The following is a 57,671-nucleotide window of genomic DNA, read 5'->3' as shown; positions in this document are numbered from 1 at the left end:
ATCAACTACTCCGGCAAGAAATTTCTAAAGCCGTTCAGTCTTTTTTACACCTGCAAAATTTGGTTGACACTTCTACTACGGCTAGTCATAGTCAAATTCCTCACGCTTCTGCCGATTTGAAAAGTCAAACCAGCCATCCCGTAAATCAAGTACCACAACAACAGCGGGTTTCTCGTCTTTATTCACCTGTAGTTCCAGAAAATGTGCGTGACAGCTTTGGCACTTCAAACTTTTCTCCCCCAATACCCGAACCAGTTTTCATAGAAGAGGAAGAAGTACGCTATTATCCCCATAGTGAACCAGAGCCAAAAGAAGTCAGTGCTTGGTCGTTAATCATTGCCATTTTATTAATCATACTTACAGCTTTTGGCGTTGGGTATGTGATTGTACGTCCGTTTTTTGAGCATCAAAGTCGGTAAAATAGCTTAATTCGTCAAAATCATCTTTCCCATACCCAATGCCCATAAATATTTATTTGGGGTTGAGATGCTACTTAAAACATCAGACAGATGATCTGGTTAGATAGATAAACGAAGCTACTAGAAGTAAGGAGTGGAAATAATGAAAAAAGTAGAAGCGATTATTCGCCCTTTTAAGCTCGATGAAGTGAAAATTGCCTTAGTCAACGCTGGTATCGTTGGTATGACTGTTTCGGAAGTCCGGGGTTTCGGACGACAAAAAGGTCAAACCGAACGCTATCGCGGTTCTGAATACACGGTTGAGTTTCTGCAAAAGCTAAAAGTGGAAATTGTCGTTGAAGACAACCAAGTTGATATGGTGGTAGACAAAATTATCTCCGCTGCCCGCACTGGTGAAATCGGTGATGGTAAGATTTTTATCTCGCCGGTTGAGCAAGTTGTGCGGATTCGTACTGGGGAAAAGAACACAGAAGCAGTGTAGGAATTTTGCGAGAAGTTTGAACGGAGGAAACCTCCGCTCAAGCTTTTCAAGACCGATTTTGGATTGAATCTAAAATTGCCAGTTGGGGAATTAAAGCCTCAATTGCCTTGCCTCGATGACTAATTGACCGTTTCAAGTCTGGTGTCATTTCGGCAAAAGTTAATTTTTTTTCTGGAACATAAAAAATTGGATCGTAGCCGAAACCACCATTACCACGGGGGGATTCGAGAATTTCGCCACGACAAACACCTTCAGATTGTAGTGCGATGGCTCCGCCAACGCCAGGGGCGAACGCTCCATCCGGACAAGCGATCGCTACTGCACACACAAATTGCGCTTGCCGATTCGGTTCGTCCTTCAATTCTCTCAACACCCTGGCAATGCGTTCAGAGTCAGTTTTGCCATAACGTGCAGAATACACTCCTGGTGCGCCACCAAGGGCATCAATTTGCAAACCAGAATCATCGGCGATCGCCCAATTTCCTGTTGCCAAAGCCACCTGAGAGGCTTTTAAACAAGCGTTTGCAGCAAAGGTGTCCCCTGTCTCCTCAACTTCCAATTCTTCAGGCTTTAGGGTCAATTCCCAACCTAAATCAGCCAAGTAAGCTTGCATTTCCCGCAACTTACCTGGATTTCCGGTTGCAACCACAAGTCTTGTCATCGTCGTTTTTTTTACAAGTGAATTGGTGGCGGTACTGGATTCGATAACGGTGTCAAAGGACGCGGTTCGTCAGTTCTCGCTACTAACCGCAGGTGAATTACAGTAGCTTGTGAATAGTCGTAATCAATTGCAGCCGCATTGCTGAATTGCTGCTTACTCTCACCAGATAATCCCGTACCACCAGCACTAAAGGAACGTGTTGTGCCTTCTGACATCAAACCTCTTGTTACAGCAGATGAAGAGCGTGTTTCAACTTGATGTTCTGGAGTAAAGGTAACTTTGACTAAGCCGATATTTGCATCCTGTTGGCTAATACCAACTTTGGTAGCCTCAGCACTTCCCAACTTATAAAATGTGAATCGTCCCGTATCATGAGCTGGACGTTCTAGCACAATTGAATCATACTCTTCAAGTCGCCACGTTCCCACATGCTTGCCATCAATTTCGAGCTTGGCATCACAACGCATAGCACGCTTATTAGCCAAAACTACGTTGTACTGGGTGTTATGTTCTAGCTGTAGATAACCTCCAGATAATTCAGTTCCTGGTGAAATACTGAGGCTGAAGTTGTTTAACTCCATAATAATCACTCACTCGATGGATGTTTGCTTTAGGATTCCCTCTTAGCAAACTAAAATTCGTAGTAGCATAGACAAATATGCCTATGCTACTACAATTTGTTAAACAGAATTCGCCCAATCTTTCGCCCAAGCCAAAGTTTGATGCACTTGTTCGAGTGTCGGTGCTTCGCAGTATAAGCGTAAAACTGGTTCAGTTCCGCTGAAACGAATCATCAACCAACTATTATCAGCTAGACGGAACTTGTAGCCGTCGATTGTTTGACAATCAATTACTGCAAGTCCGGCGATTTCTGTTAAAGGTTCTTTTTCCAATTGTTGCAAAAGACGCGATCGCACGTCCATACTCGCTAGAGGTAAATCAATGCGATCATATGCCGAATCAAAACCAGCTTGCTCTTGCAAATAACGGTAATAATCGCCTAAATCCAGCTTTGATTCAACAATTGCTTCTAGTACGTACAATGCTGAGAGCAGTGCATCGCGTTCAGGAATGTGGTTCCCATAACCAATTCCCCCTGATTCTTCACCACCTAGTAATACTTGCGATACTAACATGCGATCGGCGATGTATTTGTAACCAACTGCTGTTTCAAATACTGATAATTTGTGCAGTGCGGCAACGCGGGGAATTAAGTCAGAACCACTAACAGTTTTGACAATTTCACCTTTAAAATCGCGCCTTAAGGTTAGGTGGTCGATTAATATGGGGATTAATACTTGTGAACTGAGGAAGTTACCTTCGCCATCTACACTGGCGATGCGATCGCAATCTCCATCAAATACTAATCCTACTGCCAAACCTTGATTGCTTTCGCGGTGCGCCTTTATCACTTCAAATAGACGCGAAAGATATTTTGGTAACGGTTCTGGGGCACCACCACCAAAAAGCGGATCGCGATCGCTATTTATTTCTTTTACTTGATCTCCTAGCAGCATCGCTAATCCACCAGATGCAGCACCATGCATCACATCGGCAAATACTGTCAGTTTACCTGAATTTATCGCCTCTCGAATCTTGGCAATATCAACTTTGCCTTCTAGTTCTTGACAATAACTGCCCCAAGGGTTGAACATTTCGATTTTGCCTGGAGTTGTTGGGGATGGCACTCCATCAGACAAAAGCGTTTCTATTTCATGGGTTACTTCTGGAGGCACTGATCCCCCAAAAGCTCCCTTGACTTTTAATCCCAAATATTTTCCTGGATTATGACTTGCGGTAATTACCAGGGCACCCAAGGCATTGAGTTGTTTTGCTGCCCAGCTAAAAGCCGGAGTTGGGGCAAAGGTTTCGCTCAATAATACATCAAATCCGATCTTCGTCACACTATCAGCAACAGCACGGGCGAAATCTTCCGCCATAAATCGGCGATCGTAACCGACAATAATTGTCCGGCTATTCACCGTTGAATTATAAGTATCAAATAACACTTTTGCTGCAATTGGCGCGACCAATGCGAGGCGTTCAAAGGTGAATTCATCACCAATAACACCTCTCCAGCCGTCCGTACCAAACTTGATTGAGCTAGCTAGAACTGGCATTGAGATATCCTAAGTTTCCAACTGTGGATTCTAGCATTTATACACGCTTTTGTGTAAAAAAACAATTAAGTATAAATGAAATTACTGTTACCCCTAGTCAATTAGGACACAAAAGCTAGCGAATGTGTTCCTAGAAGTTCTTAATATAATAAATATGAGGTTGTAGTGAGCGCTGAAGCGCTCAATTTAAGCACCTTTGGTGCTTACTAAAAACATATTTTTTTCCGTAACTAACTCTTGGCAAGATTCCCGACTTCTCAAAGAAAGTGGAGAATCTGACTACCCGTAACCACGCCAAACTATAAACTTTATCTAAAAAAAATTAACAATCCTTAATAGTAATTACTATTAAGGATGTTTATTGAGAGCTTTTTCTGCTCAACACCCTGATGACTGTTTAAAAATCATCAAGATACTGACTTAGGCGGCTGATTACAGGGTCAACATCTTGAGGATAAGTTGCAGCACCAGTATAAGTAGTATGATTTACTACCTCTTGTGGTGCTGACGTTGCTAAATTTTGAGGCTGACTGATTGGTCGTTCATGCAGCATGATTGCCATCTGTGCGACTTGTTGACTAAGTTGCAAAAGCTGGCGTTCCATGACCTCCAAACGATTAGATTCCTTAGCAAAAAAACGTTCCTCAATGTCAGCCACTTGACGTTGCAGTTCAGCGATTTGTTGTTCTTCAAATGCTGGTGCTGTCGCTTTTTCTGGCGTACTTGGTGATGATCGTACAGGTTCCGGTACACACAAAGATTGCCATAAGGCTTCTTTACAGAGGTCGCTGAAAGTCTTTTCCGGGTCTTTTTCCAAATGGCTTTCTACAAGTGCCAACAAGCTCTCGTCAGCGACCCCTGGATTGAATGTGACCGATTTTACTACTTTTTTTGGCCATTGGAGCATCAGTTTTAAGCCTACTTAGGAGCGCGAGTGGAAGATAACTGTGCCTCTCCATAAATATACTGCCCTAACGCGTTAGCTTGGCGAGAGGGAGCAGCTAGGTGAGCATTAATCTTCGCTTCTTTGAGCAGCCGTTGTATATCTTCCCAGAAGAACTCACCACCACCGCCAGTGAGAATGACATCAGTAACCCGTTCTGGCAGCCATGCTAGCACGCGATCGCATATCTGACGAGAAAACTGCTCTGTGAGGTTGGGGAGAAAATCATCGAGATTCGTAGGTTTGCTAGAACCTCTAGGACGATAAAAGCGATCGCCTTTGGGTTTGTTCACAGCTGAAATTAACGCTAGAGACTGACTATCAGCTCCTTCAATCTCTTTGGCGACTATTTCATAAAACTTGCTCATGGCAAAGTCTTCGCTCTTAGAAGCACCGCGAGCGAAGCGGAAGTTATCCACCATTAAACAATCGATAGTTTGATGTCCGATATCGACGATCGCCACCGAAACTTTCGTAAAATCTGGAACTCCGGGTCCTTTTTTCGGTTGAGCTTCACACCATAAAAGACTGCCATAGCCTTCTGGCATTACCCAAACCTTGCTGACATTCAGGTTCACAGATTCTCCCCGGAACTTCATCACATGGGGACCAGTCACTTGGCTAATCAGTTGTGCTTTTTCCTTTTCAAATTGCTCTAAAGAAAGAAAAGGCAGACCGAGAATAACTGAGATTTCATCTTTCAGCTTGAAGTAGCCGGCACAAGCCAAAACTTTTACCAGTGCATCTTCAACCTTAGATTGACCTACTCCGAGATTTGCCCCAAAATCTGCTGCTAGTTGACCAACAGCATAGCCATTACCTTGATACTCCAGCCACAGATCCATTAAGGGGTCAGTAGCGCGTGCCTCAAAAACCCCTCCAGCCACCTGTTCCATAGTCATTTGCTTGACGTTGGCGGGGACGAACATCACATTGCTCGGTTCGCGACTTACACAAGTCTTGGTGGAAGTTCTACCTAAATCAACACTGAGAATCGCTTTCCCTGTAACCATACCCATACCAGGCTTGGGAACATTATTAGCAGCATTTAGCGGGGTAGATGCCGACACTCTATTCATGGGGATAGCAGCGGCATTCATTGGAGTAGCGGCGGAAGGTTGGTCTGTCATGAAAGCTCCTAGTCTTTACTTAGCTTTAAAAGTTATCATGCTCATCTTACAAAAATGCGTCAAGCAGAAACTTTTGGTTGCGTTTGGTGTAGCCAGAAACACGCCAAGAATTACTTAAAGCGTTAAGGAAGTTAGCATTATCTAGGATAGTGTAGGCGAATTTTTGGCACTCTTCACGCTTGCTATTACACAATTAGCGCTCTTGTTGTCATTTTCTCCTGTTTTTTCGCTTGCGATTGACTACCCAAAAAATAAATGCTAGAGCAATACACCCAAGCATGATTTTAGATACAGGCGCAAGGTACTTGTCCACAAGTTCGTACTGACTACCCAACACGTATCCAGAGTATGTTAGCAAACCTACCCAAGCAGCGCTACCCAAAGTTGTGTAAAATAGGAAAGGCAACAACGGCATATTGCTAATTCCTGCAGGCACAGAAATTAATGTGCGGATTCCCGGCACAAGGCGACCAATCAACACTGCGTTCCTACCTTGCCGATCAAACCAGCGCTTTGCCTTAGTGATATCTTTGCTCGATACTGTTATCCACTTGCCATATTTGTCAGCCAAGGCTTTCAAACGCTCTTCGCCCAAAAATTTGCCTGGGTAGTACCAAACTAATGCACCCAATACAGAACCACATAGCCCTGCAAAAAATACGCCAATAACATTGAGTTTTGCTCCTGGTAGATTCGCACTATATCCCGCCAGTGGCATGATTAGTTCTGAAGGTATCGGGGGAAAGAGATTTTCCACAAACATCAGCGCAGCGATTCCCAAGTAGCCCAGGGATTCAATCGTATTTTTGATCCAATCTCCCATGAAGTTGATTCCTCAAATTACTACAGCAGTTTAATTGCTAAATTAAACTTAATATTTGTTAATCATTATTAATTTACTTTTATCGGAGTTTAAATATTTTGATTTTGCAGTAATAAAATTTGCACTTTCCGCCTTGATAACACAAAGGGGAAAAAAGTAAAAGGTAAAATTACTTCTACCTTCTACCTTCTATCTTTTAAACTGTAGGGGACAATGATTGCACTAACTGCTCAGATTGCCACTCTAATGGGTTCCAAACTTTATCTTCCAAAGCCATTTGTTCAATTAAACTTGCCAATCTGAGAGCTTTTAGCGCTTGTTCGCCACCAACTGAAGGTTGATTGCCGCCATGTACACAGTTGACAAAATGCTCTAATTCTGCACCTAACTTATCAATATTACTGGTATAGACTTGTTCTATTAAACCATCCTGCTTGTAAAAGACTTGTCGATGATCCATCATTGAATTGGCACTACTGTGCCGATGAATCAAAATTTCATTTTTCAGAAAATCTGCTTCCGTAAACGAGTTTTTGCAATGAGCAGAAATGCGGCGAATTTTACGGTGAGTGATTTTGCTGGCTGTGACGGTAGCCACAATGCCATTAGCAAACCCCAAGGTAGCTGTGACATAATCTAAATAGCCAGAGTCTTGGGCGCGACTACCACTAGCCGTCAACTTCACTACTGGGGATGCGGCTAATTCTAAAAGTAGGTCAATATCGTGGATCATTAGATCCAGCACAACTGACACATCGTTTGCCCGATCTGAGTAAGGATTCATCCGGTGAGCTTCTAGAGCCAGCACTTCCTCTGTTTTTAGCACTTTGCTCAATTCTTGGAAAGCTGGACTAAACCGCTCAATGTGACCGACTTGCAGGATACATTGAGATTCAGCAGCGGCATTTACTAAGGATTCTGCCTCAGAAATGCTCGCAGCGATTGGCTTTTCCATCAAAACATGAATTCCTGCCAAAAGACAGTTGATGCCCACGGCATAATGCAAGCGGGTGGGAACCGCGACACAAACTGCATCTACATGAGGCAGTAAGTCACAGTAATCTTCAAAGAAACGCACCTTATATTTGCTGGCAGTTTCTAACCCTCGCTCAACATTAATATCTGACACCCCGACCAGTTCAACGTCTTTCATTGAACTGAGTACACGCGTATGGTGTTGTCCCATGTTACCCACTCCAATCACGCCTATGCGGATCGGTCGTGGCTGGTTTCGTTGTATATATGGATTCGGTTCTGCCACTGACATGCTATTTTGCACTACTATTTTCTCCTCAACCACCAAATCTAAAGACGCTTCGAGCGTTGGCGTTTATACTTAATTGCTAGTCACGAACCGTCTAAAACCATCCAGATGGTAACATAGAGGTTCTATTTATGAAGAATTTCAAAGTTTGTTGTGAGTTCCCGCAATCTAAGTTTGTTTTGTATATTTAGTTTTGAGGGATTAGTTTTTTTGCACTTTACACAAAATATAATATGTCTTTTTATTAACTTGAAAAATTAAGTAATAAATAGGGGTTAGTTTCTCGCTCTGCGTTTAGGCAATTAGTTACCGGAATCAATATCGATTGAAGACAAGTTAAATTCCTCGCTTTATTATCAGTAAAATTACAAAATCCCCAAATTACAGTACTTAGAGTATTTTCAACAAAAAGAGTTTCATTTGAAATTGCGATCGCTTATACACTTAAATTATTTTCATTGAATAATCTCCAAAATCCGGTAGAAACCCAGAGCGGCTTGTTTAAGTCATCGTGCCACGTTTTGGCGACCATTGATGCAATTCCCTTGTTTAAGACGGCTTGCCACTCTCTTGTTCGGTATAGGGCAGGCTAATGACACTCCGCAACCTCTGTTTGTGACATCTTGAAAAATCAAATCAAAAATTAAAACCGAGATGAAAGCTGTAATTTTGTTGTCTGGAGGATTAGATTCTTCCACAATTTTGTATCAAGCCAAAGTTGACGGTTGTGAGTGTCACGCCATATCCTTTGATTACCAGCAGCGACATCGACGAGAGTTACAGTCAGCACTCTTAGTCGCTGAACAAGCTGGAGTAGTAGGACATCAAGTGATAAAATTTGACTTGCGGCAGTGGGGCGGTTCAGCACTTACAGACGACACCATTGATTTACCCCAAGAGCGATCGCTCGCTCAAATGTCAGAAGATATTCCTGTCACTTATGTTCCAGCACGCAATACAATATTTTTAAGCTTTGCCCTCGCATACGCGGAAATTATTGGCGGCGATCGCGTTTACATTGGCGTTAACGCTTTAGATTATTCTGGATATCCTGATTGTCGCCCCGACTACATCCAAGCGATGCAAGAAGTCTTTCGTTTAGGAACAAAACAAGGACGTGAAGGAAAAGCAATTACGATTCAATCGCCCCTAATTAACCTAAAAAAAACCGAAATTATCCAACTTGGCAATAAATTGGGTGTCCCGTGGGAATTAACTTGGTCTTGCTACGCTGGTAGTGATAAAGCTTGCGGAGTATGCGATTCTTGCCAGTTGCGTCTAGCGGCTTTTGCCGAATTGGGCATCGTCGATCCAGTGGTGTATGTTGAGTAGGGCATTGGGCATTGGGCATTGGGCATTGGTAATTCTAACTCCCCCTGCCCCCTCATCCCCCCCTGCTCCCCCCTGCTCCCCCCTGCTCCCTCATCCCCCCCTCCCCCCCTCCTCTTCAATGCGTCGCACTTGGATTTGGTGTACGCGAGGTCCTGTGACGGACATGACGGTAAACTCTAGATTGTCATAATTGAAGGTTTCCCCTATAGAAGGAATTTTCTGCAATTGGTAGAGTACAAAGCCACCCAATGTCTGATATTTTTTAGTTAAAGGCAAATTGATCTGCAAAACTTCGTTAAAGTCTTCTAAGTTGATTTGTGCTTGCACCAAATATGTCTGTTCATTTAACATTTTGATTAACAAGTCGTCGCTACTTTCGGCTTCGCTGGCATCACCAATAATTTTGGCAATGACATCTTGAATGGTTACTAGTCCCACAGTACCGCCAAATTCATTCACAACGATCGCCATTGCTGGTTTCTCTTGCTGCATTCTGGGCAATAATTCACTTAATGGCGTATGTTCTGGGACAAACCGCGCAGGACGCATCCAAGGCTGGATATTTGTCTGTAATGTCAGCTTGTTAAGAGCTAAAGGTTCTGCCAAATCTTTAAAATAAATAATGCCGCGAATATCATCTAAAGATTCGCCGATGACAGGATAGCGAGAGTGACCAGTCGCTACCATTGCAGTAAGCAATCTGCTAAAGGTGGCATCTTTGGGCAAAGCTATAATGCTGGTGCGGGGAACCATCACCAATTGTGCTGTCACATCACCAAATTCAAACACATTATTCAGCAATTCTCGCTCCGAAAGCTGCAAACCAGTAGATTCTCGTTCTGTAGAGATAATCATTTGCAGTTCTTTTGAGGTAACAGGTGGTAGCCAGCTTTGTCCTGTATACTGAATCCCAAACAATCGCATGATGGCGCGAGTTGATTGGTTGAGAATCCAGATAAAGGGGCTGAAAAATCGGACGATCGCTTTTACTGAAGGTCCCAAAAACCGTGCTAGCTGTTCTGAGTACAGCATGGCTATGGATTTGGGACATAGTTCCCCTAAAATAATTTGTAGATAAGCGATTAAGAAAAAAGCTATGGGGATCGATAGGGAATGAGCGATAAAAACACTCATTTCCATAGGTAAAGGCAATGATTCCAGCCATGAACCTACTAAACCAACAATTGTACTTTCGCCAATCCAACCCAACGCCAAGCTAGACAAAGTAATGCCTAACTGAGTAGTAGATAGCAATCTATCTATACTACGTTGTAACATTTCCACAGCGATCGCTTGAATGTCACCAGTTTCGACTAACTGATGAATGCGCGATCGCCTCACTGTCACTATCGAAAACTCCGCTGTTACAAAAAAAGCATTGATGGCTATCAGTAGCGCCACTGATAACAATCGTAGCCCCACATCTGTCAAAGTTAAACTAGGAAAACCAATCACCGCCAAAGCCCGTGTACAACTGACGCTCCTATAAAATAAAGATAGTATTAAGATTAAGGATTATTTACGACTAGACTGGGGATTGGGGAGACAAGGGGACAATGGGACAAGGAAGCAGGGGAGGCAGGGGAGGCAGGGGAGGCAGGGGAGGCAGGGGAGGCAAATAGTTAGTTATTTTTTCCCGATGCCCCATGCCCAATGCCCAATGCCCAATGCCCCATGCCCCATGCCCCATGCCCCATGCCCAATGCCCAATGCCCAATGCCCAATGCTCCAATCCCTATCTTTCCACAGGAATATTTGGCACTTCCAGTTTCAATTTTTGATCGGGATAATCAGTCAAGGCAAGTGAGATACGCTTTACATCGTCAAGTAAAGGCGTAGGAATACTCACTGTACCAGAAAATGTTGGTCCATTTGCAGGCAATTCTGCTGGCAAGCCATCGGTACTGGCACTTAAGGTTCGTCCTTTGTCATCAGTGACATCCAAAAAGCTGTATAAAAAGCGTACAGAATCGGCACCTTTGTTTTGCATTTTGACGCGAAGTAGCAAATCACCGCCAGAGTAGCGAGCAGATTGTACAGAAATCGTTACTTTCTCGCTTTCAGCAGTAATTGGAAATCCTGCTTGGGGTTTTTCTTCGGTTTCAGTCGGTGTTTCCTGAGGTTTTGGCTTACTGGTATTTTCTTCGTCCTCGTCATCAGATTTTTTAGCTTTTGCAGCCTTGCTCTTACCCTCAATCCGGGACTTAACAATTTTGAGGATTTCTTCCTCTCTTAATAATGTTACCGCTTGATGTTGGGCGCTGTTTGACTTACTGCTGGCGAATTTGCTTGTGGGACGACCATCTGGGGTTGTTACACCCTTAAGTGCGGAACTGCCCAAAGTAAAGCCCCAAAATGCGCTTACAGAACCTGCTCCCAACATTAGGGTTAATAAAATCAACGTCAGAAGTACAGTGGAATTTAATTTCATCGCTCTCGAAGCTATTGCCGCTATATTTATCTAAAAGTATTGAAGCTCTGTACTTCAATTTATAAAAGACTTAATCAATATTAGTCTGCCCTATTTCTCTGTCAAATAATGTAGTATAAAATCTGCTATACTATTGTAGGGTGTTCAAAGTCTGTAAACTCATGCTACAATCAAGTCGGGGAGTTGTTATAGGCAACTAGTTGACGCTAAAATTAGCAACCTAGTTGAAGTAATAAACTCTATCAACCCCAAACTTAGACAAATAAGCGCCTTTGGCCGATTGGGGAGGCAGCGAGCTCATAATTCGCTTTCAGACTGGTTCGATTCCAGTAGGGCGCATAAAATCATGATAAATTTGACATTGCATAACCGTGCGATAAATCGTAGAGACGTTTCGGCGGAACGTCTCTACAATACGTTGAATTTTTGACATAGATCGCAAAATCATCGCAAAAATATACAACGCCAAAAATGTTGGACTTTGGTCAATTTACCGAAAAATTGGGTCTAAAGTCCCGTCCTTCAATGAGCCGGCTTTTTATTGTACTAGAATCGTGATATATATAGTTTTTATATTTAGTTCAACAACGTAAATGTTAGTGTTTGAAGCAAAACTAGAAGGAAAAAATGAGCAGTACGAGCGGCTAGACGAAGCCATTCGTACTGCTCGTTTTATTCGGAATAGCTGCATCAGATACTGGATGGACAATAAAGGGACTGGACGATATGAGTTGAGTGCCTATTGTGCAGTTCTTGCGAAGGAATTTCCTTGGGCAAACAAGCTCAATTCGATGGCACGACAAGCCTCTGCTGAGAGAGCTTGGTCATCTATTGCTCGGTTCTACGACAATTGCAAGAAAACAAAGCCGGGAAAGAAAGGATTTCCTCGCTTTAAGAAGCATGAAACTCACGGTTCTGTAGAATACAAAACCTGTGGGTGGAAGCTTTCAGAAGATAGAAGAACTATTAACTTCAGTGATGGATTCAAGGCAGGAAGTTTTAAGCTGTGGGGAACCCGCGACTTGCACTTCTATGAATTGAGTCAAATCAAGAGGGTGCGAGTAGTCCGTCGTGCTGACGGGTACTACGTCCAATTCTGTCTTGATGCTGAACGGGTTGAGAAACGAAAACCGACCGGGAAGACGATTGGTTTAGACGTAGGATTAGCCCATTTTTATATGGATTCGGATGGGCAGACGATAGAGAATCCACGTCATCTGAGGAAGTCTGAAAAAGCACTTAAGAAGCTGAGTCGCAGACTTTCTAGAGCCCCAAAAGGCTCCAAAAACAGAGCCAAGAGCAGAAACCGTTTGAGCAGAAAACATCTCAAGGTAAGTAGGCAGCGTAAAGACTTTGCTGTGAAATTGGCAAGGTGCGTAGTCCAGTCTAACGACTTGGTAGCCTATGAAGACTTGCAGGTGCGGAATATGCTGAAAAACAGAAAGCTGTCCAAGTCAATATCAGATGCGGCTTGGACAGCTTTTAGGGACTGGGTAGAATACTTCGGTAAAGTATTTGGGGTGGTAACTGTTGCGGTTCCTCCTCACTACAGCAGCCAGAATTGTTCTAGTTGTGGGAAAGTTGCGAAGAAATCATTAAGTCAAAGAACACATCAGTGTCCTCACTGCGGGTTTGTTCTAGACAGAGATTGGAATGCAGCAATCAATATACTAGAGCTTGGACTACGTACCGTGGGGCACACGGGAACGCTTAACGCCTCTGGAGACATCGACCTCTGCTTGAGTGAGGAAACTCCTTCAAGTAAGCTGAGTCGCCGAAAGAGGAAGCCAAAACAGTGATGTTTTGAATCCCCGTGCGTTTACGCCGGGGAGAATGTCAACGAGGTGGTACAGTATCAAACCTAAATTCAGTGCCGGTTTTGAGCTTGTTGGAATTTAAGCGAGGAGACATCATTAAAGATGTATTATAAGGATTGGGTAAATCTGGCGTGCGAATATATGGATCGTTGCCAACTTGCTGATTGAGAACGTCGCGATAGACAACGTTAACCAATTCAGCATCACGCGCTATTTCGTTTTCGGGAAAGGAATTGCGGAACAACGAACCCGATCCAACCAACCAGTCTATTTGCCGTCTAAAAGTGTTGTTGCCGTAGAAATTGCGATCGTTTTTAAAGTAAGCTCGATCAAATATTTCATTTGCTGTTTCATAATTAGTTGTCCTCTTGTCATCGGCAAAAGCTGGGATGCTAATACTCGCGGCTAAGAGCACTAACAAACCGCCAACAGCTCTAAATTTTATACCCATATTTCTCACTCCTCAATATGATGGGCGAATCTTAACTTATGCTTAATTTCAGAACTTTGATGAGTTCAATCTTTGGTGTAGCACAACTTTTAATGATTTGTCATGAATTATCAAGCTGAAAGCCTTTCCCCATCTGACTTGTGGGCATCTACTGCCGATTTGAATATTCTCCACCAACAGTTGCTAGATTTATTTTGCCGACTTGCCTATCAAGAAGGTGATTTTATACTTTCTTCTGGGCAAGCGAGTTCTTATTACATCAATGGCAAGCAGGTAACACTTAATCCTCAAGGTGCTTTAGCAATTGGTCGCATTCTTCTATCGCGACTACCAGAAGATACGCAAGCTGTAGCTGGTTTGACATTGGGTGCAGATCCAATTGTCACAGCACTAAGTGTGGTTTCTGCGTATGAAAATCGACCAATACCCGCTTTAATTATTCGTAAAGAAGCTAAAGGACACGGCACAAAAGCATATATTGAAGGTCCGACTTTGCCAGAGAATGCAACAGTAGTGGTTTTGGAAGATGTCGTGACTACAGGGCGATCGGCGATGAAAGCAGTTGAACGACTTCGAGACGCAGGTTATACCGTTAATTTAGTAATTTCACTGATAGACCGTTTGCAGGGTGGTGCTGAGTTTTATCAGTCGGTGGGGTTGAAGTTTGAGACGGTGTTTACGATTGAGGATATTCAGCAAAGGTATCAGCAGCTTGCTGATTAAAATGAAGTAATCATGGGGCGATCGCCCTGGTTGACCAAAAAGATACGGCACTTTTTCGCATTTCGGCTCATTGTTTATGCATCTATCTGAGGTTATAAATTGGTTAGATATAGGCGTAAAAATTAATTATGCGTTGCCCGAAACCTTTCTAGAGACGTAGCATTGCTACGTCTCTACATCTTTTTTGGAGATGTCCATTAGTTAAGGGAGTAAAGTCGCAGAGGTGTAAAGAGTGGTCTTCTAAGGGACTCTGGGACTCTGCGACGTTGCGTGAGGCAATAAAATCTTTAATAGCGCCGAAAATAGCCAAGAATAAATCTAAATTCTTATTTTTGCCGGATTAAATTCCTAGCTTGCGATAGATTTTTTCTAGTTTATAAAGAGGTATTACATAAATAGTGGTTGAAATTAACTTTCATCAGTAAAAACTCTTACTTCTGATGATTCTCTAGGTTGATGACAACAATCTGATTGCGGCTCTAATCTGTAGAGTCTCAATCTGAATATTACCCGAAGTTAACCTAATTCTATTAAGGTGTAAATTTATGTTTAGTTTATTTCGTTGGTCATTAGCAAAATCGGCTTTCTTGGCTATGAGTATGATAGCCGCAACAATTACGCCGATAACAATAAGTGCGATCGCCCAAGCTCAAACTACCCCAACGCAAACTCCAACCGAAACCCCAACCCAAACCCAAACCACAAGCTTTTCTGATGTATCATCTGATTACTGGGCGAGTCCATTTATTCAAGCTTTAGCTCAAAGAAACGTAATCATCGGTTTTACTGATGGTACATTCAAACCGGATCAACCTGTTACCCGCGCTCAATTTGCGGCGATGATTCAAAAAGCTTTTAATCAAACTGCCACGCGACAGTTAAGCCAAGGTGGATTTAGAGATGTTCCAGCTGGGTACTGGGCAGCTTCCGCAATTCAAGAAGCTTACGAAACCGGATTTATGTCAGGATATCCGAATAATTTATTTTTGCCTAATCAGCAAATTCCCAAAGTTCAGGCGATCGTTGCATTGACAAGTGGTTTAGGTTTGAATGCTGGGGATACGACAACAAATGTGCTTAGTACTTACTACTCAGATGCGGCGGAAATTCCAGCTTACGCTGTCAATAATGTCGGTGCGGCAACTCAAGCTAATTTAGTTGTCAATTATCCAGAACTGAAAGTATTGAATCCCAACGTGTCTGTAACTCGTGCGGAAGCAGCAGCACTTTTATATCAAGCTTTAGTCAGACAGGGACAACTACAACCTCTTGCCAGTAACTTCCCCGCAGCTAACTATATTGTAGCCGGAAGCGCTAGCGGCACTGAAACAAATACAAGTACAACCACAACGACAACCACAACATCTAGCAACATCGTAGCCTTTGCTGGGTCTAATAGTTCCTTTTCAACTCTGACTACTGCACTCAAGGCAGCAGGTTTAACAGAAACTTTGCAAGGACAAGGTCCTTATACAGTCTTCGCACCTACTGATGAGGCATTTGCAGCTTTACCCCAAGATACTGTGCAAAAGTTGCTGCTACCCCGCAATAAAGAAATACTGAGACGGATTTTGACATACCACGTCGTCAGCGGTCAAGTTACTTCGGCGGGTGAAGTTAGAACCCTTTCAAACAAACCTGTAAATGTTCAACTCGATAGCGCGAGCAATCAAATTACGGTGAACAATACGAGGGTGATCCAGCCGATTCAAACCAGCAACGGTCTGATTTATGCGATTAACGAAGTTCTGATCCCACCGGATGTTAATATCAGTCAGCTACAAAACAATGAAGTTTCCCCAGGTAGAGCTACTCTTGGTGGTTCTAGTTACATTGGAGTTGCTGGTAACATTGGTCTAGGCGGTGATTCAGCTTTGAGCGAACCTAACTTTGCGGTAATTAGCAAACTTGGACTGACACGCAATATCTCAGTGCGACCTTCAGCGGTGTTCGGCGATGATACAACTATTCTGGTTCCTATCACTTTAGACTTTGCACCTAGAAGAGCAGATGCGGCAGGGCGAACATTTGGAATATCTCCTTACGTAGGTGCTGGGGTTGCGATTGAAGCTAGTGGCGATGCTGATGTTGGTTTACTGTTGACTGGTGGTATAGATATTCCTTTAGGTTCTCGGTTTACGGCAACAGGTGCGGTGAATGCAGCTTTTCTCGATCAAACCGATGTGGGATTACTGTTAGGAGTTGGTTTTAACTTTTAAGAATTGGGCATGGGGCATGGGGCAATGGGCAATGGGGGACAAGGGGGAATTACCAATGCCCTATGCCCTATGCCCTATGCCCTATGCCCTATGCCCTATGCCCTATGCCTATGCCCTATGCCCTATGCCCTATGCCCATTACCAATTCCACATAACTGAGTTGTCGTCTAAATAGTCGGTGACAATACGTCCGATCGCATCGATTTCTTGAAGTTCATTTTCAGACAGTTTCATATCCGCAGCTTTGGCGTTAGCGATCGCTTGAGAGGAGTTTCGCGCACCAGCGATCGCATTAGCTTGCGGTTGGGCAATTAACCACAAGAGTGCTAACTGAGCTAAAGTACAATTGTGGCGATCGGCGATTGGACGTAATTTATCTAAAGCTTGTTGAGCAAGTTGATAATTTTCCCCTTGAAATAGTTTGTTTTTCGCACGATTATCTTGGGGATCAAATTTATGATATGCCGCAAATTTACCTGTTAATAATCCCTGCGCTAAAGGTGAATAAGCAATGATAGATATATTGTTTTTTATACAATAGGGCATTGCGTCTTTTTCTACTTGTCGCCAGAACAAAGAATAAGGGGGTTGTAAACTATCAATCCGTCCGTACTTGGCAGCTTCTTCTAATTGAACACCCGAAAAGTTGGAAACACCAATAGTCCGAATTTTTCCTTGTTCTTTTAGATGATTGAGGGCTTTCATCGTTTCCTCAATTGGGACATTTTCGCTCTTAAAAGAGCCTGAGGGCCAATGAATTTGGTAAAGGTCAATATAATCTGTTTTCAGATTTTTTAGAGAGCGATCGCAAGCTTCTATTACTAGATCGTACTTGAGATGATTGGCAAAAACTTTTGTCGCGTATTCGACGCGATCGCGTACATCTGATAAAGCTTCAGCCACAATTTGTTCTGAATGTCCTTCACCATATACCTCAGCAGTGTCAAATGTGGTAATACCCGCTTCAAAGGCTGCTTTTATGGCTTTAATTGAGTCAGAATCTTCAATTCCTACCCACATTTTTTTCCCCGCTTGCCAAGTCCCCATCAAGATGGGTGTGATTTGCACGTCCGATGTCCCTAAACGTCGCTTTTCCATGTTTAATTAGGGCTTGCTGAATAAGTCTTTAAAGCGAATCTAGAAGCCACACAGGTTACAAAATGGTTGTTTCGTTGCTCAGTTTCCTTTCTTTACCTAGCGATCGCGCTTTGATTGTGCAAGGGTTTTGAGACTCTAGATGTTAAACAAGTGCACTTGTTTGGTGAAAAAAGGCTTAAACCCCTTATCTGGACTAGATTACACATTCATTCAGCAAGCCCTAATTACTGAGTGATAAGGCTTTTTTATTTTATGCATACATTCTGATTTTATCTCCTAATATGAAATCCAAAAATCTATCATATTTGCTCAATTATGCCTATAGAGTTAGATAAAGTAATTCAGCTTAATTAACTACGTCAGTTTCTCACCTCGGCATTTTCTTTTGCTGTCCCTAAAGTGAATAATATCTCTAGATATATTTAGATGTTTGGAATTATTTTTTTAGGCGTGAATTTTGCCTGAATTGCATTTGGAATAAAAACAAAGCGAAAGTAAAATTAAGTTGTACTTGGTAACACAATTGTTTTTTCGTCTCTTGATCCTATTAGTACTTCTTCAGATATATATTTTGAAAAAAATGTTATTATGTTAATCTGGTAATTTTTCCATAGATAACAGAAATAAATAGCGCTTTGGCAGGATTATTGATTAAGTTCTCCATCATTTGTAACTGAGTTGATTTTCTATTGTTAAAAGAGCGATGTTTCTTGACTCGCGGCTGCATACACGTCTACGCCAGGTAGCGAGAATAAACGTACTATAACTGTTAGTCAATCGATTAAAACACTAGTAAGTATTTATGCCAAAAACTACAATCCATGCTCTCAAAGAATGGGCAGTTGCCGTCAACGCCTTAGAACAGGGCGAAACGATTATGTTACTACGTAAAGGCGGTATTCATGAACAAGGTGGACGTTTCCGAGTTGCCCATGAGGAGATTTTGCTGTACCCAACTTCTGAACATCAACAGTCTTTTATGCTGAAAGCTGAGTATGGCTCATATGTACAGCCAGTGACATCTGGTTGGCATCCAGAAACAGTGGCGATCGCTAGTTGGGCAGAAATTACTGATATTTTACCGGTTAGTGACGAGTCAATTGTCAAAGCGTTACTGCCATTTCATATATGGAATGAGTATTTTATTAGCGATCGCCTGATATGGAAAGCGCGTCAACCCCTTTACATTCTGTTGCTGCGAACTTACAAATTACCCAAAGTGCAAGAAATTCCCTATCGTCGAGAATACGGTGGCTGTAAATCATGGATTGATTTGGCAGAGACAATTAACTTGCAACCCGCTGAACCTGCATTATCTGACTTTGTCTACAATTCGCTAGTAACACAAATTCGCGCCATTGTCGGTGACAAGTTGTATGCTGCATCATTTTGACGCTGATTAATTTTCTTGAAGAAATAGTAGCTTCTAATACATACACTTAGGAAAACCGCAGATAACATTAGAGAAATCTTACCTTGGAAAACTCTAGGGAAAGATTTTTGTTATCACTGTTTTCTTCGTAGCTTTGGGGCGCCCTGCATCTATGGTTAATAGCAGAGATTCGTCGAAGTATTTAATTCGACATGCTAAGAGCGAAAACTAGGCAAAGAAAAATTACCCCACAAGGGTGAGGTTAGACTTGACATAAGTCTGCCATTATGCTTTTAAATCAAATACGAGGAGTTTGCCATGCATCGACAAATGTGCTGGTTATCTAAGTTTGGCGGCGATGGACAGAAAGTTTTACATTTGCAGACTGCACCCCATGAACCGTGGCGTCCTTACACAGCTTTTCCGCAATATGCAGTAGCCGATTATAAAATAGAAGGCGGTTCTTTGGGTTGGGCAACTTACCAAAAGCTTTTGAAAGCAGGCTGGACTTTGGTACATACCGCACGGGCAAACGAGTTTAGCAGTTACTCGGCTGAAGTTAAAAATTAGGAGTAGAAGTTAAGACTAGTGGTCTGTCGCAAAAGTTTTGATAGGTGAATCAGTTTTGAAATTTCCCTTCTCTACCTCTTAACTTCGCGTTCTTTGCGTCCTTCTCTAACGAGACGCTGCGCGAATGCGGTTCGTTCTCTTATCCCTCAAAATTAATGGGACAGACCACTAGACATAGGTGTGAAAAAGAATGTAGAGACTACCAAGTGCTACGTCTTTACAAGGATTATGGGCAACGCATAATTAATTTATACGCCTAAAGCCATTGCATATACAAATGCAGGTTAAGCATATGGGCGATCGCGATTTAGTCTTTTTAACTAATGTAAAATGTTTAACCTTAAAATTAACGACAGTTAAGCTGGGTGGGATAATTTATTGAAGTTATCTCCAGGGCAAACCTATACTTATCCTATATGGATAAATCACAGATTGATCGGCTGATTGAGATTATCCACCAAGACCTATTACCAGGATTGCAGATTGAGAGCGTCGATCCCCACGATCCGGTGAAAGTCTATTCTCTACCTGACCCTTGGAAAGTTTTGGGAAAGGGAAATTACGCCGCAGTTGTTTATCACCCCGATTTTCCAAACTATGTGGTGAAAACTTACGCGCCAGGACGACCGGGCTTTGAAGAGGAAGTGGAAGTTTACCGACGCTTGGGTTCACACCCAGCTTTTTCTCAGTGTTTGTATGCCCTAGAAAACTTCTTAGTGCTCAAACGGTTGCATGGTGTAACTCTCTACGACTGCATCCCCCGTGGTATACGTATCCCTAAAAAGGTTATAGAAGACATCGACCAGGCGCTAGACTATGCTCGTGGGCGCGGTCTTTACCCCCATGATATCCACGGACGCAATGTAATGATGCACGAAGGTAAAGGACTAGTTGTAGATATTTCCGACTTCCTCCATCAGGAGAATTGCTCAAAGTGGAATAACTTCAAAAGAGCATATTACTGGTTTTATCGCCCCTTCTTGTCTCCAATAAAGCTGCGAATACCCTACTTTGTCCTCGATGTTGTCCGCAAAACTTATCGCCGATGTGCTTCGCTTAAAACTACCTGCTCTCGTTTATTACGTTCATTTATATGGCGATAAATCCTGAAAACGGCAACCTAATTTATAAGACCAAAGCAAAATATATTTTAAACTAAGTGAATTAACTGATAAAAGAGAATGCGATATTATTTGAGCTTATTGCTGATTTTGTAACCAAGTAGCCAAGTCTGACACTGCGGTAAAGTCGAATAATTCTTCACTCAAAGCATCCAGCTGATTAGCAGAGAGCGAAATAAGCTGTTGTTGTATTTCTGGGGTAATCGTACCAAATCGCCGCGAAAGCTGGCGTGTCAAAATATCTAACTTAGCTTTTTGTAATATTTCTTGATAAAGCGGTGAATCGATCATTAGTTCCTCCGTCAAATATTGTCGAATTATTTGTCTGTTGAACTTTATGCTTGCCAGCAATTCTACGCAAGCGGAAATATTCTGCTTCTGTTCTCCTTCTTCAATTCTATCTATCTGCGCGGCAACTCGTTCAAGCAAAGTTTCTGGAGCATCGGTTTTAGCCAAAACTGCTAAAGGTAGTAGTGCAGGATTATTCAGAAGCGGTTCTGGGTCTTGCTCCCACAAACGTATAATCCGAAATTTATGCCTTGTATTCCTAACTGCAAGTTCGTCATCATAGATAGCAGGTGAATTTGTTTGCCTTAAGAAAATAACCACCTGTTCAACTGGACACTCGTATTTACGATATATTCTCAGCCAATAATCGAGCATCCGTACTTTCAAGGGAAGTTTGGAAGCCGGAACAGTTTGGAACTCTAAGTGTAAAATTATATTAAGTTCTGATACTTGTAGGACTTACGCACGCACTACGTATTTCCGTCATTGCGACGCAAGGAAGCAATCTCAAAGTCTTGTTTTCTCGTAACGAGTGCGTAAGTCCTAACTTGAAACAAAGCATCAGACCGAATCGGTTCAAGGCTTAACTCGGTAGGTAAAACTTTAATCTCGGTTGCGGTATTAAGCAGCCATTGCACAAAAGCTAACGGGTATTCAGATGTAAGATACCGACAGATATTATCGTATGCCAAAGCTTTTTAGGAAAAAATACAACACTGATTTAATACACTATTACTATACTTGAAAATTATTACCTTAAAAATTTGCTAAACTCCAACTTCTAGAGATTAAATAGAAATAGTCTAAGTATTTGGCATTTGCAAGGGGTCGCAAAGTGGCTGATGATGATATAAACGCACAAAAGATTCATCCGAGAGACTTTTCATGGTCTTTCTGGTTCACTTTGCCACTTTACCCGTATGGTAGACGCCGAACAATCCGCAAGGAAGTGGTTAAAGACACAATTTGGACTTTCGACCAGCTTCAGGGGATTTTCTATGTTGTTGTGCCGATTCGCATGACGGTTGTAAAGCTGGATGAAGGTGGTTTACTGGTTTATGCACCGATCGCACCCACCCCAGAATGTATCCGGCTAGTTAAAGAGTTGGTGAAACACCACGGCGATGTTAAGTATATCATTCTGCCAACTATTTCTGGACTAGAACACAAAGTTTTTGTCGGTCCGTTTGCCAGATGCTTTGGGAATGCAGAGATATTTGTGGCTCCAGAGCAGTGGAGTTTCCCACTAAATCTGCCATTAAGTTGGCTGGGTTTGCCTTATAAACGTACTTCATTTCTTCCAGAAGACAGCAGTTTAGCACCCTTTGCGAAGGATTTTGATTATGCCATACTCGGTCCGATTCATTTGGGACCGGGTAAGTTTGCCGAAGTTGCATTTTTTCACAAGCGATCGCATACTCTGCTTGTCACCGATTCAGTTGTTTCTGTACCAGAAGATCCGCCGGCGATCGTACAATTAGATCCATATCCTTTACTGTTTCATGCTAAAGACAATGCGACTGATATCGTTGCCGACAATCAGCTAAACCGCCGTAAAGGATGGCAGCGCATCTCGTTATTTGCTTTATACTTTCAACCTGCGGTGCTGGAAGTACCCGCATGGGGTGAAGTGTTTCGCAATGCCTTCAAAGCACCGGAACGCTCAAAAAAAGCTTATTTTGGCTTGTTTCCCTTTCAATGGAAAGAAAATTGGAAACAGTCATTTGATGCACTGCGCGGAGAAGGTCGTTTGTTTGTGGCGCCAATTTTACAGACTCTCATTCTCAATCGCGCACCCAAAGAAACTATCGAATGGGCTGATAAGATTGCTACTTGGGACTTTCAGGAAATTATACCTTGTCACTTTGACGCACCAATTAAAGCACAGCCGTATCAGTTTAGACAAGCATTCTCGTTTTTAGAAAAGCAGTGTAATAGTTATCCTTTGCCGGAGGAGGACTTTATATTATTGAAGAAAATCGATGCAGGTTTAAATAAGAGTGGTATAACACCACCTGCAAAGGATAAGGTTTAACAAAAAGGGCAAATTATGAACGTCTAGAAAGGCAATTTTTTAGGCACTTGAATATCATCCAACGCTTTCATGGAGCCAATCTGTTCGGTTCAGGCTATAAACGGAGCAGTCATCGTCACCAAACCGTCGGTGTTCGACAAATTGGAAGCCGAGACGTTCATAGAAGCGGTGAGCGCGGGTATTGCTGGCAAGTGGATCGATGAGTACAGCCGTCACAACCGGGTCAGCGAAACATCGGGCAAGTGCAAGCTGCATCATTTTCGTTCCATACCCTTTACCCAAATCGTTCTCCTCTCCAATCCAGATGTCAATGGCACGAAAACCCTCTGGAATATCACCCCAATAATGGCTATCCTCAAGCGCTGGATCGATGATTTGGATAAATCCGATGGGACGACCATCGATTTCGGCTATCAATTGCTCCCGACCATCGGGAGTGCGGTCAAGTTCTACTTCCCAACCCCAGTCATCATTAGGGTCTGAGGAAATTACGTGAGGTTGCTCATCCCAGTGTTGCAGCAGTTCCAAATCAGCAGAGGTGGCAGCTCGTAGGTTCATCACAACTTCTTGAACGTTAAAGTTATTAGTTCTCTAATGTCGGTGCAAACTGTGCAAATAGCTCTGCTCCTGTCATATTCTTAGTTTCATTGGCAAAAGAGTAATATTCGGGCTTTTCGTCAATGAAAACCTGATGCTCGAAAATAAGACCTTCGCTATTATCGAAGAGTCCAACAGGTACGAAGTATTGGTTATTTTGTTTCAATCTGTAAAATAGATGGCTACCACATTTCTGACAGAATCCACGTTCTGCCCATTCGGAAGATTGATAAACGCCGATATTTTCTTCACCCTCAAAACTAACATCACAGCCACACTCAACGGCTAAAAAAGCTCCTCCGCCCCACTTTCTACACATATTACAATGACAAGCTCCCACGAGATTGCTCATATTTGTCGTGGATATGCTTACCGCTCTACACAGGCAGCTACCTTTGACAACACTAAGATTAGACATATTCTTCTCTCCTATCCCTTGAGGCATAACTATTACAATATTATCAAAACGGTGTATTTGCTTGTAAATGCATAGTTTGTCCGGTTTGCGGATGCTGAAAGCGAAGTTCTCTTGCGTGCAGATGTAAGCGATTTGCGTTGTTTAGGCATCCATAAAGGCGATCGCCTAATATTGTCATCCCAAGTCCTCTAACATCGGCTGCATGAACTCTCAATTGGTGGGTGCGTCCGGTAATTGGTATAAATTCTACGCGAGTATAGTCTTTATCCCTCGCAATTACCCGGTAGTGAGTTAAGCTGAATTTGCCGCGTTCATCGACTTTCTGATATGGGCGATTTTGCGGATCTCCCCATAATGGTAATTCAATTATACCTTGATCAATTGTCAGCAAACCGGAAAGTACCGCTTCGTAAACTTTGTGAATTTGCCGTTGCTGAAACTGCTGGCTGAGTTGGCGATGAGTAATCCGATCGCGTGCTAGCAAAAGTATCCCAGATGTTTCTTGATCTAAACGATGCACAGATGCGATCGCCATGCCATCAGGTAACAAATGATGCAAGCGAGTCAAGACACTATCTTGGCGATCGTGATAACGACCAGGCACAGAAAGCAGTCCTGGAGGTTTATTTACTGCAATCAGCCATTCGTCTTCATAAAGAATCAAGACCTCTCCCCTACCCCTCTCCTGCAAGGAGAGGGGATAAATTTCTCCCCCTTCCCTAGTAGGGAAGGGGGCTGGGGGGTTAGGTCTTAATCCTGACAGCAAAAACCCCATCATTGGCTGACAGCGTTCCGCACAAGCACCATAAAATTCTCCCTGGATTTTGTCTTGTGTAGAGGATGCACCCCACCAAAACTCAGCCATTGCTAAAGGTTTGAGGTTATGTGTTGCCGCATAGTGCAGCAGTTTTGGGGCGCAACAATCTCCCGTTCCAGTGGGTAAGCCATCTGGTATTAATTGCTGTAATGATTTTGATTGCCCTAGAAAATTCACTAGGGTGTAAGTTGCGTGCATCTCTGCCTGAAGTTGGCGAGATAGTTGTTTGCGCTGTTGTTTAAGTTCGCGAATCTGTATGTCTGCGGTTTCAATTATCGACTTCAGCGGTTGCAAAGTTTCATCTCGTAAGCGTTTCAGGTGTCGTCGCTCAATTCCATGTTGACGACTTTCTTCATCGAGTTGTTCAAGGGCAATTATTAAAGCTTCTCCCGTCAAAGTTTCCCAGAGTATCTGACGTTTTTCGTGTCGTTGCTGTTTATAATTTTGATGGCGATCGCTCAGGGAGTGCAACTTAATATCAAACTCGCTTTTAAGGGTTTCATATTCTTGCCTTTGGGGAAGTTGCTTTAAATTGATAATTTCTTGCTTGATTGCTTCCAATTCAGCCAATGTGCGAGCTTCTTCTAAAGCTACTTGATCTCTTCCGGCAATTGGTGGAACCCAGCCTTCAACTATGCTATTACCATTGAGAAGACCGGAGAAAGCTTTTATTATCCGTTGTTCGCCTAATGGTAGTTCTACTAATAGTATTCCATACATTTTACCTTCACGACAGTATAAGTCATTTTGGGCAAGATGTTCCATTAATTTATGTGCGATCGCTTCTACCAATGAAGTGCGGGGTAGTTTGAGAAGTTCGCCACCAGAACCGCGCCCTTGATAATAATAGCTAGGAACGAAGTTGCTAACTGTATAATTGTCGATGAAATCTGAAAGCCGATGAAGAATTACCATATAAGGCTATAATATCAAATCTGCCTGAACCAGATACTTAAAATTACTATTTTAAAGCACTTGCAGCATTGTCTTTGTTCAAACTAAAGTTTGAGTATTGTATCAGCCAAAATATGTTTTTTGGGTAGGGATGATGTTGTCCGAAACGCTGAACAATCCTGCGAAGGCAGGCTTTTTTCGTGTAGCCCCAGGCTAAAGCGCCTGTTCGCGCAGCGTGCGCTCGGCGCAGGGAATAATGTGCAGCCTCATATAAAATTGGTATTACGACAGCAGCGATAAATTTGGTTTATATTCGTGGTCAGGAAATCGTCAAGATACTCCGGAAAAAATTGAATCAATTAATTTACCATCTGATTTTCGTCCAGAATCAATTTTATTTTATCCTGACCGAAAAAATCAATTTTAAATCCTCAGTGATGATGGAGCAATTATCAGAGTTGATGGTAAGGAATGTAAAGAATTTAAGGATGAAAACCATCCTCAAAAATATTTCCGCAGTCTGTGGATTACTGTCAGTCAAGGTTAAAATTTACCATCCAACAAATAATATGATGTCCGGTTAATTAACACTAATAAAAACATCGTAACCAACGCAAGAGACGTTCCGCCGGAACGTCTCTACAATATATGTAATAAGCCTGTCATGATATAAGATCAGGCTCGGATGATTAGTTGTCATTGAAGCAATCGTTGAGTCATTGCGATCGCAATGACGAATTATATCATGTCCGGATAATTAGCTATGATTCCCACAGTCATTGCACCCCACCCCCAACCCCTCCCCGCAAGCGGGGAGGCAGGGTGGTTTCATACCATCAGAGAAAAATTAAAACCAGTTATCAAAGCCTCTCCCCCCGTGGGGGAGAGGTTTGGAGAGGGGTCAAAATCTATGATTCAAAACGAGAAATAGAGGCTTTCATATTTTTCTTTTTTCGTATGAAACCACCCTGCTCCCGGCAAGCGGGGAGGGGAGACAAAGCGTAGCTTTGGCGGGGTGGGGTTCTTGGGGTGAGCGTAAGTAATAAGCGCGGACATGATATTATAAGTGATTAAGCGAACTTGATATAACTCATAAATGATAGAAAATATTCTGAGCACATGCACTCTTTCCCACTATTCCGGAAAAAAGCAACTGATAGAACAACAAAATCCTGGTAAAAGTGGCGAGGTTATTTCATCATCACCTAACAAAGTAGCAACTAAAATTAATCGCGCTTTTTCTCGTCGATAAACTTCCACTTGTTTAGTTAACCTATCAACAATCCAATACTCCCGTACACCTTGAACTGAATAAAGTTTTAGTTTTGCTTCCTTATCTCGAAATTCGTTTTGTTTACCAGGAGATAAAACTTCTACAACTAACTCTGGTGCGCTTCTCAAATGTCCTGCTTCATCTTCAATTTGAGCTAGTCTTTCTCGACTTACCCAAACTACATCCGGGATGACGCTATCTGCTTCCGAAAAAATTACACCCGGAGCAACAATCGTTTCCCCTAAACCACTCGACTCTGACCAAGTATCGAGTTTTGCAAATATTTTACCACAAACTTGTTGATGTTTGCGATGAGGAGAGCGAGTCACGAAAAGTTCTCCATCAATAATTTCATAGCGCGTCCACTCATTCTGCGGTAGACCCTCTAAATCGTAAATTGTCCAGCGTACTTTCTCAATAGCTTGACTCATAATTGTCTCCGTCTGGCTTATTGCCTTTATTTGATTTTATCTGACGAGAAGCCAATAATAGCGTCTACGAACTTGGTCAACCTCGCCATCTCAAAACTAAAAATGAGGGTTGTGCGATCGCTACTTCAAAAAGGGTATCTTGCTCAGTAGCGAAAGCGTTTTTTTATGCGTTATCCATAACCCTTGTAGAGACGTAGCAATGCTACGTCTCTTCATTTTTTGCTACGTCTCTACATTCTTTATGGTCACGAAGATATCAAAAAAAGGACGTTCTTAAGAACGTCCCTGTAGTGAATTGAAATTCACAAATAATCCATATTAAAGATATTGGAGAGCGTCTACAACTCCCTCAAGAAATCAATCATCGCTTGTTGATCAGAACGTGTCAGAGAACGGAAACGAGCCATAACTTCCCGTGCTTCACCCCGATGAGTTGTCGAAAGCTCACTGTCATAAGGTGGGCAAATGACATTCTCAGGAGATGTGCCGTATAAGCTGTAGTCGATAACGTTGCCGATTATATTGGTGACTTTGCCACCTCTAGGAACAGGGCATCCGCCACCCCGCAGCTTAGAAGTCTTAGAGTCATCGGGTGCAGGTAGGTCATGTAACTCAATTGCTGCCAGAATCGCATCGTCTACTGAGCGAATAACTAAAGGTGCGTTGGTGACTCTGCTATTGGTCGTTACAGTACCCCCAGGCGTGGTGTCACGGTTTAAGGTACTTAAGAAAACACGAGCATCATGCAGGAATGGAGGACCGACTCTTCCAATTCCTGTCAGAGGTGGTGTCCGGAACTGATCACCGTCAGCAGTACCTTTCTGGTTTGAGAAGGCATCACTACTCAGGTTGCGGGGGAGATCATAGGTCGTGAAGGTCTTGCCGAATTTACCTTTGCGCTTCTCATCTCCATCATCGTCATCGGAATCTTTGCCGGATTTGTCACCAGGAACAATTCTTTCAGAGCGGCTGATCAGGATGGGGTCGCGGGGAGTTGGCGCAAAGCGTTCAGCATCTATGGTTGGTCCTCTATGGATATTAAGATCTGAGAACACAGGAGTCCAACGGTAGCTGAGAGCATCTACAAGTGCTTGTTCATCAGGACCCAAGGATGGGTCGCCAAGAGCCGGAGACAAACCAGTTCTTTGAATTGGAGTATGACAGCTGACGCAACCAACCATGCGATCGCTCTGGTTAATTGCATTGCGATCTAGACCATCGCCGCGTTTAGGCATCTTACCGGCAATCGTCCGGTTAGCAAAGGCAACCAGGTCAACACCAAAAAGCTGCGCCCCTCGTTGTACTCTACCAGCAGGGCTGTTGCCTCTGATAGGTCTGGAGGGATTTCGGGAATTTAGCACCGCCAAGAGATTGTTGCCAAATTCTGGGGGAGCCGTCCCACGGATGAAATTCCGCGCACTAAATGGTATGCTGACAGAAATCTCTGGATCATCGAGTAAACTGCGGCAGTTGCGATTATAAGGGGCAATGTTGCCGTCAGCAATCACTTGCTCAAAAGGAGAGATCCGGTTGGTCATGCTCAGAGTACCAAACGTCCCTCCCACAATAAACTGCATCATCTCTGTACCATTGGCACGTAAACCAAAACGCCCCAGTCCTTCGGCGAGTTGATCCTCTCTGCCACGAGGTACATTCGGAGGAACTGTATTGGTCGCACCTGTGATGCAATCACCGGTACACTGGAAGGAAGAAGTTTTGAGGGAGGAATTGTCACCTCTGGCATCGTTGGGGTCAGGCGCACTGGAAATATCGACGTTTGGAATAGCCTCTATCAACCCACGACCAATATATGGGGGACCAGCAAGTTCAGTAATAGCACGTCTAAATCCAAGTGGACTCAGTCCCGTAACGGGATCGACGGTTCCGAGGTTTCTATCTTCTGCAATGCTGGGGATAGCTTCTGGTCTGCAATCTAGACTTGGGTCTAAAGCTTTCAGTTCTTCAGAAGGAGGGCGCACGTGTTGCAAGAAACCACCAAAATTCTGAGTTACGCCGAGGAAATTTGGCACATTAGTCAATGGATCAAAAGATGTCAGAAAATTGACCTCTTCTTGACTGGGTGAAAAGTCTCCAAAGACTGTAAAGGCTGCGGTTCGCCCTGTACTATTAACCGCATCTAATTCTTGACTGGTGTTTACACTCTGACGACTGAAGTCAACAGAACCATCGGGATTGACCGGATCTAAGCGTCTACCGGGAGCTTGACCGCCATCTGTGGTATTGCCTGATACAATACTGAAGTTTGTGGTAACTGTCCTGCCAGCTCGACTGACGAGAGAAGAACCTGTGAGTAGTCCTTCATTGGGAACTGACTCAAGGTTATTCAGGTGACAACCCGTACATCGAGTTTGCATGGCTACCGACCCGAAACCGTTCTCAACTTTTTGTGGGGTAGTAAAGAACTCAGACCCTTCTAGCACTCTTTCACGAACTGAGGTTGGTATAGAAGGATAAAGTAATCTATCCAACTGCGCCAAAGTTTTTACGGGGGTAAGTCCGACATCGCCATAGGTGTCGCGAGGGACACGCTCCGCTGGACGCAGGGGGCGATCAGGATCAGGAGGTTGAACCACAAAGTTGGTTGCAACCTCGGCTTGGCGGCGGACCATTAAAGTGTCTTCGTCAGGAAGAGGAATCTGACCGAATACTTTGTTAGGGAAAACGTAAGAAACGAAAATTGAAAGGCTAAATGATATAGCCACTATCAACAAGACACTCAGAAGTTTAAATCTTCGCATTAAATTTCTCAGCCCTCTTTAAGATTAAGTAAGACAAGTTGAAGATCACAAACCTAATTTGGGATTTGTGTCCTCTCAATGCTAGTAAGTATGAAAACTAACTAACTATTAGTACCAATGCTTAGACCTTGATTTCGCAAACCTAAGGGTAATTACATATATACTTTACCTTTATGACAATACTAAAGTAAAGCCATCTAAGAAGAAATATTTCTACATAAAGAACCTACCATTGTCCGGATAATTGGGTAGAATTCATGGGAGGTATGACAAAAAGTTGGGTAAAATAAGCGAAAAATCAGCACGACTTCGTAAGATGCCCTATGAAAAAGTGTGTTTTTTGTATACCAGCTAACCTTGGGGGGATTTTTCCGTAATGAGGAAGTTCCCAAGAGGTGTCCCGACGCGATCGCCCATTTTTCACTTCACAACCCAAAAATAGGGTTATATCATGTCCATTTAATTAACAGTAATAAAAACGTCGCAACCGTCGTAGAGACGTTCCACCGGAACGTCTTTACATCATAAGTAATTTTCCGGACATGATACTACAGATGCGATCGCCTTACTTTTTGGCGTTCCTGATTTCATGTATGACGCAGGATTTTACGTAAAACCAAAATCCTTGATTAGACTATTCTGTGCTACGTCTCTACATCCAGATTCATACCTCAATTCAGCAATGCCTATTTTTTAATTCCCTTAAACCGTTCTTTCGCACTTTCAAAAGCAACTTGCATCACTGACTGAATCTTCTTCGGATCGGGTTTTTTGCCCCCCATCAAATCACCGAAATAAACACAAGCACCTTCCCCCAAAGACCAAGTATAAGCCGCTGCCCAAGATGCAGCAATTACGCTGCCAAAACCTGGTATAAATTTAATCAACTCGCGAGCGATCGCCTTTGCCAAAAAACCACCTGCGATCGCACTCACCAAACCCCCCGCTTGCGATGGTGTCAGCGTTTGTCCATACAATTTACCCAACAACCCCACCATCGATACTTGCAATGCAGTTAATACTGGCATTGTCGCCAGTGGCAACGGTACTGCCGCCACTGTAGCTGCCATAATTGCAAATGCTAACATGTAACGGCGTCCCACATCGCGGTAGAGGTTGCCAATTTGCTCACTAGCAGAGCGATCTAATAATTGATAAATCGCTTGGGATTCTGCCTCTGGAAGTAAATCTGCTAAAGTATCTCTGAACGCTTCCAAACCATAAAATACTGGTGTGTAGCCATCTTCTTCTAAAGTAAAATCGATCATGATAGAGCGATCGCACACTCCACTAAAAGCTTCTTCAATTGCTGCAAATGCTCGTTTGACTTCCTGATAATCTGGTGGATAAGCTGGATGATCTGCCGTACCTGGAGGATAAACTTCATGCAAGCAAGTAACCGCTAGCAAACAGGGAATATCTGGATATTTCTGACGTAATTCTTTCGCAATTTGTCGTAGCGAGTCAACAGCAAAGTCATTGATTTTCACGGTGAGAATCAAAATTCTCGCACCGCGACTTTCTTTTTGCAAATCAGCAATTAATTCTTGAATAATTGCCTTTTCTTCTTGATACACATCTCCCAAACCGACCGTATCCGTAAAAATAAGTAAAGGCAAGTCATTTGAAGGATAAGCGTAGCGTTCAGTGTGTTGCGTATGCGGACGATATCCTTGACCAACAATCTCGGCAGAAACTCCCGTCAGTCCCCGCACAATCGAACTTTTTCCGGCTTGTGGCTTACCAATCAGCAGCGCTTCAGTAGTTGGTAGTTCGGCGCGGACTGTCTGCAAAATCTCTGCAACTTGAGCTTCACTGACGCTCAACTGTTTGACAAGACTTTGTGCTAATTGGTCTACGGGTAAAAGTTGCATTAAGCGACTGGTTGCATTATTCCAGACTTCAGTAATGTGGTTTTTACTGTAATTCTTGCCAGAAGTTTTCACCTCATCAATCGATTCATTCGACTGTTGAGAATCAGTTGATGGCAAGTTAGCATCATTTTGCTCAGTCATTTGCATCAAGGTAGATAGACTCTATCATTCAGGAAGCTTCATGGTTAACATTGTTAAACCTAGAAGACTCCTGTAGTCATTCTAGATGATTCGACGAAATCTGATGGCAGTGGTAACTTCTCTGTAGAGACGCAATATATCGCGTCTCTACAATGATTTTGGGTTCGCTAATTTTCTTATCCGAACCGTATTAGGAGGTGGGGTTGCTGTACCTCACTCGACGGAGAAACGCTATATGCCAGTTGCGTAAGTCTTGTCTATAAAGCATTCGACATGCGATCGCTTCGCAGCGGCTTCCGCATACCTTTGTAATACTTAGAAAAATACGGTGTGTCAATCGCATCTTTGATTATCCTGGTGAGGGACATAGTTTTTTAGTACTATAAAAAATGACAGGCTCAAATTTTGGGTGGCTACGCTTATATTGATGTACATCAATTGTCGTAAAGGTTTGCCCTGTTCGCACCGGGAACCCTACGTCTCTATGGGTTCTGGATAAATGCATATTTAATTACTACGCCTATGTCTATATATCCTGCTGCGATCGCCACACTTTGACACTAAACAATGTTACGATGTGTATAAATTTTAACGATATGAAGTCACTACCTGGTATAAATAAATTTTTTGTAAAGTTTGCTAAGTATACTTTACTTAAGTAACTAGAGTGTTAGACTCCTAATAACAGTATCACAAACTGAGTTGAACAATAAACATGAAAAGCCATTAAATAAAAAAAAGAAAATTGTAAGTAGTAGTGTTCTTACTGACAGTGCAATATATAGCGGACGTTGAAATAGCGACTTATCAACCTCCGCTATATATACGGATGAGAGCTTTGCCGCACTCAACGCAAAAGGTCTTCCGTGAGTCAATTCACCAGGGAATAGTTCAAAGTTAAAACAATTGACTCTTAATTGATAACCTCATCAATATCTGACAGTTATTTATCAGGGAATGCATTGCCAAGCTTTTGTCAATCAATACTAGAAAGATGTCTACCACGATTAAAAATCTAATCCATCATTTTGGAATAGTTCTTTAATGGTCTTTTTGGTATGAAATTTTAAATCACCTTATATTTGTCTCTTTCGATAAAAGAGGTCAAATTGCGGTGAAGGTGCAATCTTTATCTCAAATATTCAAGCATTAGGTCGTGCTGTATACTATTCGGTGCACAGATGTCACCTGGATAGTGCTTTTTTGAACTCCTAAACAACCTCAACAAACAGGTATTAGGTGACAGAAAACGCAAATATAAAAGCTGGTGACGGACGCGATCGCTTCCGTCATGGATAGAAGAAACAAGTCAAATCCTCTTCCCTTCTGGCTTCTACCTCCAGCAAAGAGTGCCTTGTTTCTTTAAAGAGCGTACACAACACAGTCCTACTGCAAGGAGAATGCTTACAAACAATCTGCAACAAACAGTCTTGTTTTCTATAGGTTTGTACATATGACAATGGAATCTTTGCCAAACTTTGAAGAAATAGATGTTCGGAAATACTTACAGGTTTTGCAACGACGTTGGCTACCTGTAATAGGAATTTTTGGAATATCTGTTAGTCTTGGATCTTTATATGCATTTTCTCTAAAACCCTCATATAAAGCAGAAGGAAGTTTGATGATTAAAACTAATCGCACTTCCTCACTCACAGGGTTAACGCAAGATATAGGACGCCTAGAAGCATTGAATCAGAACGAAAATCCTCTGGAAACTCAGGTAAAAATTGTTACTTCAAATCCAGTGCTTCAAGAAACGATTCGTTTACTCAATCTCAAAAATGCAAAAGGAAATCCCCTGCCGATTCGCGACTTTGCCGCCAAACTTAAGGTAGAAGGTATCAAAGGCAGCGATGTTGTACAGATTACTTATGGAGATAACAATCCTGAACTGGCTAGTAAAGCTGTCAATACAGTTATCAATACTTATATTAAGCAGAATGTGCAGGCAAATCAGGATGAAGCACTGACAGCCAAAAAATTTATTGAGATGCAACTACCCAAAGCTGAGGGAACTGTTAGAAGAGCCGAATCAGAACTAAGGGAATTTAAAGAAAAGAATAAAGTCATTGTATTAGACCAAGAAGCAAATGCCGCAGTTGATACGATTTCTAAGTTAAACAGCCAAGTTTCTCAAGCTCAAGCTCAACTGGATGATGTCAATGGTCGTTTAGAACAGTTACGCAAACAAGCTCAAGTAGATTCACAGCAAGGTGTAATTGCATCTGAGTTGAGTCAAGCACCTGGAGTTCAAAAAGTGCTTGCCCAACTTCAGGAAGCAGAAAGTCAACTGACACTAGAACGTACTCGTTTCCAAGCCGGACACCCTACGGTTACTAACTTAGAAGAAAAAGTTGCTGCTCTTAGGAGCTTGCTACAAGAGCGGACAGGACAAGTAGCTGGTGAAGCGCAGGTAACACAGGGAAGTTTGCAGATTGGACAACTGCGACAAGGCTTGATTGCAGATATTACCCGTGCTGAGGCGCAACGTGTCGGTCTAGAAAGACAAATTGTCACACTCTCCCAACAAGTGAATACTTATAGACAAAGAGCAAGTTATTTGCCACGACTAGAACAGTTTCAACGGGAGCTAGAACGCAAGCTGAAAGCAGCTCAAACGACTTACGAAATACTCTTGACAAAACTGCAAGAAATTTCTGTTGCCGAGAACCAAAAGATTCCCAATGCTCGTGTCATCTCCTATGCCTTAATACCTGATAAACCAGAAGGTCCCCGCAAACTTTTGTTTATTGTTGGTGGAGGAGCAGCTGGTCTTTTTCTGGGTATCATTACTGCCTTTAGTTTAGACTTGATGGATCGCTCAGTCAAGACAGTCAAAGAAGCTAAAGAAGTCATGAGATACACCCTTTTGGGAATCATTCCGGGGTTGAGTATAAATGGGAAAAATCATTATTCTGCCACAGGATTAAATAAATCTCTTCCCAGAATCATAGGCAGAGATATTCCTCACTTCCCCTTTGGTGACGCATACCAAATACTGCAAGCGAATTTGAAATTCCTATGTTCTGATAAACCGCTTAAAAGCATTGTGGTATCAAGTTCCGTTGCCAAAGAAGGAAAGTCTGAAGTAGCTGCAAATTTAGCTGTGGCTATGGCTCAGTTAGGGCGTCGGGTGTTGTTAGTAGATGCAGATATGCGTCATCCCATACAGCATCATATCTGGGAACTAACTAATGCTGTTGGACTTAGCAATATCATTGTCGATCAAGTCTCTTTAAATGCTGCGGTGCAAGAAGTTCTTCCCAACTTATATGTACTTTCATCTGGAGTTTTGCCACCGAACCCAATGGCACTTCTAGATTCCCAGCGTATGGCAATATTACTTAATAGCTTTGCCAGAGATTACGATTTTGTAATTTTCGATACTCCTGCATTGTCAGGAACTGCGGATGCTGCTGTTTTAAGCAATCTCACCGACGGTATCTTGCTAGTAGTTCGTCCTGGAGTAGTTAATTTAGACAGTGCTAATGCTGCCAAAGAGTTTTTAACTCAGTCAGGTCAGAAGGTTTTAGGGATAGTCATCAATGGTGTGAATGTTAAGAGGGAACCTGATAGTTATTTTTATTACACCAAGGATGCGATTGAGACAGCTATTACTTCCAACAATAATTCTTCATTGATGAGAGAAGTTGATTCAAGGTAATTGAAAGAAGCGCTACAACTGGCTGATTAGCCTGCACTTATTTTTCTGGAGTTTATTTTGTGATGAGGCATTATCAAGCTATGGATACAAACAAAATCCAAACAACTTGTTTGATTAATAATTACAATTATGCTCAATTTCTTATAGAGGCAGTTAATAGCGCATTAAATCAAACAGTTAAATTTGATGAAATTATTATTGTTGATGATGCCTCTACAGATAATTCGGCGGAAATAATCGCTAAATTTGCCCAATCAGCGAATATTAAATGTATCTTGAAAGAAAAAAATCAAGGACAATTATCATCTTTTAACGAAGGTTTTTCAGCGGCAACTGGAGATATTATCTTTTTTTTAGATGCAGATGATATGTACGAGCCTGAATATTTAGAAAATGCCTTAAATTTTTATAGGAGACATCGGGAATGTGATTTTATGTTTTGTGCCTACAAAAAATTTGGTGCAGTTGAAGGAACATTTCAAACTGATGGAGTTGATTTAGATTTAGGTTATTCGGTAATTAGAACTTTATGCATTGGTGAATGGGTTGGCTCTATAACTTCAACATTATCAATGCGTAGAGAAGTACTAAGAAAATTTTTACCCATTCCATATATAGAAGATTGGCGTGTCAGGGCTGATGACTGTCTGGTATGGGGAGCTTCTTTAGTAGGAGCTAAAAAGTTTTATATGTCTAAACCTTTAGTGATGTACAGAATACATAATAATAATCACTACCATAATAAAACTTTAAGCACTGATAAAAATTATGAATACAAGAGATTTTTAAAATGTAATTACTTATTTAATTACATCATTCAAAGAAATAATTTTAGTTTGCCGTTGTCTTTAGCTTTAACGTCTTTGGATGAGTTGAAAACAATACCTTGCCCAAAAACTAAAGATTTTATTGTTTATTTTAAAATAATATTTTTATTTGAACAAAATCTTTATTCAAAAGTTAAAGGAATTGTTTCTTTGTTTAGCCTTTTGGTAAAGCAAGCTCTGGCGATGAAATTACAAATAATGTCAGGCATCAATGAGAAAGTATCCACTTAGTTGATGAAAATAAATTAGCAATAATTTGGATAATAGAAATTCAAAATGTTACATAGTCAAATGAAAACGTAATGCTAAATAAATTGAAAATTCCCAACTTATCACAATTGAAATCTCGCTCTGGACTGCGTGCAATTATTACCAATACAGGTTGGTTGTTTAGCGATCGCATTCTACGTATGGGTGCAAGCTTGATCGTAGGAGTATGGGTAGCACGCTACTTAGGAGTAAAGCAGTATGGTCTGTTTAATTATGCTTTAGCCTTTGTCAGCTTATTTAGTCCAATTTTCACCCTCGGACTAGACGATGTATTAGTTCGTCATCTTGTATCTAAATCATCAAACAAAGAGGAACTTTTAGGAACCGCTTTTTGGCTAAAACTGCTGGGTGGGATTGCCTCTGTGTTACTAGCAGTAGGCTGTATGTTTTTCTTAGGTGAGAAGGAAGCACTGAAGATATGGCTAGTTACGATTTTAGCCGTGACAGGAATTTTCCGGGCTGTTGATACTATTGAACTGTGGTTTCAATCACAGGTGAAGTCAAAATACACTGTAATCGCTAAAAACGCAGCTTATTTACTAAATACTCTCATCAAAGTAGGACTAATTTTAACAAAAGCACCTTTGATAGCTTTTGCTTGGGTAACATTAGCAGAATTTGCGATGAATGCAATTAGCTTGGTAATGATTTACCAAGCCAAAGGATTTTCAGTGTGGTTGTGGACATGGAGTTTTTCTGCTGCCAAAACACTTTTGAAAGAGAGTTTACCTCTGATTTTTTCTGGATTCGCTATCCTGATTTTTATGAAAATTGACCAGATAATGTTAGGTCAAATGATAGGAGATAGCGAAGTTGGTATTTATTCTGCTGCTGTCCGAATTTCTGAGATTTGGTATTTTATTCCGACAACTGTTGTTTCCTCCGTTGGTCCTTCAATCTACGCAGCTAAAGAAAAATCAGAAACTCTTTACTATAAGCGGATAAGACAATTACTTCGTCTAATGGCATTTATATCTATTGGAATTTCTCTACCAATGACATTCCTATCCGGAAATATAATTATGGCAATGTTTGGAAGTGGATATGCAGAGGCTGGACCAATATTAGCAGTTCATATTTGGACTTCGTTGTTTGTATTTATGGGTGTTGCAACATCACCCTGGTTTGTTGCTGAAGGTTTGAACAATGTTTCTTTAGGTAAGACTTTATTAGGGGCAATCTTAAACATCATTCTTAACTTATTGTTGATTCCTAAATATGCGGGATTGGGTGCAGCGATCGCAACCATAATATCTCAAGCTGTTGCCGCTTTTATAAGCAATGGATTTGATAAAAGAACACAAAAACTATTTCAACTCCAGCTTCAGTCGCTCCTTCCTTTTTCTAACTCTTGAACAGCATCAGTAATTTATGTAGAGCAACCATATTTCATATCTTGACAATTGTGATTGATATTTTTTTACTTGCTTTTTTGTTTCAATAAAATATTCTAATCAAACATGAATACACCAGTTACCTTTATTATTTTCAAACGACCGCAAACCACAGAGAAAGTTTTTGAAGTTATTCGCAAAGTAAAACCTTCAAAGCTATTTGTGATAGCAGATGGACCTCGCACTGATCGTGAGGGTGAAGCAGAAAAGTGTGAAGCAACTCGAGCAATTATTGAAAGAGTTGATTGGGATTGTGAAGTTATCAAGAATTATTCTGATATTAATTTAGGCTGTGCCAAACGAGTTTATAGTGGATTAGATTGGGTTTTTAATCATACAGAAGAAACCATAATTTTAGAAGATGATTGCATACCTAATCTAACCTTTTTCCGCTTCTGTGAAGAGTTACTCGAAAAATACAGGTACGATACTAGAATTTCAACAATCTCTGCACAGAACGTTCAATTCGGACACAGACGTACAAATTATAGTTACTATTTTTCTCGCTACACTCATTGCTGGGGTTGGGCAAGTTGGCGACGTGCTTGGCAACATTATGATTTGAACATCAAACTCTGGAAAGAGGTACAAGCAGAAAATCTCTTAAATGACATTTTGATAGATCCGAAACTAGTAAATTATTGGCAGCGAATATTTCAATCAGTTTATGAAAATCCTACAGGTATCACCTGGGATTACCAATGGACATTTGCTTCCTGGATGCAGGGTAGCCTCAGCATTATTCCCAATGTAAATTTAGTTTCTAATGTTGGTATTGGTGCAGACGCAACTCATTTTAGTTCTCATCAAGAATGTTCGTTCATTAATATACCAACCCAAGCAATGGAATTTCCTTTGGAGCATCCACCGTTTATTGTGCGTAATGTAGAAGCAGATATTTTTACACAGAAAACAGTCTATAGGGCAACTGCTTTGGATATTTTTAAAGAGAGGTTAAAGAAAGCAATTAACTACTCACCGATTAACAAATAGTGATAGCCATAGAAAATTAAAAAAGGAATCTGAGGTTGAAAATTGAAGATTAAATTATTGGAAAAACTATTAACGATCTTACTAATATTCATTTCTGTTGGAACGTTGTCAATACGTCCTGCACAAGAGATTTCTCTATCTCCATTGGGAGGCAGTATAGTAGATAATTTGCTCAATCTAATTTCATATGCGATTTTATTTTATTTTATACTTTTATATTGGAAAGGTTTTTTATATGTAGTTACGAGAGGAAAACTTCAGTTTTTATTATTAGCACTAATCTTCTTTTCTCTTTTATGGACGGAAGACATAGGTACTAGTCTCACTTATATCAGAGGGCTAATCAGAATATATCTACTCGCAATTTATTTGGCGATGCGTTATAGCCTTACAGAACAAATGAGGCTAATAGCTTGGGGACTGGGTACAGCAGCATCGTTATCTATGTTCTTTTCGGCATTAATGCCAGGTTATATTCACAAAGCACCGGAATTAGCAGGTATGTGGAGCGGTATTTTCGGTCACAAGAATGAACTAGGATACATAATGGCTTGGAGCGCAGGAGTTTTTTTACACCTTGGTCTAAGTGTCAATCGATATCGCTGGTTAATGTGGCTGTTATGTGGGATATCTATATGCTTAATTATCCTTTCGCGTTCAACAACAGCTTTGACGATTTTGTTGACAATGATATTACTTTTACCTTTCTACAAATTAGTTAGGCAAAATAACTACAAATTGCAAGTGATTATGATTAGCTTAGTTTTAATGCTATTCATAAGTTCTTCAATATTTCTTACGAATAATGCAGAAGGTGTAGTGGGTGCTTCCGGTAAAGACCTGACATTTAGTGGACGTTCTGACCTCTGGGAAATGATAATTGCCAAAATTTTGGAAAGACCTTGGTTAGGTTATGGATTTTATGGATTTTGGACAACTAGCGCTGCATCTAATCTCAGAGCAACTCTTGATTGGGCTAGTAATGCTCACAATGGTTTTTTAGAACTGTTATTAGAATTAGGCATCTTAGGCTTTTTGACTTTTGCCGCAGGTTTTATCCGCTTTTTTGTCATGGCAATGACTCGTGTTATTTCAATTGCGAAAAAACCACAAGATTATTGGCCTGTGCAGATGCTACTTATCATCATCATAGTGAATTTTTCAGAAGCGAGATTATTAACTCCCAGTTGGAATTGGTTAATGTATGTCACAACTTCTTTATCTCTGACTCTTGAGTATGAAAGAAATCGAAAAAGTATTATCTTGAATAAGTTTTCATCGTCAAATAATTTCACCAATCAAAAGGTTAATAGAAGTGAAGATTTTGCATCTTAGTACTCATGATATTAGTGGCGGTGCGGCTCGCGCTGCATATCGCTTGCACAAAGGTTTACAATATATTGGGCTAGATTCTCAAATGCTGGTGCAAGAGAAACTGAGTGATGACAAAACAGTAATTGCACCTAAAATTAGACTAAATCAAGGCATAGCAAAGACAAAATTGACATTTGAGACTTTACCATTAAAGTTTTATGGTCAAAGAAGTAATACTTCATTTTTTACTCAATGGTTGCCAGATAGAGTTGTTCCCCAAGTTGCTCAGATTAATCCAGATATTATCAATTTGCACTGGATTAGTGCGGCTTTTATGCAGATAGAAACCCTTGCTAAATTGAAGCAACCTTTAGTTTGGACTCTTCATGATAGCTGGGGATTTACTGGTGGATGTCATGTAATTGGAGAATGCGATCGCTATACTGTATCTTGTGGAGCCTGTCCTCAACTCAACAGTGGTAATGATTGGGATTTGTCCCGTTGGGTATGGAAGCGTAAAGCAAAAGCTTGGAAAGATTTGAATTTGACTCTTGTTTCTCCAAGTTCTTGGTTAGCTAATTGTGCTAGTTCTAGTTCCTTGTTCCAAAATTTGCGAATTGAGGTGATTCCACATGGACTTGATACTCAAATTTTTCGACCGATCAATCAAGTTTTAGCACGCGAAATTCTCAATTTACCTCAAGATAAAAAACTCATTCTTTTCGGAGCCTTACAGGCAACAAGTGATAGAAATAAAGGATTTCATTTATTGCAACCATCACTGCAAGAATTGAGCAAAGCCGGCTGGAATGATAGCTGGAATGTCGTTATCTTCGGTGCATCTCAACCGGAAAACCCCCCTGATTTAGGTTTTAAAACACACTATTTAGGACACTTGCATGATAATATGTCTTTAGCAAGTGTTTACTCAGCAGCTGATGTGATGTTAGTGCCATCTCTTCAGGAATCTTTCGGACAAACTGCCTCTGAGTCGCTCGCTTGTGGTACTCCAGTTGTGGCATTTAATTCTACTGGTTTAAAAGATATTGTTGACCATGAACAGAATGGTTACTTGGCGAAACCTTATGAAGTTGAAGATTTTGCCAAAGGAATTACCTGGGTATTAGAAAATGCAGAGAGACATCAGAAACTGTCTTTCTATGCTCGTGAGAAAGCAGAACGAGAATTTACTCTGCAACTTCAAGCACGTCGCTATTCAGCTTTATTTCAGGAAATCCTTAGAGAAACTAAAGCAACATAAGTTTGAATCAATCTCTTTAACTCTTAAAAAGACTGGAGCTATTAGTCTTACTCTTGTAAAAAAACTCACTGTCATATTTAAGTGATTGAAAATCAAAATCCGATCTTTTCTGACTATAAATTACTACACCCTTAATCAAACAAGCAGTTATTGATTCAGTTCACATTTCATTAAGTAAGGAAAAAGACAAGATGTCAGTACCTATAGCTTTTATCATTTGTACAGAACCTGGTCGTTTAGAAGGTCAATCTCTAATGCTTGCAGAAAGTATTCGCAAATTCTGCAGCAATTTAAAAGATACACCCATATATAGTTTTCATCCCAGAAGGGGTGAACCTATCTCTATGGAAACTCGAAAAGCTTTTACAGCTTTGCAAGTTATTCATCAACAAATTCCCATAAATCAAGAGTTTCATGACTATTATTTAGCAAATAAGCCTTTAGTTTGTGCCTACGCAGAACAGAATATAGATGCGGAGATTTTAGTTTTTCTAGACAGTGATAAATGCTTTTTTTCTGAGCCAAAAGAGTTTTTATTACCAGCAGATTCCAACGTCCGGATACGTCCCGAATATGGTCAAGGAATTGGTTCTACTGGAAATAAAGATCCTCAAGACTGGTACTGGATGAAACTGTATGAAGTGCTAGGAGTGAAACGCGAGATATTTGTTAACACACCAATTGGCAAAAAAAACATTAGAGGTTACTGGAATTCTGGTTTAGTTGCGGTGAGAAGAAATGCTGGTATATTCACAGCTTGGAAAGAAAACTTTGAAAAGGTAATGCGTTTAGATATTACCCCTCCTCAAGGAATTTATTTTGTAGAACAGTCAGTTCTGTCTGTGACTTTATGCTCCTTAGAAGAAAATATATCTCATTTTTCTTCTGCTTGTAGTTATCCATTACCCTTACATAATCGCTTATCGAAAGAATCGCGAATTAAAGCTTGGGATGAAATAGTGTCAATTCATTATTTCAATTTGTTTTTCTATAACGATTGGAATGCACAAATTAAAAGACTGAGGAACTTTAATCTAGGATCAGATAAATATCAATGGTTATGTGAAGCAGTTGTCAGACACAATATGCCGCGCACATCAGTTATGCATCGACATATGTTGACTGTGAGGAAAATAGAACAAAAACTACGTGTGATCAATTTAAATATTAACGTGAGTAATTGGATAGAAAAAGTTGCAAATCTATAAATAGTTCCATATTAATCAGACGATGAAATACAAGTGTGATTCGCGCTGTAATAGAATTCTGTTGCTTGAATTTATATCTTGTTTTTTGTGAAGCGTACAACAACTATCAAGATATTCTTTATGGAAGAAACATAAAATATCTCTTAAATAATGACTATAAATAAAGAATATCTACTTTTGCTTCTACCTCCACACTCTGCAATTGTAAATCCAGAATTCAGGTCTTTTAATAACATAATTAAATAAGGAAAACTATCTGTATGTTGTTTCACGGTTTTTATATTTTTAGTACTCAGCCTCTGATTATTTCCTTTCTTGGAAGCTATCCTTTTCTTGGTGGAGTGGTTTATGAGCAAAAAAAAATTACACATAAACCTCTCCCTAAATGGTTCCGTCCAAAACATGTTTTAGAACATGTTCCTGGATGGTGTGGAACACCTAAGCAAATGTTGCTAAGAAAGATAAAGGCAACCCTGCATAGTTTGGAGGGAAGAACGCATCACTTAATGGTAAATGCATCAGACGAAGAAGAACTAAGAAAACGTTTCTTAATTCGTGGAGCGCACTTCAACCAAAATTTTTATATAAATGAGTATTTGTATGAAATACTTGATCAACCAAAGCTCTATGATGCAATCTACACAGCGCAACTCAATGAATCAAAGCGTCTTTGGCTGGCAAAAAATGTAGAAAGATTGATGGTTGCATCCTATGGTGGTGACTTGCATACTTTCTGTCCAGAACTGAAACATGCCGATTTCAATAAAAGTTTTCTTCCACGTACAGAATTAGCAAAGAAGTATAACCAGTCCTATGTCGGTTTGATTCTTTCAGCAGTCGAAGGAGCAAATCTAGCTTCAAGTGAATACTTACTTTGTGGAATTCCAGTTATCAGTACCCCAAGCAAAGGTGGACGAGATGAATTCTTTACTCCTGAGAATTCAATCATTGTGTCTCCAGAACCTAAAGCAGTTGCTGAAGCTGTACAAACTTTCAAACATCTAGCTCCTGAGCCACAAAAAATTCGACAACAAACTCTCAAAAAAATGAACGATTTGAGATTAGCTTATTGCACTTATATCGCTAAACTCATTGAACAAGAAGGTGGTGGTAAGAAACAGCCAGAAGCAATGAGGGAAAAATTCTTCGCTGCACCTAATGGTATTCAATCTCGTTACATCAAATTAGAGGATTTGCATAAATTTAGTTTAGAGGAATTAAATGCGGCATTCTCTATATAAAAACTTTCTCGAAAGGTTAACTAATATTTAAATATGTAATAAAAGTTAATTTATCTTTTATTAAGGGGAAAAATAAATAATTGATGAAACAACCACAGTTAGCAGTCATAATGACCTGTTTTAACAGACGCGAAACAACTCTTACTTGTCTGCGTGCGTTATATCAGCAAACACAATCTTTTGATGTTTATTTAACCGATGATGGAAGTTCTGATGGTACTTCAGAGGTAGTTAAAGCTTCCTATCCACAAGTTCGGATTCTTAAGGGAAATGGAAACCTATTCTGGGTTGGAGGAATGAGGCTAGCATTTGCTTCAGCAATGCAAAGAGATTATGACTATTATCTTTGGCTGAATGATGACACGATACTGGAATCAAAAACTTTTGAACGCTTATTAACTATCCATCAAAAATTGTCAAAAGAGGGTCATAAAAATTCAATATTAGTTGGAACAACTAAAGATTCCCTGACTGGAAAAGCCTCCTACGGTGGTGCAGTTAAATCTGGCAAATGGTACTCCAACAAATATGAATTTTTGGGTTCAACTCAGCTTCTCCAAGAATGTGACACCATGTTTGGTAACTGCGTGCTAATTCCTCATGCTGTTGCCAAAAAATTAGAGAATATTGATGCAGCATTTATCCACAGTTTAGGAGACTTAGATTACGGGTTAAGGGCAAGAAAATTAGGCTACTCTATATGGGTTGCACCTGAGTATGTCGGAACCTGTAGTAAAAACTCAATTCGCAACAGTTGGGTAGATACAAAATTACCTGTTTTAGAACGCTTAAAAAAGGTAGTTCAAGTCAAAGCTTTTCCACTCAAACCTTGGGCTACATTTTGTCGCCGTCATTCTGGGATATTTTGGCTAATTTATTGGTTTTTACCTTATTTACGCGCCATTATTGGTTACAAAAACTTGGCGGCATCTCCCACATTTGCTGAAGATATTTCACAAGGTAGTTCACAAGGTTAAGGGTTAAAAAAATGCAACGACGGCTTGGTTTTTTAGCAGCAGCACCTCGGATTTCAACACATCCTGACGCAGAGATGTCTGGTCCGCGTTCCCGAATTTTGGGAATCCTCAAGGGTTTTAAAACACTAGATTGGAAAATCGAAACATTTATTGTAGGAGATAAAGTTCCAAAAAAATGGTCAGGAAAGGGTTCTGGGGAAGTAATTAGCAGAGGATTTTTCCACACCTTAGCAGTAGATTTTATGCGTATTGGGATGGGTGCTATCAATTCTTGGAGAACCTGGCAAGAACTTAAGAATCAAGTAGATTGGGTTTATGAATACACTGCAACGCTGCAATGTTTGGGCTGGATATTCCAATGTCAAGGAATACCTTGGATTTTGCAAGCTGAAGCTTTACTTTTTTATGAAGCTAAAGCAGAACGGAAAGCATTGATACTGGATAGGTTAGCTCGCTGGATGGAAATTAAAGCATATCAAAAATGCGATGTTTTAGCCTGTGTTAGTGAAACTTTAAAAGAAATACTGGTACGTGATTATGGTATTTCAAGTGAAAAAATTGTCTTAGTACCAAATGGAGTTGATATTGATTTTATTAATCCAGGAATACATATACCAGAGCGAATATTCCCAGGTTTTACGATAGGTTTCGTTGGTAGTTTATATGCTTGGGCTGGCTTAGATTTGCTACTAAAAGCGATGTCAGAATTACGAGATGAAGGTTTGGATATATCGCTGGTAGTAGTAGGTGATGGTGCAATGAAATCTGTTTGGGAAAAGCAAGTTGAAGAACTGGAACTTTCGCCTTACGTAGCCTTTTTAGGTCGAGTTTCTTGGCAGGAAGTGCCACAGTATATCGCTGGCTTTGATGTTGGTTATTCAGGGCAAGTTGAACTACAGATGGGGAAGATGTATCTTTCACCTATGAAACTTTATGAGTACATGGCAATGGCTAAACCAGTCATAGCATCAGCTTTTGAAGATGCTAAACGTTTGGTTTGCGATCGCAAAACAGGTTTCTTATTTCAACCAGGTGACATAGATGATTTAAAACGTGCCTTGGTGGAAGCTTATCACAACAGAGAAACACTACCGGAAATGGGACGATTTGCTCGCATCGAGATAGTAAATCATCACAGTTGGACAGCTAGGGTGCAAGTTTTAGTAGAAGGTGCTGAACAAATATTAGAAAAAAAGCGATCGCATACTCAGCAATATCAAGTCTCTACTTACACAATCTAATACCGTAATAACTCATGATGCAGACTTCAGCTTACAAATATCTTGGCGTTCAAGTGAATGCACTCTCAATTCCTGAATTGAATTATTTGATTGGGGAATCTATTGAACAGAATCAGAAATGGATTATTGCCAATCACAACTTGCATAGTCTTTATCTCTATCATCAAGACCCGAAAATGCAAGCTTTCTACGCCAAGGCAGACTATATCCATATTGATAGTATGCCTCTAATATTCATTGGCAAGCTATTGGGTTTTTCACTCAAGCGAGAACAAAGAGTTACCTATGCCGACTGGGTATGGCCTTTAATGGCGGAAGCAGCTAGTAAAAACTGGCGTGTATTCTATCTAGGTTCAAAGCCAGGAGTAGCTGAACAAGGAGCAAGTATTTTGCGCCAGAAGTTTCCTGGTTTACAGATTGCTTGCGCTCACGGTTACATTGACATGCGTCAAGACAGTAAGGACAATCTTGCTACTCTGGCTGCAATCAATGCTTACAAACCTGATGTATTAATGGTGGGAATGAGTATGCCGCGCCAGGAGCATTGGATTTTAGAAAATTTAGAGCAGATTCATACCAACGCTATTTTGACTAGTGGAGCCTGTATGGACTATGTAGCTGGAGTGGTTCCGACTCCACCTCGTTGGATGGGAAGATTTGGCTTGGAATGGTCTTATCGTCTGTTGAGCGAACCGAAAAGACTTTGGAGACGTTACTTACTTGAGCCTTGGTTTCTAGCCAGATTGTTATTACGAGAAGTTTGGAGTTTTCCAAGTCAAGCGAAATAGAATATTGCCGTATTCTAATTAATTCGATTGGAATTATCTCTTCCTTACAGATTTGAATTGCAGTAAACATAAGGACAATTCATGATTATGATTTCCACCAATCTATCCATAGATATTTTAAAACCGGACTTGCGATCGCCTAAAGGCACAAGAATACAGAGAGGATTATTTATTAGGCTGCTGCGCGTAGTCATACTTATTCTTCTAGATGCTACATCTATGTACTTCGCATGGAATTTAGCAGTTTTTTATGGCGCTCCCTTCGAGTCTCCTTGGACGCAAAATATATCGTTTCTACTGCTAAATATCAGCCTGCCAATTGTCATTTTTGACACGACGGGTCTTTACAAAGCTGGCATTTATCGTCGTGACTATTTGGGTATCATCAAAGCAATTTCTCTGTCATCTTTGCTTTTGTTATTTATTGCCTCTCTCTATGAGCCAAACGGCTATATCTCACATTCGACTCTTCTACTGTATTGGTTACTGTCTGTAGTCTTCATCTGTACTGTTCGTTGTCTGTTTAATATCTCCACTAACTTTCTGCGTCAGAAAGGGGCAATTCGTCATCCGGTTTTTATTATTGCTGATGCTCAAGAAAAAGAGCATAACATGAAGTTGATAGAACAAGATGATTGCTATGCGATTCAAGGATTTGAAGATTCTAAATGCCTAGATTTAGCTAACAGAGACACAACTTTTGAATATCTTCGTAGTCAAAATGTAGAAGAAGTTTTTGTTGCTTGGAGTGCCATTCAAAATCGTTTATTCCTATGCTGGCATTTCTATAATGCTGGCATTACTCTGCGTTTGCTGCCAACAATGGGTGAATTTTCTCTTCCTAAATCTACATTTGGCATGGTTGGAGATGTTCCTTATCCGACAATTACTGCACCAATTGTTGTCGGTATCGATTTCTGGATCAAGCGAATTTTTGACCTTTGTTTTTCTCTGACTTTAATCTTGTTGCTTTTGCCTGCATATCTGTTGATTGCCATCATGATTAAGTTAGATTCTCCAGGTCCGATATTTTTCCGGCAAAAACGTGTTGGTTTACACGGTCAAGAATTTAAGATTTGGAAATTCCGGACAATGGTTGTAAATGCAGAGAAAATTCAAGCTTCTTTAGAAGAAAAGAATGAAATCAAAGATGGTATCATTTTTAAAATGAAAGACGACCCTCGCATTACAAAACTTGGTAAATTTCTCCGCCTTTATAGTTTGGATGAATTGCCACAACTATTTAATGTTTTGGTTGGGCAAATGAGTCTTGTTGGTCCCCGTCCTTTACCTATCCGCGATGTACAAAAGTTTAAAACAAAGCACTTTATCCGCCAAGAGGTTTTGCCTGGTATCACTGGCTTGTGGCAGGTTTCTGGACGCTCAAATATTGAGAATTTTGAAGATGCAGTCAAATTAGATATGGATTACATTGAAAAGTGGTCAATATGGCTAGACTTAAGAATCCTGTTGCAAACTTTTAGAGTTGTTCTGCAAAAGACTGGTGCGTATTAAGTACAGTATAGGTTGCCGTAATGTAATTGTTCACAGCAAAAAGCAGCGCTCGGAAGAAGTTGACCACCTCACCACCCAATACGGTTCAGATAAGAAAATTAGGGAACCCAAAATCATTGTAGAGACGCGATATATCGCGTCTCTACATACCCAAATGCCCAATAAAAATATTTAACCGAACCGTATTGCTTCACCACCAATAAACCAAACCTATGAACATTCATCAGTGCAAAAGGTGGGGAAAGAAGTTCATCTTAAGGGGAAAGGGATAAAAAAATCTTTCCCCTTTACTTTTTTCCCTAACTTCTACAAGAAGTCTATTGAGCAATACAGCAGATTTCACTCCTTAGGAAGTACATATATAAAATCCAAAATCTTGTAGAGACGTAGCACTGCTACGTCTCTACCTGTATTCGATGTTTAGTGATCGGATGCTGTAACTAATTTTTGCATTAAAGTTTTTGCAAGTTGACCGATCGCTTGCCAATCTCCACTATTTACCAGCTTTTTAGGGAATAATTCACTACTCAAACCAACTCCTACCGCTCCAGCTGTTAAAAATTCCTGAGCATTTTCTATCAATACACCACCTGTAGGAATCAACGGTATTTTACCTAGAGGTGCTTGTAAACTTTTAATATAGTTAACTCCTCCCAATGCTTGCACGGGAAACACTTTGACACAACTTGCACCTTGATTGTAAGCGCTAACAATTTCTGTGGGAGTCAGCGCACCTGGTATAATCGGTACATGTTTTGCAATTGCGGCTTGAATCAGAATTGAGTCAACATGAGGTGTAAAGAGAAATTGCGCTCCAGATGCGATCGCCATTTCCATATCATTCAGATTTAACAACGTACCACTACCAATGATGCACTCCGGTAATTCTAAGCGTAGTTGAGCAATTAATTCCCCAGCGCGATCGCTATTCCAGGTAATTTCGATTAACCGCATTCCTCCGGAAGCGATCGAAGAAGCCATTTTGCGTCCCAATTCAAATTCGGGAGCGCGAATCACAGCGATCGCTCGATGTTTTTGCAGTTGTGATAACCAAATGTGATTAAACATCTAAAATTTAACAGCGCTAATAGTTCTTTTCGCAAATGTTACAGACTATCATATTTTTTTCCTTCTAGATATGTAGGGAGATACAATTAGACATAGAAACAATGTAGAGACGTAGCAGTGCAATGTAGAGACGTAGCAGTGCTACGTCTCTACAAGGGTTTTGGATAGCGCATATTTAAATTCGGTCGATGTCTATTGACATTTTGTGCATATCTTTCTAATACTGGGCATACATCTATGGTGGGAGAAAATTGCAAGCGATCGCCTAACTTAAGTAATACTTTTTTCTCATCTATAACTATTTATTTTCTACCTAAAGTGGTATTCAAATCTTTAAACCCAGGCTAATCATAGCTTTTGATATATTAGAACAAATACTCAGCCATTAGTTTTAATCAATATCAATTAAATTCTATCGCCAGCAGGAGGTAAACATTACATTGTTTGTTTACAGTATTCCTAGATAGATATTTTAAACATCTTAGGAACAGCAGTATGCCACTTTACAAACTCGAAGATTTTGACCCAAACTATAGAGAGACTTTTGATGGTGATGACGTTAAAGCTTTGGATCTCTATACTGAAGGTGGAGAAAAAATTGGCTCAGTAGCTGATGCATTAGTCGATCCAGAAGGACGTTTTCGTTATTTAGTCATTAATACAGGTATTGCTTCTTTAGGTAAACAAATATTGCTTCCTATTGGTCTTTCCCACATTGACTATACTGAAAAGCGCGTCTACGTTGACGGACTCAGCAAATCACAAGTGGAACATTTACCTGAATACAAAGACAGCATAACCGTTGATTACGATTACGAAGAACAGGTACGCAATGTTTATCGTCCACAAGGTAGAGACGTTAATTACAATCGCGACACTTACAATTATGAACAAGAACCTTCTTTTTATAATTTGAACGAGCAATCTCATCAAACTTTGAAGCTGTATGAAGAACGATTAGTTGCTAATAAAACTCGTGTCAAAACTGGAGAAGTCGCAGTAGGCAAGTATATTGAAACCGAAACCGCACGAGTTTCAGTACCAATTGAAAAAGAACGAGTTGTAATTGAGCGAGTTACTCCCACAACAAGCGAAGCTGTAGTAGATTCTGAACTTAAGTTTGAAGAGGGTGAAGTTGCACGCATAGAACTGTACGAAGAAACTCCGAATATCCAGAAAGAAACGTTTGTCCGTGAAGAAGTTAGAGTCCGTAAGGTTGTAGATAAAGAGACGGTTGAAGCACAAGAAACAATTCGTCGCGAAGAGTTAGATATTGATACCCAAGGCGATTTACGTGTAAATGAAAGCGGTTCTAATCTTAACAAGAGTGTTTAATAACTGATTAACAAATTTGTTGAGTGATCTAAACAGGTAGAAAATTTAGATTTCTACCTGTTATTTTTTATCAGCAAAAACTGAATCAGCGTTTCCTAGTCTGCTGAGGTACAAATTTATCTGCGTCCATCGGCGTTTATCTATCTACATCTGCGGTTAATTCAATATTCTGTACCTCATGAATGTGGGAATCGCTATAGCGTTTCCTAATAAGAGTAAGGTACAGTTTAACCTCACCCCGATAAAACTATACTTTATCTTTCCTCTCCCTAATAATTAGAGGTTTTGATTTAAATATCTACCATTTGAATAGAGAGATAACTAATTGAATTCAGTCGTTAGAAAGAGAAAGATAAACGAATAAAAAATTACCATATGAATGTAGGATAAATAAAGTTGGAGTTAAAATAATATGCCCCTTCACAAACTAGAAGATTTTGATTCAGAGTATCAGAACGTTTTTGACGATGATGACATCAAAGGTAAGAGTGTATATACCGAAGGAAATGAGGAAAAAATTGGTACTGTCAGCGACATTTTAGTGGATGAAGATGGACACTTCCGCTATTTTGTTGTTGACTTAGGTTTTTGGATTTTTGGTAAGAAAGTATTGTTACCAGTTGGTCGTACTCGCTTCAATCATGGTACCGATCGCGTGTATGCTTTAGGAATGACCAGACAGCAAGCGGAAGATTTACCCGAATTTAGCGATCGCCTTGCAGTTGATTACGACTACGAAGAAAAAGTACGCGGGGTATATCGTCCCACTACTGGAATTACAGGTGAACGCTCCCTAGATGCACCTGCACCATTAGATACAACAACAGGTTTAGGTGTTGGAACCGGTTTAGGTACAGCAGCAGGTTTAGGTGCAGCAGCCTATCAACCAACACCTGATGTAGATAGAATTGTCGAGCGTCCTACTTACGATCGCGACACCTACAATTACCAGCTAGATTCTTCTTTGTACGACATGAACGAGCAGGATCACCAAACCCTGAGATTGTACGAAGAACGCTTAGTAGCTAACAAACAACGTCGTAAAACCGGCGAAGTAGCAATCGGTAAGCGTGTTGAAACCGACACAGCAAGAGTTTCAGTTCCAGTAGATAAAGAACGGGTAATAGTCGAGCGAGTAACACCCGCTGATGCTGGTAGAACTGTTTCTCCTGATGCAACTGCTTTCCGTGAAGGTGAAGTAGCACGCATGGAAATCTACGAAGAAACTGCTGACATTAACAAAGAAGCATTTGTCCGTGAAGAAGTCAGAGTCAAGAAAGTTGTTGACCAGGAGACAGTAGAAGCGAAAGAAACTATTCGTCGTGAAGAATTGGATGTAAATGCTCCTAATCTTCCCATCGAAGAACGCTAATATCTGCAATGCTGGTGAAGTTGTAGAGACGTTCCGCCGGAACGTCTTTACGATATATCTGATATCATGTCCGCGCAATCACCCATAATTCATGAAGAACCCCACCCGCCTGTGGCACCCTCCCCGCTTGCGGGGAGGGTTGGGGAGGGGTTCTTTTATTATGGCTGTTTGACCGGACATGATATGACATTAGAATCAATAGCTGTATTCTGTTTATAAAGTGTTAAAACTTTTCTTAATAAATTTAATTTAGATTTTTACAAAAAATAATTAACAATTTTTTACATATGAATAGCCAAACTGTGGTAAAAAACGCAGAAAATAACAACGCAACTCGTATTATGTCCTTGTTAGAAACCTTACGGCAAAAAGTACAAAACTTCGCTGTCCTAGATATGCAAGGTCTGCGAGTAGGTGAGGTCAAGAATCTAATTTTAGATGCCAATCGTCAGCTAAACTTAGTTGTATCGGAAGACCCTATTTTATTACTACCAAGTAAGCTGATCAAAAAAATTGATACATCAACCAGGTCTGTATATATGGAAATAGATAAATTAGCAATATCTAATCAGGAATATTTAGGAAAAGAAATACCAGAAAACGAAAAAAGATTAGATAATCCCAATACTGTTAAAGTAGAGGCGAAATATAATTTAGAAAATGTGGTAGAAGAAGATATTATTCGTTTGCTAGGTGAAAGATTAATTGTTGACAGCACCAAGCGAAAAATTGGTGAGGTCATTGTTCGCAAAGAAATTGAAACTAGGATGGTACAAGTACCAGTCCGCAGAGAGAAACTTATTGTTGAACAAATCAACCCAGAACACAAACAACTTGCAGAAATTGATTTAGGGTTCACAGAAATCTCTGGTATTGATTTGGCTGAAAACCAAAGACCTGAATTTGCTAGTCTTGAAGGTAGTTTAACAGTGAGCGGCGATTTTAGTTCGCCAAAAATAGCTAGTTTACTTTTAAATGCGATCGCTCTTGAGCGCAATCATAAATGTAAGCAGGTACGAGTGACAATCGTTGTTGAAGATGAGTCAACTCAAAATAAATATCAAGAATGGTTTGATCGCTGTTCCCAAAATCAAGAACCAAACCCAGAAAAATAGTATACATCGTTGTAGAGACGTTCCGGCGAAACGTCTCTACTTTTTTGCTGGGGAAAGCGCTAATTAAAACTCACAAACCGAGTCTCCCTCAATAGAACAGGTATTTTTAGCAAAATCGTTTCTTTCAACTTTGAATATCTGCATTTTCTTCAGAGGTGCTAGGGATTTGAGGTTCTCTGGGAAAATCAACGGTTTTTGTTGATTGGGTTGAAGCATGTCTGCGAGTGCTATCGCCGAACAAGTCATATTCACAAAGCTTGCTATACCCATCGCTTTAAACCAGAATTCAGATTTTTTTAAACTTGATTGCATAAATAGTCTATAATTGTGAAAAATTATAGACTATTTTATACTTTAATAACCTAAAATATATTGTCAAATATACGTATATTATCTAGATGTTCCCCTCGCGACGGATAATATAAAGTCCATGCTAATGCAGTTGTAGCGGTTCTGGCGATAAAATTAGCAATAACTGTTCCGATTAAAGTAATAATCGGTAAAGGCTTGCGTCCAAACAGTTTTTTTGCTTACAAAAAAATGAAATTTCGACCGCAGAAACCCTCAAGCAATCAACGGCAGCATCGGCTTCCACGAGTTAACATTAAGATCCGAGATGGAAGGTTCCAGATTATGGGCATGAATAGCTGGTATTCATACTGGCGCGACCCGTATCATCTATTACTAACTCTTCCTTGGTCTGGCTTTTTGCTGCTAATTGCTGTCACGTATGTGGCAACCAATGGTATATTTGCTCTGGCTTACTTACTAGGAGGAGATTGCGTCGAGAATGCCCGACCGGGTTCTTTTTTGGATATGTTTTTCTTCAGTGTTCAAACTTTAGCATCTATTGGCTACGGTGCGATGTATCCGAAAACAACCTACTGCAATATTATTGTCACAATTGAAGCAATGGGAGGTCTGATGGGAATTGCTGTGATGACAGGATTAGCCTTTGCTCGTTTTTCCCGACCGACTGCCCGTGTGATGTTTAGCCGTGTCGCTGTAATTACACCTCACGAGGGAATGCCAACGTTAGTATTTCGCACGGCAAACCAGCGCGGCAACCAAATTTTAGAAGCGCAAATGCAGGCATACTTAATCCGTGACGAAGTTACCAAAGAACAAGAGTTTATCCGCAGAATCTACGATTTGCAACTGATTAGGAATCACTCTCCGAGCTTTACTTTAACTTGGCTGGGAATGCACGCGATTGATGAATCGAGTCCACTTTATGGGATATCAGCCGAGTCTTTAATTGAGACAAATACCACGATTACAGTCTTATTAACTGGCATTGATGAAACTATTGCCCAGTCAGTCCATGCCCGTCATGATTATACTGCGCGGGAAATTCTCTGGAATTATCGGTTTGTAGATGTTATTTACCGCACAGCAGAAGGACATCGCTACATCGATTACAATTTCTTCCACGATGTATTGCCTTTAGAGTGAATGCCTCCAGTTTACTCGTTGAGCGGTGGTTGTAATGGTTTGACAACAACCCGACCATTTTCAACCACAGTACAATTTTTTGGCTTTTGGCATTGGTTGGCTGCAACACCTGGGCATTCTTTTTGATGTTGGATATTTTGCTCTTGTTGTTGCTTAAGGACAACCACACAAGGAGCGCATGAGGCGGATGACATATGAGGTATTTTGAGCTTCTATATTAATTATCCCTCTGCTGAGATCATTTTTCCAAAAAATTTACTTAATGTTTAAGTAACTTATACTTTGAAATTACTTTAGGGCAAACTTGATGAAAAAAATTCTGAGATACCTGAGTTTCGCGTTTATATCCACAGTTTTAACTGCAACTCCTTCAATAGCGGCTGACCAAATTGCTTTTTATTATCCTCCCTTTGGGGAATTTACTTTATCCACCCAATCTCTAGAAACTTTTGCTAAAGAAGGTAAAATTACTAAAGACTTTGCCTTTTATGCTCAACGCGCTACTCCTCAACAACTTGCTCAACTACGAGAATTACTCCAGCAAAAGTTTAAAGTTACTCCTACTTTAGTATCTCAGTTTAGCTACTCACCTTTAGGGGAAAAGGTAGTGCAACGTTTGGGAGAATTAATCCAAACTGATAAACAAATGAATGGGTTTTATGCAATACGGGGTGCTTTGATTTTAGCTGCTGCTGACCCCCAAGGCTTAACTGTTGTCAATGTGCTGCGACGATTTCCCAGTAATAGTGTGCGGATAAACTTTACAGAAGGGTTGCAGGTAGTATCAAACTTGACAGACTTGCTGAAAAGAAAAGATGCGATCGTTGCTTTTATTCAAAAAGAAGCAAACGCAGAAGCGGAAACTGCAAACATTGACTTTTCCAAACAGCCAGATTTGCGATCGCCTGGAAATTTTCGCTTTTCAAAGATAACTCTAGAATTGAAAGACCAAACACGCGATCGGCGTTTACCTGTGGATCTCTATTTACCACAAAGGGGACGACAAGGAGACAAGGAGACAAGGAGACAAGGGGGAAATTTATCTCCCTCATCTCCCTCATCTCCCTCATCTCCCTCATCTCCCTCATCTCCCTTATCTTCCCCCACTCCCCCACTCCCCCCCTCCTCCTCTCCTCTAATTGTCATTTCTCACGGTGTCGCTTCAGATCGCTTTGCTTTCGTCTACCTGGCACAACATTTAGCATCCTACGGTTTTGCTGTTGCCGCTTTGGAACACCCTGGTAGTAATGCACAACGCTTTCAGCAATACTTTGCGGGTTTGGCAGGTCCACCAGAACCGGCGGAATTGATTAATCGACCTTTAGATGTCAAGTTTGTGCTGAATGAACTTCAACGCTTAGAAAAGTCCGATCCGCGAATGCAGGGTAAACTGAATTTTCAGCAAGTCGGGGCATTTGGTCATTCTTATGGCGGTTATACTGTTTTCACCCTAGCTGGTGCAAAAATTAACTTTCAGCAAATTCGCAAAGATTGCAATCCAAATAAATCTTTGAATTTGTCGATATTTTTGCAGTGTCGAGCAAATGAGTTAACATCAGCAAATTATTCTTTAAAAGACGATCGCATTAAAGCTGCTTTTACGGTTAATCCTTTCGTCAGTAGTATCTTTGGTGAAAGCGAAGTACGTCAAATTAAACTTCCCTTTATGGTTGTGTCAGGTAGTCAAGATATTGTCACTCCTACTGTACCAGAGCAAATTCGCCCTTTTACTTGGCTTGGGAGCAAAAATAAATATTTAGCAGTGATTGAAAATGCTACACACTTTACTGCTTTAGCCGAAACACCACCGGAAAATAATGTATTACCTGTACCGCCAGTTTTCCTCGGTCCACCTACTAAAGATGCTCATTCTTATCTTAATGCTTTGAGTGTCGCTTTTTTTGAAACTTATCTTTTAAATCGTCGTGAATATCAAGTTTATTTGCAGCCAGCTTACGCCAAATATATCAGTAAAGCTCCCCTCAATCTTAGTTTTTTACAGTCTTTAACGGCAGAGCAATTAACTCCTTTTGTAAATGGTGCAAAGAAATAGTGGGGAATTATATGATGTCCTAATAAATAATCATAATAAAAGAACCCCACCCGCCTGTGGCACCCTCCCCGCTTGCGG

General features: G+C 40.8%; 52 protein-coding genes and 1 tRNA gene (1 of these 53 running past the window's edge). 31 read left to right on the top strand and 22 right to left on the bottom strand.

The features are described 5' to 3' along the window. On the top strand, nucleotides 1–419 hold the 3' portion of the coding sequence (locus tag TOL9009_RS0125370) for a hypothetical protein (protein WP_029635717.1). It extends 169 nt beyond the left edge of the window; 419 of the gene's 588 nt are visible here — the last part of the coding sequence; its start codon lies off the left edge, out of view; it ends in the stop codon at nucleotides 417–419. Nucleotides 420–561: 142 nt separating this feature from the next. Continuing rightward, nucleotides 562–900 (top strand): P-II family nitrogen regulator, encoded by a 339-nt coding sequence (locus TOL9009_RS0125365; RefSeq protein ID WP_015111218.1) that lies wholly within the window; start codon nucleotides 562–564, stop codon nucleotides 898–900. A 46-nt stretch (nucleotides 901–946) separates the two neighbouring features. On the opposite strand, the gene rdgB is transcribed toward TOL9009_RS0125365, so the two are convergent. The 7 genes from rdgB to TOL9009_RS0125330 all read right to left on the bottom strand — a co-directional run bounded on the left by rdgB (nucleotide 947) and on the right by TOL9009_RS0125330 (nucleotide 7,856). Beyond that, nucleotides 947–1,561, bottom strand: coding sequence for an RdgB/HAM1 family non-canonical purine NTP pyrophosphatase (gene rdgB, locus TOL9009_RS0125360; RefSeq protein WP_029635711.1), 615 nt, complete (start codon nucleotides 1,559–1,561; stop codon nucleotides 947–949). An 11-nt stretch (nucleotides 1,562–1,572) separates the two neighbouring features. Continuing rightward, the gene (locus tag TOL9009_RS40450; protein WP_063628704.1) at nucleotides 1,573–2,142 is read right to left on the bottom strand and encodes a hypothetical protein; all 570 of its coding nucleotides are present in this window, start codon (nucleotides 2,140–2,142) and stop codon (nucleotides 1,573–1,575) included. Nucleotides 2,143–2,241: 99 nt separating this feature from the next. Continuing rightward, entirely contained in the window at nucleotides 2,242–3,681 is a 1,440-nt protein-coding gene (locus tag TOL9009_RS0125350; RefSeq protein WP_029635709.1) for a phosphoglucomutase/phosphomannomutase family protein, read from the bottom strand. A gap of 397 nt (nucleotides 3,682–4,078) precedes the next feature. After that, entirely contained in the window at nucleotides 4,079–4,588 is a 510-nt protein-coding gene (locus TOL9009_RS0125345; RefSeq protein ID WP_029635707.1) for a hypothetical protein, read from the bottom strand. 11 nt (nucleotides 4,589–4,599) lie between these two features. Continuing rightward, a complete protein-coding gene (locus tag TOL9009_RS0125340) occupies nucleotides 4,600–5,754 on the bottom strand; it encodes a ParM/StbA family protein (RefSeq protein WP_029635704.1) in 1,155 nt (384 codons plus the stop codon). A gap of 208 nt (nucleotides 5,755–5,962) precedes the next feature. Continuing rightward, nucleotides 5,963–6,577: a DedA family protein gene (locus TOL9009_RS0125335; protein ID WP_029635702.1), complete on the bottom strand. Its 615-nt coding sequence runs from the start codon at nucleotides 6,575–6,577 to the stop codon at nucleotides 5,963–5,965. A gap of 196 nt (nucleotides 6,578–6,773) precedes the next feature. Then, entirely contained in the window at nucleotides 6,774–7,856 is a 1,083-nt protein-coding gene (locus tag TOL9009_RS0125330; protein ID WP_029635700.1) for a Gfo/Idh/MocA family protein, read from the bottom strand. 639 nt (nucleotides 7,857–8,495) lie between these two features. Between TOL9009_RS0125330 and queC the strand changes: the two genes are divergently transcribed. Beyond that, nucleotides 8,496–9,173: a 7-cyano-7-deazaguanine synthase QueC gene (queC, locus tag TOL9009_RS0125325; protein WP_029635698.1), complete on the top strand. Its 678-nt coding sequence runs from the start codon at nucleotides 8,496–8,498 to the stop codon at nucleotides 9,171–9,173. Nucleotides 9,174–9,263: 90 nt separating this feature from the next. On the opposite strand, the gene TOL9009_RS0125320 is transcribed toward queC, so the two are convergent. After that, entirely contained in the window at nucleotides 9,264–10,628 is a 1,365-nt protein-coding gene (locus TOL9009_RS0125320; RefSeq protein WP_029635696.1) for a hemolysin family protein, read from the bottom strand. 191 nt (nucleotides 10,629–10,819) lie between these two features. Between TOL9009_RS0125320 and TOL9009_RS49665 the strand changes: the two genes are divergently transcribed. Then, complete coding sequence (locus tag TOL9009_RS49665; RefSeq protein WP_260675941.1) at nucleotides 10,820–10,954, top strand: hypothetical protein; 135 nt, start codon at nucleotides 10,820–10,822, stop codon at nucleotides 10,952–10,954. Here TOL9009_RS49665 and TOL9009_RS0125315 read toward each other — a convergent pair. Further along, nucleotides 10,909–11,604, bottom strand: a complete 696-nt coding sequence (locus TOL9009_RS0125315; RefSeq protein WP_029635695.1) for a hypothetical protein — start codon at nucleotides 11,602–11,604, stop codon at nucleotides 10,909–10,911. The two genes, TOL9009_RS49665 and TOL9009_RS0125315, sit on opposite strands and share 46 nt — an antisense overlap. Nucleotides 11,605–11,870: 266 nt before the next feature. Here TOL9009_RS0125315 and TOL9009_RS0125310 point away from each other — a divergent pair. Then, nucleotides 11,871–11,943 (top strand) — tRNA-Ile (locus tag TOL9009_RS0125310). Between the two features lie 254 nt (nucleotides 11,944–12,197). Further along, on the top strand, nucleotides 12,198–13,403 hold the full coding sequence (locus TOL9009_RS0125305; protein WP_029635694.1) for an RNA-guided endonuclease InsQ/TnpB family protein: 1,206 nt from the start codon (nucleotides 12,198–12,200) through the stop codon (nucleotides 13,401–13,403). 37 nt (nucleotides 13,404–13,440) lie between these two features. On the opposite strand, the gene TOL9009_RS0125300 is transcribed toward TOL9009_RS0125305, so the two are convergent. Further along, nucleotides 13,441–13,872, bottom strand: a complete 432-nt coding sequence (locus TOL9009_RS0125300; RefSeq protein WP_029635693.1) for a hypothetical protein — start codon at nucleotides 13,870–13,872, stop codon at nucleotides 13,441–13,443. 102 nt (nucleotides 13,873–13,974) lie between these two features. Here TOL9009_RS0125300 and pyrE point away from each other — a divergent pair, with 102 nt between their 5' ends. The 3 genes from pyrE to TOL9009_RS46165 all read left to right on the top strand — a co-directional run bounded on the left by pyrE (nucleotide 13,975) and on the right by TOL9009_RS46165 (nucleotide 16,973). Continuing rightward, nucleotides 13,975–14,595, top strand: a complete 621-nt coding sequence (gene pyrE / locus TOL9009_RS0125295) for an orotate phosphoribosyltransferase (RefSeq protein ID WP_029635691.1) — start codon at nucleotides 13,975–13,977, stop codon at nucleotides 14,593–14,595. Nucleotides 14,596–15,140: 545 nt separating this feature from the next. Next, a complete protein-coding gene (locus TOL9009_RS0125290; RefSeq protein WP_029635689.1) occupies nucleotides 15,141–16,814 on the top strand; it encodes an S-layer homology domain-containing protein in 1,674 nt (557 codons plus the stop codon). A gap of 24 nt (nucleotides 16,815–16,838) precedes the next feature. Next, nucleotides 16,839–16,973, top strand: a complete 135-nt coding sequence (locus TOL9009_RS46165) for a histidine kinase (protein ID WP_186227645.1) — start codon at nucleotides 16,839–16,841, stop codon at nucleotides 16,971–16,973. Here TOL9009_RS46165 and TOL9009_RS0125285 read toward each other — a convergent pair. Beyond that, nucleotides 16,953–17,912 (bottom strand): aldo/keto reductase, encoded by a 960-nt coding sequence (locus TOL9009_RS0125285; protein WP_029635687.1) that lies wholly within the window; start codon nucleotides 17,910–17,912, stop codon nucleotides 16,953–16,955. The two genes, TOL9009_RS46165 and TOL9009_RS0125285, sit on opposite strands and share 21 nt — an antisense overlap. Before the next feature lie 802 nt (nucleotides 17,913–18,714). Between TOL9009_RS0125285 and TOL9009_RS0125280 the strand changes: the two genes are divergently transcribed. The 3 genes from TOL9009_RS0125280 (at nucleotide 18,715) to TOL9009_RS0125270 (ending at nucleotide 20,957) form a co-directional block, all read left to right on the top strand. Continuing rightward, a complete protein-coding gene (locus tag TOL9009_RS0125280; protein WP_029635685.1) occupies nucleotides 18,715–19,305 on the top strand; it encodes a DUF1802 family protein in 591 nt (196 codons plus the stop codon). Between the two features lie 297 nt (nucleotides 19,306–19,602). After that, nucleotides 19,603–19,854, top strand: a complete 252-nt coding sequence (locus tag TOL9009_RS0125275) for a hypothetical protein (RefSeq protein WP_029635683.1) — start codon at nucleotides 19,603–19,605, stop codon at nucleotides 19,852–19,854. Nucleotides 19,855–20,270: 416 nt separating this feature from the next. Further along, on the top strand, nucleotides 20,271–20,957 hold the full coding sequence (locus TOL9009_RS0125270; protein ID WP_029635681.1) for a serine/threonine-protein kinase: 687 nt from the start codon (nucleotides 20,271–20,273) through the stop codon (nucleotides 20,955–20,957). 96 nt (nucleotides 20,958–21,053) lie between these two features. Here the strand turns inward: TOL9009_RS0125270 and TOL9009_RS50230 are convergent, their stop codons facing one another. Both TOL9009_RS50230 and TOL9009_RS50225 read right to left on the bottom strand, forming a co-directional pair. Beyond that, on the bottom strand, nucleotides 21,054–21,638 hold the full coding sequence (locus tag TOL9009_RS50230) for a DUF4351 domain-containing protein (RefSeq protein ID WP_313770077.1): 585 nt from the start codon (nucleotides 21,636–21,638) through the stop codon (nucleotides 21,054–21,056). A gap of 95 nt (nucleotides 21,639–21,733) precedes the next feature. Beyond that, a complete protein-coding gene (locus TOL9009_RS50225) occupies nucleotides 21,734–21,955 on the bottom strand; it encodes a hypothetical protein (RefSeq protein WP_313770076.1) in 222 nt (73 codons plus the stop codon). A gap of 119 nt (nucleotides 21,956–22,074) precedes the next feature. On the opposite strand from TOL9009_RS50225, the gene TOL9009_RS0125260 reads away from it, so the two are divergent. Then, on the top strand, nucleotides 22,075–23,298 hold the full coding sequence (locus TOL9009_RS0125260) for a DUF4336 domain-containing protein (RefSeq protein WP_199341222.1): 1,224 nt from the start codon (nucleotides 22,075–22,077) through the stop codon (nucleotides 23,296–23,298). A gap of 54 nt (nucleotides 23,299–23,352) precedes the next feature. Here TOL9009_RS0125260 and TOL9009_RS0125255 read toward each other — a convergent pair whose 3' ends face one another. The 6 genes from TOL9009_RS0125255 to TOL9009_RS0125220 all read right to left on the bottom strand — a co-directional run bounded on the left by TOL9009_RS0125255 (nucleotide 23,353) and on the right by TOL9009_RS0125220 (nucleotide 32,502). Continuing rightward, on the bottom strand, nucleotides 23,353–23,856 hold the full coding sequence (locus tag TOL9009_RS0125255; protein ID WP_199341221.1) for a GNAT family N-acetyltransferase: 504 nt from the start codon (nucleotides 23,854–23,856) through the stop codon (nucleotides 23,353–23,355). Between the two features lie 25 nt (nucleotides 23,857–23,881). Next, nucleotides 23,882–24,313: a GFA family protein gene (locus TOL9009_RS0125250; RefSeq protein WP_029635675.1), complete on the bottom strand. Its 432-nt coding sequence runs from the start codon at nucleotides 24,311–24,313 to the stop codon at nucleotides 23,882–23,884. A gap of 43 nt (nucleotides 24,314–24,356) precedes the next feature. After that, nucleotides 24,357–26,045, bottom strand: a complete 1,689-nt coding sequence (locus TOL9009_RS0125245) for an RluA family pseudouridine synthase (RefSeq protein ID WP_029635673.1) — start codon at nucleotides 26,043–26,045, stop codon at nucleotides 24,357–24,359. 1,113 nt (nucleotides 26,046–27,158) lie between these two features. After that, the gene (locus TOL9009_RS0125230; RefSeq protein WP_029635669.1) at nucleotides 27,159–27,728 is read right to left on the bottom strand and encodes a Uma2 family endonuclease; all 570 of its coding nucleotides are present in this window, start codon (nucleotides 27,726–27,728) and stop codon (nucleotides 27,159–27,161) included. Between the two features lie 338 nt (nucleotides 27,729–28,066). Beyond that, nucleotides 28,067–30,487 carry a di-heme oxidoredictase family protein gene (locus tag TOL9009_RS0125225; protein WP_144238334.1) on the bottom strand — a complete coding sequence of 807 codons (2,421 nt, stop codon included), beginning with the start codon at nucleotides 30,485–30,487 and terminating at the stop codon, nucleotides 28,067–28,069. A 686-nt stretch (nucleotides 30,488–31,173) separates the two neighbouring features. Further along, nucleotides 31,174–32,502: a GTPase family protein gene (locus tag TOL9009_RS0125220; protein WP_029635665.1), complete on the bottom strand. Its 1,329-nt coding sequence runs from the start codon at nucleotides 32,500–32,502 to the stop codon at nucleotides 31,174–31,176. Between the two features lie 1,453 nt (nucleotides 32,503–33,955). Here TOL9009_RS0125220 and TOL9009_RS0125215 point away from each other — a divergent pair. The 13 genes from TOL9009_RS0125215 (at nucleotide 33,956) to TOL9009_RS46155 (ending at nucleotide 49,370) form a co-directional block, all read left to right on the top strand. Beyond that, nucleotides 33,956–36,166, top strand: a complete 2,211-nt coding sequence (locus TOL9009_RS0125215) for a GumC family protein (RefSeq protein WP_029635663.1) — start codon at nucleotides 33,956–33,958, stop codon at nucleotides 36,164–36,166. Between the two features lie 80 nt (nucleotides 36,167–36,246). Further along, nucleotides 36,247–37,224 (top strand): glycosyltransferase, encoded by a 978-nt coding sequence (locus TOL9009_RS0125210; RefSeq protein ID WP_029635661.1) that lies wholly within the window; start codon nucleotides 36,247–36,249, stop codon nucleotides 37,222–37,224. A gap of 71 nt (nucleotides 37,225–37,295) precedes the next feature. Next, nucleotides 37,296–38,618 carry a flippase gene (locus tag TOL9009_RS0125205; RefSeq protein WP_029635659.1) on the top strand — a complete coding sequence of 441 codons (1,323 nt, stop codon included), beginning with the start codon at nucleotides 37,296–37,298 and terminating at the stop codon, nucleotides 38,616–38,618. Nucleotides 38,619–38,723: 105 nt separating this feature from the next. Further along, entirely contained in the window at nucleotides 38,724–39,650 is a 927-nt protein-coding gene (locus tag TOL9009_RS0125200) for a hypothetical protein (protein ID WP_029635658.1), read from the top strand. Between the two features lie 375 nt (nucleotides 39,651–40,025). Then, nucleotides 40,026–40,985, top strand: a complete 960-nt coding sequence (locus TOL9009_RS40440; protein WP_260675940.1) for an O-antigen ligase family protein — start codon at nucleotides 40,026–40,028, stop codon at nucleotides 40,983–40,985. Further along, complete coding sequence (locus tag TOL9009_RS0125190; RefSeq protein ID WP_029635656.1) at nucleotides 40,966–42,225, top strand: glycosyltransferase family 4 protein; 1,260 nt, start codon at nucleotides 40,966–40,968, stop codon at nucleotides 42,223–42,225. The genes TOL9009_RS40440 and TOL9009_RS0125190 overlap by 20 nt, the downstream gene beginning before the upstream one ends. 191 nt (nucleotides 42,226–42,416) lie before the next feature. Next, nucleotides 42,417–43,433, top strand: coding sequence for a hypothetical protein (locus tag TOL9009_RS0125185; RefSeq protein ID WP_029635655.1), 1,017 nt, complete (start codon nucleotides 42,417–42,419; stop codon nucleotides 43,431–43,433). Between the two features lie 260 nt (nucleotides 43,434–43,693). Next, on the top strand, nucleotides 43,694–44,674 hold the full coding sequence (locus TOL9009_RS0125180) for a glycosyltransferase family protein (protein WP_029635653.1): 981 nt from the start codon (nucleotides 43,694–43,696) through the stop codon (nucleotides 44,672–44,674). Between the two features lie 83 nt (nucleotides 44,675–44,757). Beyond that, entirely contained in the window at nucleotides 44,758–45,651 is an 894-nt protein-coding gene (locus TOL9009_RS0125175) for a glycosyltransferase family 2 protein (RefSeq protein WP_029635652.1), read from the top strand. Between the two features lie 11 nt (nucleotides 45,652–45,662). Next, on the top strand, nucleotides 45,663–46,892 hold the full coding sequence (locus TOL9009_RS40435) for a glycosyltransferase family 4 protein (RefSeq protein WP_051503025.1): 1,230 nt from the start codon (nucleotides 45,663–45,665) through the stop codon (nucleotides 46,890–46,892). 17 nt (nucleotides 46,893–46,909) lie between these two features. Next, entirely contained in the window at nucleotides 46,910–47,680 is a 771-nt protein-coding gene (locus TOL9009_RS0125165) for a WecB/TagA/CpsF family glycosyltransferase (protein WP_029635650.1), read from the top strand. An 87-nt stretch (nucleotides 47,681–47,767) separates the two neighbouring features. Next, a complete protein-coding gene (locus tag TOL9009_RS0125160; RefSeq protein ID WP_029635644.1) occupies nucleotides 47,768–49,195 on the top strand; it encodes a sugar transferase in 1,428 nt (475 codons plus the stop codon). After that, nucleotides 49,185–49,370 (top strand): hypothetical protein, encoded by a 186-nt coding sequence (locus TOL9009_RS46155; RefSeq protein ID WP_144238333.1) that lies wholly within the window; start codon nucleotides 49,185–49,187, stop codon nucleotides 49,368–49,370. Before TOL9009_RS0125160 ends, TOL9009_RS46155 begins: the two co-directional genes overlap by 11 nt. A gap of 245 nt (nucleotides 49,371–49,615) precedes the next feature. Here the strand turns inward: TOL9009_RS46155 and TOL9009_RS0125155 are convergent, their stop codons facing one another. Beyond that, nucleotides 49,616–50,263: a bifunctional 4-hydroxy-2-oxoglutarate aldolase/2-dehydro-3-deoxy-phosphogluconate aldolase gene (locus tag TOL9009_RS0125155; protein ID WP_029635642.1), complete on the bottom strand. Its 648-nt coding sequence runs from the start codon at nucleotides 50,261–50,263 to the stop codon at nucleotides 49,616–49,618. Nucleotides 50,264–50,758: 495 nt separating this feature from the next. On the opposite strand from TOL9009_RS0125155, the gene TOL9009_RS0125150 reads away from it, so the two are divergent. The 3 genes from TOL9009_RS0125150 to TOL9009_RS0125140 all read left to right on the top strand — a co-directional run bounded on the left by TOL9009_RS0125150 (nucleotide 50,759) and on the right by TOL9009_RS0125140 (nucleotide 54,085). After that, complete coding sequence (locus tag TOL9009_RS0125150; RefSeq protein WP_029635640.1) at nucleotides 50,759–51,598, top strand: DUF2382 domain-containing protein; 840 nt, start codon at nucleotides 50,759–50,761, stop codon at nucleotides 51,596–51,598. A 412-nt stretch (nucleotides 51,599–52,010) separates the two neighbouring features. Next, nucleotides 52,011–52,970 (top strand): DUF2382 domain-containing protein, encoded by a 960-nt coding sequence (locus TOL9009_RS0125145; protein ID WP_029635638.1) that lies wholly within the window; start codon nucleotides 52,011–52,013, stop codon nucleotides 52,968–52,970. Between the two features lie 287 nt (nucleotides 52,971–53,257). Further along, entirely contained in the window at nucleotides 53,258–54,085 is an 828-nt protein-coding gene (locus tag TOL9009_RS0125140; RefSeq protein WP_029635636.1) for a DUF2382 domain-containing protein, read from the top strand. Nucleotides 54,086–54,148: 63 nt separating this feature from the next. Here the strand turns inward: TOL9009_RS0125140 and TOL9009_RS0125135 are convergent, their stop codons facing one another. Beyond that, on the bottom strand, nucleotides 54,149–54,397 hold the full coding sequence (locus tag TOL9009_RS0125135; RefSeq protein WP_029635633.1) for a hypothetical protein: 249 nt from the start codon (nucleotides 54,395–54,397) through the stop codon (nucleotides 54,149–54,151). A 228-nt stretch (nucleotides 54,398–54,625) separates the two neighbouring features. Between TOL9009_RS0125135 and TOL9009_RS0125130 the strand changes: the two genes are divergently transcribed. Next, nucleotides 54,626–55,540, top strand: coding sequence for an ion channel (locus tag TOL9009_RS0125130; RefSeq protein WP_029635631.1), 915 nt, complete (start codon nucleotides 54,626–54,628; stop codon nucleotides 55,538–55,540). 11 nt (nucleotides 55,541–55,551) lie between these two features. Here the strand turns inward: TOL9009_RS0125130 and TOL9009_RS0125125 are convergent, their stop codons facing one another. Continuing rightward, on the bottom strand, nucleotides 55,552–55,734 hold the full coding sequence (locus tag TOL9009_RS0125125; RefSeq protein ID WP_029635629.1) for a hypothetical protein: 183 nt from the start codon (nucleotides 55,732–55,734) through the stop codon (nucleotides 55,552–55,554). A gap of 113 nt (nucleotides 55,735–55,847) precedes the next feature. On the opposite strand from TOL9009_RS0125125, the gene TOL9009_RS0125120 reads away from it, so the two are divergent. Then, a complete protein-coding gene (locus tag TOL9009_RS0125120; protein WP_029635627.1) occupies nucleotides 55,848–57,593 on the top strand; it encodes an alpha/beta hydrolase in 1,746 nt (581 codons plus the stop codon). Nucleotides 57,594–57,671 lie beyond the last annotated feature (78 nt).

Source organism: [Scytonema hofmanni] UTEX 2349, from assembly GCF_000582685.1.
Lineage (GTDB): Bacteria > Cyanobacteriota > Cyanobacteriia > Cyanobacteriales > Nostocaceae > Hassallia > Hassallia hofmanni.
Note: the sequence above shows the minus strand (reverse complement) of the source record. Positions and strands in the feature narration are given on the sequence as shown.

Coding starts and splice junctions, on each gene's coding strand:
- TOL9009_RS0125365 (WP_015111218.1), top strand. CDS start 562: ATGAAAAAAGTAGAAGCGATTATTCGCCCTTTTAAGCTCGATGAAGTG.
- rdgB (WP_029635711.1), bottom strand. CDS start 1,561: ATGACAAGACTTGTGGTTGCAACCGGAAATCCAGGTAAGTTGCGGGAA.
- TOL9009_RS40450 (WP_063628704.1), bottom strand. CDS start 2,142: ATGGAGTTAAACAACTTCAGCCTCAGTATTTCACCAGGAACTGAATTA.
- TOL9009_RS0125350 (WP_029635709.1), bottom strand. CDS start 3,681: ATGCCAGTTCTAGCTAGCTCAATCAAGTTTGGTACGGACGGCTGGAGA.
- TOL9009_RS0125345 (WP_029635707.1), bottom strand. CDS start 4,588: ATGCTCCAATGGCCAAAAAAAGTAGTAAAATCGGTCACATTCAATCCA.
- TOL9009_RS0125340 (WP_029635704.1), bottom strand. CDS start 5,754: ATGACAGACCAACCTTCCGCCGCTACTCCAATGAATGCCGCTGCTATC.
- TOL9009_RS0125335 (WP_029635702.1), bottom strand. CDS start 6,577: ATGGGAGATTGGATCAAAAATACGATTGAATCCCTGGGCTACTTGGGA.
- queC (WP_029635698.1), top strand. CDS start 8,496: ATGAAAGCTGTAATTTTGTTGTCTGGAGGATTAGATTCTTCCACAATT.
- TOL9009_RS49665 (WP_260675941.1), top strand. CDS start 10,820: ATGCCCAATGCCCAATGCCCAATGCCCCATGCCCCATGCCCCATGCCC.
- TOL9009_RS0125315 (WP_029635695.1), bottom strand. CDS start 11,604: ATGAAATTAAATTCCACTGTACTTCTGACGTTGATTTTATTAACCCTA.
- TOL9009_RS0125305 (WP_029635694.1), top strand. CDS start 12,198: ATGTTAGTGTTTGAAGCAAAACTAGAAGGAAAAAATGAGCAGTACGAG.
- TOL9009_RS0125300 (WP_029635693.1), bottom strand. CDS start 13,872: ATGGGTATAAAATTTAGAGCTGTTGGCGGTTTGTTAGTGCTCTTAGCC.
- pyrE (WP_029635691.1), top strand. CDS start 13,975: ATGAATTATCAAGCTGAAAGCCTTTCCCCATCTGACTTGTGGGCATCT.
- TOL9009_RS0125290 (WP_029635689.1), top strand. CDS start 15,141: ATGTTTAGTTTATTTCGTTGGTCATTAGCAAAATCGGCTTTCTTGGCT.
- TOL9009_RS46165 (WP_186227645.1), top strand. CDS start 16,839: ATGGGCAATGGGGGACAAGGGGGAATTACCAATGCCCTATGCCCTATG.
- TOL9009_RS0125285 (WP_029635687.1), bottom strand. CDS start 17,912: ATGGAAAAGCGACGTTTAGGGACATCGGACGTGCAAATCACACCCATC.
- TOL9009_RS0125280 (WP_029635685.1), top strand. CDS start 18,715: ATGCCAAAAACTACAATCCATGCTCTCAAAGAATGGGCAGTTGCCGTC.
- TOL9009_RS0125275 (WP_029635683.1), top strand. CDS start 19,603: ATGCATCGACAAATGTGCTGGTTATCTAAGTTTGGCGGCGATGGACAG.
- TOL9009_RS0125270 (WP_029635681.1), top strand. CDS start 20,271: ATGGATAAATCACAGATTGATCGGCTGATTGAGATTATCCACCAAGAC.
- TOL9009_RS50230 (WP_313770077.1), bottom strand. CDS start 21,638: ATGCTCGATTATTGGCTGAGAATATATCGTAAATACGAGTGTCCAGTT.
- TOL9009_RS0125255 (WP_199341221.1), bottom strand. CDS start 23,856: ATGAACCTACGAGCTGCCACCTCTGCTGATTTGGAACTGCTGCAACAC.
- TOL9009_RS0125250 (WP_029635675.1), bottom strand. CDS start 24,313: ATGTCTAATCTTAGTGTTGTCAAAGGTAGCTGCCTGTGTAGAGCGGTA.
- TOL9009_RS0125245 (WP_029635673.1), bottom strand. CDS start 26,045: ATGGTAATTCTTCATCGGCTTTCAGATTTCATCGACAATTATACAGTT.
- TOL9009_RS0125230 (WP_029635669.1), bottom strand. CDS start 27,728: ATGAGTCAAGCTATTGAGAAAGTACGCTGGACAATTTACGATTTAGAG.
- TOL9009_RS0125225 (WP_144238334.1), bottom strand. CDS start 30,487: ATGCGAAGATTTAAACTTCTGAGTGTCTTGTTGATAGTGGCTATATCA.
- TOL9009_RS0125220 (WP_029635665.1), bottom strand. CDS start 32,502: ATGACTGAGCAAAATGATGCTAACTTGCCATCAACTGATTCTCAACAG.
- TOL9009_RS0125215 (WP_029635663.1), top strand. CDS start 33,956: ATGACAATGGAATCTTTGCCAAACTTTGAAGAAATAGATGTTCGGAAA.
- TOL9009_RS0125210 (WP_029635661.1), top strand. CDS start 36,247: ATGGATACAAACAAAATCCAAACAACTTGTTTGATTAATAATTACAAT.
- TOL9009_RS0125205 (WP_029635659.1), top strand. CDS start 37,296: ATGCTAAATAAATTGAAAATTCCCAACTTATCACAATTGAAATCTCGC.
- TOL9009_RS0125200 (WP_029635658.1), top strand. CDS start 38,724: ATGAATACACCAGTTACCTTTATTATTTTCAAACGACCGCAAACCACA.
- TOL9009_RS40440 (WP_260675940.1), top strand. CDS start 40,026: ATGCGTTATAGCCTTACAGAACAAATGAGGCTAATAGCTTGGGGACTG.
- TOL9009_RS0125185 (WP_029635655.1), top strand. CDS start 42,417: ATGTCAGTACCTATAGCTTTTATCATTTGTACAGAACCTGGTCGTTTA.
- TOL9009_RS0125180 (WP_029635653.1), top strand. CDS start 43,694: ATGTTGTTTCACGGTTTTTATATTTTTAGTACTCAGCCTCTGATTATT.
- TOL9009_RS0125175 (WP_029635652.1), top strand. CDS start 44,758: ATGAAACAACCACAGTTAGCAGTCATAATGACCTGTTTTAACAGACGC.
- TOL9009_RS40435 (WP_051503025.1), top strand. CDS start 45,663: ATGCAACGACGGCTTGGTTTTTTAGCAGCAGCACCTCGGATTTCAACA.
- TOL9009_RS0125165 (WP_029635650.1), top strand. CDS start 46,910: ATGCAGACTTCAGCTTACAAATATCTTGGCGTTCAAGTGAATGCACTC.
- TOL9009_RS0125160 (WP_029635644.1), top strand. CDS start 47,768: ATGATTTCCACCAATCTATCCATAGATATTTTAAAACCGGACTTGCGA.
- TOL9009_RS0125155 (WP_029635642.1), bottom strand. CDS start 50,263: ATGTTTAATCACATTTGGTTATCACAACTGCAAAAACATCGAGCGATC.
- TOL9009_RS0125150 (WP_029635640.1), top strand. CDS start 50,759: ATGCCACTTTACAAACTCGAAGATTTTGACCCAAACTATAGAGAGACT.
- TOL9009_RS0125145 (WP_029635638.1), top strand. CDS start 52,011: ATGCCCCTTCACAAACTAGAAGATTTTGATTCAGAGTATCAGAACGTT.
- TOL9009_RS0125140 (WP_029635636.1), top strand. CDS start 53,258: ATGAATAGCCAAACTGTGGTAAAAAACGCAGAAAATAACAACGCAACT.
- TOL9009_RS0125135 (WP_029635633.1), bottom strand. CDS start 54,397: ATGCAATCAAGTTTAAAAAAATCTGAATTCTGGTTTAAAGCGATGGGT.
- TOL9009_RS0125130 (WP_029635631.1), top strand. CDS start 54,626: ATGAAATTTCGACCGCAGAAACCCTCAAGCAATCAACGGCAGCATCGG.
- TOL9009_RS0125125 (WP_029635629.1), bottom strand. CDS start 55,734: ATGTCATCCGCCTCATGCGCTCCTTGTGTGGTTGTCCTTAAGCAACAA.
- TOL9009_RS0125120 (WP_029635627.1), top strand. CDS start 55,848: ATGAAAAAAATTCTGAGATACCTGAGTTTCGCGTTTATATCCACAGTT.